This is a genomic window from Dokdonella sp., assembly GCF_017744955.1.
Classification (GTDB): domain Bacteria; phylum Pseudomonadota; class Gammaproteobacteria; order Xanthomonadales; family Rhodanobacteraceae; genus Dokdonella_A.
This window is the reverse complement of record NZ_JAGIAG010000002.1, coordinates 54,351-111,286: the sequence shown is the minus strand read 5'-3', so window position 1 is coordinate 111,286 and position 56,936 is coordinate 54,351. Positions and strand designations below refer to the sequence as shown.

The window sequence follows — 56,936 nt, the reverse complement described above, 5'->3', positions numbered from 1 at the left end:
GAAGACAGGCTCCGAACGACAGCGCCTCGCGCCCGGCTTCCAACGAGAACTATCTGCTGATCAGCGCCTTCAGCGCCTCCGCGCAGTCGCCCCTGGTGGCGATCAGCAAGCGCATCTCCGAATGCGGCTGCAATCTGGCCGAAGCGCGCGTGTCGACGCTCGGCAACGAACTCAGCGTGCTCGCGCTGGCGCAAGGCGCCTGGGACGCGATCGCCAAACTCGAAAACGCGCTGGCACGGCTGGAACGCGACGGCGAGCTGCGCCTCAGCCATTTCCGCACCAGCGCGAAGCAGCAGCAGTCCAACCTGTTGCCGTACGTGGTCGAGGTGGTCGCCGCGGACAAGCCGGGCGTGCTTTTCCAACTGGCCGAATTCTTCGCGCAGCAGAGCATCACCATCGAACAATTGCATTCGACGCGCTATCGCGCGATGCAGACCGGTGCCGACATGTTCTCCGCGCAGATCACCGTCGGCATCCCGAACACGATGCACATCGCCGCGCTGCGCGACGATTTCCTCGAGTTCTGCGACGGGCTCAACCTCGACGCGATCATGGATCCGATGAAGTTCTGAGCCCCGTCGAATTCGACTCCATTGCGCCTGACTCACTCGAGCTCGATTCAATGACGATAGCGGTCGGCAAGAAGGTTCCCAAGCTCAAGGGCACGCTGCACGACGGCAGCACGCTGACGCTGGCCGATCTGCGCGGCCATCCGGTGGTGGTCTACTTCTATCCGAAGGATGCGACGCCCGGCTGCACCAACGAAGCGCAGGCGTTCCGCGACATCTACCCCGAATTCCGCAAGCGCGGTTGCGAGATCGTCGGCGTCTCGCGCGATCCGGTCGCCTCGCACGCGAAATTCCGCGACAAGCAGTCGCTGCCGTTTCCGCTGCTCGCCGACGTCGACGAGACCTGGTGCAACGCGTTCGGCGTGCTCGGCGAAAAAAGCCTATACGGACGCCGTTTCGTCGGCGTGATCCGCAGCACCTTCCTGATCGACGCGCAAGGCACTCTGGTCGCCGAATGGCGCGGCGTGCGCGTGCCCGGCCATGCGGCGGCCGTGCTGGAGCGCCTATCCCACTCTTGAGCGTCATCTTGTTCTGCTATGCATCGCGGCCACGCGCCGCGCGCGCATCCTTTCTCCGTTCCCACGAGAGCCCCGCATGACCCGAGGCAAGCGCATCTACGTGCTCGACACCAATGTGCTGATGCACGATCCGACCGCCCTGTTCCGCTTCGAGGAACACGACGTGTTCATCCCGATGACGGTGCTGGAAGAACTCGACGCCGCCAAGAAAGGCACTTCGGAAACCTCGCGCAACGCGCGCCAGGTCAGCCGCTTCCTCAACGAGCTGATCGTCGCCGGCAACGGCAACCACATCGAGGACGGCGTCGAGCTGCGCATGCCGCAGGGCATCCAGCTCAATCGCAAGCAGAAGGCCGGACGGCTCTATTTCCAGACCACCGCGCTCGTCGCCGCCGACAAGAGCCAGCGGCGCACCCTGCCGGACAACCTGATCCTCGCCTCGATCGTGGCGTTGCGCCAGCAGCGGCCGAAAGTGCCGGTGGTGCTGGTGTCCAAGGACATCAACCTGCGCATCAAGGCGACCATCCACGGCATCACCGCCGAGGACTACGAGAACGATCGCGCGCTGGACGATTTCAGCCTGCTCTACACCGGCGTCGCCGAGCTGCCGGCGGACTTCTGGAACCGCCACGGCGAACTGCGCTCCTGGTCCGAGCGCGGCCGCACGTACTACGAAGTGAAGCGGCGCAAGGACGAGGACTGGCATCCGAACCAGAGCCTGTACCTGCCCGGCGAGGACGAGGTCGAGATGCGCGTGCTGCGCCTCGACGGCAACAAGGCGGTGCTGCAGATCGTCGACGACTATCGCAGTGGCTCGCATACCGTGTGGGGCATCTCGGCGCGCAATCGCGAACAGAACTTCGCCCTGAACGCGCTGATGGATCCGGAGATCGACTTCGTCACCCTGCTCGGCACCGCCGGCACCGGCAAGACCTTGCTCGCGCTCGCCGCCGGCCTCGCCCAGGTCATGGACCAGCAGCGCTACCGCGAAATCATCATGACGCGCGCCACCGTCTCCGTCGGCGAGGACATCGGCTTCCTGCCCGGTACCGAGGAGGAAAAGATGACGCCGTGGATGGGCGCGCTGACCGACAATCTCGAAGTGCTGACCAATCCGCAGGAAGGCGGCGCCTGGGGTCGCGCCGCGACCAACGACCTGCTCGCCTCGCGCATCAAGATCCGTTCGATGAATTTCATGCGCGGACGCACCTTCCTGAGCCGCTACGTGATCATCGACGAGGCGCAGAACCTGACTCCGAAGCAGATGAAGACGCTGATCACGCGCGCCGGCCCGGGCAGCAAGATGATCTGCCTCGGCAACGTCGAGCAGATCGACACGCCCTACCTGACCGAGACCACCTCGGGCCTGACCTACGCGGTGGACCGCTTCAAGATCTGGGAGCACAGCGCGCACATCACCCTGCGCCGCGGCGAGCGGTCGCGACTGGCGGATTACGCGTCGGAAGTGCTGTAAGGGCAGTGATTGGGGATTGGTGATTCGAGAAGGCATCCGTCCGGAGCCTTCGAATCACCAATCCCATCGCGGCTCTTCTCAGAACCGCACGGACCAGAGCGCCTCGAATTCGAACCGGCTCGCGGTGGCGTCGTGGCGCGTGACGTAGGTCGGCATCAACAGGAAGTACGGCGAGCTCGCGTAGCTCGTCATCAGGCTGAGTTTCGCGTTGCCGCCGAAGGCGCGCGACCAGCCGAGCGAAATCATGTCGTTCGCGACCGCCGAAGCGAGCGCGCTCTCGAGCATCTTCGAAGTCGGCACTGGCTGCTGGCGCGTCGTGTAGCGCAGCTGGAAGTTGCCCAAGGTCTCGTCGCGCAGGGTCCAGCCCAGGCTGTAGACGTTGAGATCCTTCCAGGCGAACACCGGGCTCGCGCTGTCGCCCAACAGGGCCAGGAAGCGCCGCGGCAGGTTCGAGCTCGCGAACGGCTTGATCGAGCTGTAGTCGACGCGCTGCACGCCGACGTCGGCGCTGAAACTCGGCGTGATCGCATAGGCGAGCGTCGCCGTCGCGCTCGCGGGAACGTCGAAATCGGCCGCGTCGGAGAACACGCCGCGGTAGCGATCGAACCGGCCCATGTCGAGCCGCGACTGGTAGCCGACGTTCCAGCTCAGGCGATCGCCGATGAAATTGCCGACTTCCATGCGCCCGCCGGCGCCGTAGGAACTGTCGCCGAACCAGGACGGCGGCGGCGCCCAGCCGTCGGCCTGCGCGAGACCGAGACCGACCGTGGCGAAGCGCTGATAGGCGAGCACGCCGGTCAGGCGCACCGTGCCGGTCTCGCCCCAGCGCAGCGCCAACGTGGGCGCGACGATCGTGCGCTGCAGGCCTGCCTGCGGCACGTCGACCAGATGCGTGGTCTGCCCCGGCAGCACGCTCGGCGTGTCGGAGACGGCGCCGTTCGCGACCGAGATCGACAGTTCCGCGCCCGAACGCGCCTGCGAACCGAACAACGGTGCGCGTTCGACCTCGCCGCTGTAGTTGTCGAGCACGCGCGGCGGCTCGAACGCCTGCGGCGCCAGCGCCCAGGAGAACTGCGGCGTGATGCTCTTCAGGGCGTAGGCGCGCCAACGCGCCGGTACGGATTCACTGACGGTTTCGACGGCGGAGGACGCGTAGGCAGCAGCCCTCCCGCCGTCGGCGACGCCGGCTTGTGCCAGAACAGAAAAAAATGGGAGCGCCAGCCCTGTGCCCAGCGCTCCCATCCATTTCCCCACGGTTGCTCTTGCCCGCTGCATCGCCCCGTCACTGCAGTGGTGAATAGGATGTGTTGTAATTCGGCGGGGATTTTGGCGAAAAAGCAACAGTTGTCAAGCATCCCGCTCGGACGAGCTCGCTCGGCAACGAGCAGGCTCCCGCAAATCAGGCACTTCTCTTCTCCCCGTACCGAGTCTTTTCCGTTGCGAAAAAACGACACCTCCGTCCGCGCCCGATCCGGACGTCCTCCGATTGCGTTGACCATCGCCGGTTCCGACTCCGGCGGAGGAGCCGGCATCCAGGCCGATCTGCGCACGTTCTCCGCGTTCGGCGTGCATGGGCTCAGCGCGATCACGGCGGTCACCGCCCAGAACACGCTCGGCGTCACCGCCGTGCACGAGGTTCCGCGCGCGACCCTGCGTGCGCAGCTCGACGCGGTGTTCGCCGACTTCCGCGTCGGCGCGGTCAAGACCGGCATGCTGGCGAGCGCCGCACTGGCGCGTGAAATCGCGCGCGTCCTCGACGACCATCCGCGCGTGCCGTTCGTGCTCGATCCGGTGCTGATCGCGACCACCGGCGCCGCCTTGGCACGCGATGGCCTGGTCGCCGCCCTGCGCCGGCATCTGTTCGCCCGGGCCGACCTGCTGACGCCGAATATCCCCGAGGCCGAGACGCTGCTCGACCGCAAGATCCGCAACCAGACCGACATGCACGCCGCCGCAGCCGAACTGCTCGACCAAGGCGTTCGTGCCGTGCTGCTCAAGGGCGGCCACCTGCGCGGCAGCGAGGTCGCCGACCTGTTGCTCACGCACGACGCCGAACATTGGTTCCGCCAACGCCGCATCCGCGGGGAAAGCCACGGCACGGGTTGCAGCCTGGCGTCCGCGATCGCCGCGGGACTAGCCCGGGGCGAGCCGCTCGACGCCGCGGTCGAGGGAGCCATCGGCTTCGTGCACGCGGCGCTCGTGTCCGGCTATCACCCCGGACGCGGGCGCTTGCGCGTGCTCGATCATCTCGCCGCCGCGCGCTGAGGCCGCGCCTCAGCTGCCGAGGCGCGAGATCAGCGCGTCGGCGAAGGTCTGCGTGGTACCGGTGCCGCCGAGATCCGGCGTGACGCGGTCGCGCGCGGCCAGCGTCTCGCGGATCGCCGCGCGCAGGCGCGTCGCCTCGGCTCCGCGGCCGAGATGGTCGAGCATCTGCGCCGCACCGAGCAGCAGCGCGCAGGGATTGGCGATGCCCTTGCCGGCGATGTCCGGCGCCGAGCCGTGCACGGCTTCGAAGATCGCCGCGTCCGCGCCGATGTTCGCGCCCGGCGCCAGGCCGAGACCGCCGACCAAGCCGGCGCACAGATCGGAGATGATGTCGCCGAACAGGTTCGTCGTGACGATCACGTCGAACTGCTCCGGCTTCATCACCAGCTGCATGCAGGTGTTGTCGACGATCATTTCGTTGCACTGGATTTCCGGGTACTGCGCGGCCACTTCGCGCGCCACCTTCAGGAACAGGCCGGAGGTCGACTTCAGGATGTTCGCCTTGTGCACCACGGTGACCTTCTTGCGTCCTTCGCGGCGGGCGAGGTCGAAGGCGTAGCGCACGATGCGCTCCGAGCCCTTGCGCGTGATCTTCTGCACCAGGGTCGCGGTGGCGCCGTCCTCGGACACCTGCTGGCCTTCGCCGGCGTACGCGCCTTCGGTGTTCTCGCGCACGGTGATCAGGTCGACGTTCTCCGGGAAGCGCGAGCGCGTATTCGGGAACGAGATCGCCGGGCGCACGTTCGCGTAGAGATCGAACTGGCGCCGCAACTGCACGTTGATCGAGCTGAAGCCCTCGCCGACCGGCGTGGTCAGCGGGCTCTTCAGCGCGACGCGGTGCTTGGCGATCGCATCCAGCGTCGCCTGCGGCAGCAGCTCGCCGGACTTCTGCTGCGCGGCGAGGCCGGCGTCGACGAAATCGTAGGAAAAGCCGAGCTGCAATACGTCGAGGACGCGCAGCGTCGCATCCATGATCTCCGGACCGATGCCGTCGCCGGGAATCACTGCAATGGTCGTGCTCATCGAAACATCTCCTGGAAAGCGGCGGGCGTCGCGCCGATCGGCGCGCGCGGACCGATCGCGCGTGCCCGTCCGCATGGGTGAAAGATAGGCATCGGAGTCGCTGTCGGGATGACGATCGGATGACAACAATCGTGCCGAAAGCCTTGCGCCACAAGGATTTTCGGCAATCCCGACTTGCCGGCGCCGGCGAGGGCGCGCATTATCCACAAATGCTGCCGATCCGCACAAGAAAACGGTCCGCCCGAGCCGGCCTGGTCACCGCGCTCTTCGCGTTCGCCTGTGCGTTTCCCGTGGGCGCTGCCGAGCTCATTGCGAAGGATTTGCGCGTGCAGCTCGAATCGAGCAAGGCGTCGACGACCCCGCAGCCGCCGCGGATCGCCGTGGTCGGCCGCGCGCTCGCCGGCTGCGCGCCGCAACTCGATCGCGCCGTTCTCGACGGCAACGACCTCAGCATTGCGCTGAAAAAATCGCCGCAGAACAACTGCGCGAAGGCATGGGTGCCGTTCTATCTGCGCGTCGACGCCGCAGCGAACGCGATCGCGCCGCTGCCGCCGGGACAGGTCTACCGCATCCGCGTGTATTCGACCGACCACGGCACCACCAGCCTGCTCGCCTTCGCCTTGCTCGACGCGAACACGGCGAATGCGGCGCCGACGCCGGAAAGCGGCCTGTGGTGGTCCGAAGCCAGCACCGACACCGGTGCCGCTTCCGCCGGCAACGGCGCCAGCATCGAACTGCAGGACGGACGTCTCGCCGTCAGCCTGCTCGGGTTCGGTGAGACCGGCGCGGCGACCTGGTACTTCGGCACTGCGCAACCGAAAGGCCGCGTCGCGCGCGTGCCGCTGCTGCAGCTCGCCAACGGCGATCCGCCGTTCGCCCCGCTCGGCAACCAGCCGAGCGCGCAGCCCGGACCGCGCATCGAACTCGAATTCCTCTCGCCGAGCCGTGCGCGCGCCTACCTGGTGCGCAACGACGGCGGACGCGACGTCGAAGTGCGCGCGCTGACGCTGTCGCGCTCGCGCTTCGCGAATGGCCCGGTCAGCGCGAACTGGACCGGCCAATGGGTGCTGGTACCGGACGACGGCGGCGCTCCGCGCAGCTTCGAATTCGCCGCCGCCGGCAGCCAGGATTCCGAGAACTTCCATCTCACCGACGCCACCGGCGACGCCCGCCTCGACTGCCGCCTCGAAAACGGCACCGACCATCCGGACCTGTGCACCCTGTCCGCCGCTGCGGCGGTGCTCGCGGATTTCGACCAGGTCGGTCTCGACCACCTTGCCGGCCGCACGAGCGGCGGCGCGCGCGTCACTCTGATGCGCGTTCCGCGCTAGTCCTCAGGGTGCGGCCTCGTCGGGCGCGGCGAGCGTCTGGTCGAGGAAATCGACTGCGCGGCGCAGGTGCGGAATCACGATCGAGCCGCCGACCACCAGGCCGACGCTGAACACCTCGAAGAACTCGTCCTCGCTGACGCCCGCGTGCGCGCACTGGGCGACGTGGTAGCTGATGCAGTCGTCGCAACGCAGGACCAGCGAGGCGACCAATCCGAGCATCTCCTTCGTCTTCACGTCGAGCGCACCGGCCTTGTAGGTCTGCGTGTCGAGCGCGAAGAAACGCCGCACCACTTGGTTGTCCTGCGCCAGGATGCGCTCGTTCATGCGCTGGCGGAACGCGCTGAATTCGGCGATGCGGTCGCTCACGAGGCAGCCTCCGGCGATTCGGGCAGGCGTCCGGCGCGATCGGCGGCGACCAGATCGTCGTAACCGCCGACGTGCATCTGGCCGATGAAGATCTGCGGCACGCTGCGACGACCGTGGCTGCGCTCGAGCATTTCCTCGCGCCGCGCGGCGTCGAGATCGACGCGGATTTCCTGGTACTCGAAGCCTCGGCGCTGCAGGAAATTCTTGGCGGCGACGCAATACGGACAAGCAGCGGTCGTGTAGATCTCGACGCGTTTCATCGCGATTTCCGAAGAGTTTCGAACGAGACCGGAGATTGGGGCGTTCGTCGCACTGTTGCAAGAGTGTTTCCGATACCCCACCTGTGCATGAACCGGCGCCGAGCGGCGCCGCGACTTCGGTAGCCGCGGGAACCTGCGCGCGCTAATCTGGTCCCAGCAACCGTTCTTTCCGGTGCCTTCATGCGTTTCTCCCGCGCCCTCCCCCTGCTGGCCGCCGCTTGCGTCGCGACGCTCGCCGGCGCGCGCGAGCCCGACGTCCGCCTGCCGGACATCGGCAGTTCCGCTGCGGGCCTGGTGTCGCCGCAGGACATGTACGACTACGGCGCCGGCGCGCTGCAGGAGATGCGCGCCTACAGCATGGTTCTCGACGACGCCCTGCTGAACGATTACCTGACCGGGCTCGGTTATCGGCTGGTCGCCAACAGCGATCACCCGGAGTTGCGCTTCACGTTCTTCATCATGAACGACGATCAGATCAACGCGTTCGCGATGCCGGGCGGCTTCGTCGCGGCGAACGCGGGACTGATCACCGCGATGCAGCGCGAGGACGAACTCGCCGGCGTGCTCGCGCACGAAATCTCGCACGTCGAGCAACAGCATCTGCTGCGTGCGTTCGAGGACCAGAAGAAGGTCTCGATTCCGATCATGCTGGCGATGCTCGGCGTGATGATCGCCGCCTCGGGCCGCGGCGACGACGCGGCGCCGGCGGCAATGGCGGCCGGCACCTCGCTGATGCAGCAGCGGCAGATCAATTTCACGCGCAGCGAGGAAGCCGAGGCCGACCGTTTCGGCATCCAGATCCTGGCGCGCTCCGGTTTCGATCCGAACGCGATGGCCAGCGCGTTCCAAGCGCTGCAACGGGTGATGCGCGTCAACGGCGTGGACATTCCGGAATTCCTGCTCGACCACCCGCTCGACACCAAGCGCATCGCCGAAGCGAAGGAGCGCGCCGCCCAACTGGGCTGCCCGAGCGAACCGCGCGTGCGTCCGGCGAAATCCTCGCTGCCCTCCGACGGCTCGTTGAATCTCGCCCTGCCGGCGCAGCAGCGGAACGACGCCGCGCCGTCCGACACGATCGACGAGGCCAGCGCGATCGCGGCCAGCGAAGCGGCGAAGACCACGATCGAGAAGAGCTCCGACGATCCGAAGGCGCTGCCGCAGATCTCGGTGACCGCCTGCGTCGCGCGCGGCCCCGCCGTGCAGGGCTACTTCGAACTGATGCGCGAGCGGGCACGCGTGCTGAGCGCGAAATCGCTGACCTCGATGCGCGCCTACTACGCGAACAATCTGCGCGACAATCCGGCGTTCGACACGACGGCGAACCGCTACGGCTACGCGCTCGCGCTGATGCGCAGCGGCGACGCGAAAAGCGCGGTGACGGAACTGCGCAATCTGGTGGCGCGCCATCCGTCCTCCGCACCGCTCGGCCTCGCGCTCGCCGGCGCGCTGGATCTGGCCGGCGACAAGCCGGACGCACTGAAGACCTACGAGGATCTCCACGCCGACTTCCTCGGCAACCGCGCCGTGACGCTGTCCTATGCCGACGCCCTGCTCGGCCAGAGCGACGAGAAGGGCGCCAAGCGCGCGCTCGAGCTGTTGCGCCCGATGGTCGCGCGATACAGCGACGACCCGGACCTGCAGAAGAGTTTCGGCCGCGCCAACCAGCTCGCCGGCGACAAGGTGCGCGCCGCCGAAGCCTTCGCCGAAGCCGCCTACCTGACCGGGCACGCCGAAGACGCCTTGAACCAGCTCAAGGCGCTGTCCAAGCAGTCCGATCTGACCTACTACCAGCGCAGCCGGATCGATGCGCGCATCACCCAATTGACACCGACCGTGCTGGAACTGCGCAAGCGACGCTCGCCGAGCACCGATTCACCCAATTCCGCCGCCCCCGCGCTGTCGTGCTGCGAGCCTTCACGCCTGCAGATCCACGTCGGCCGGCCGTGAAGGTGTAATATTTCGGCAACGCAATGCGCGGCCGCGGGCGAGGTTTCGCGCATTCGTCCAGCGGATGACGGCTTCTTTGTCATTCGCGTGTAACACAATCTCGCTGCAATGATGGCGTCATAAAGCGCAGTGTCTGCGCTGTCCTGCGGTGCCGATGTGCAGAAACATATCCTGATCGTCGAAGACGAAACCGCGATCCGCGACATGGTCGCGTTCGCCTTGCGCAAAGCCGGCATGGAGGCGATGCACGCGGCCGACGCGCGCGCCGCGCAGACCGCCATCGGCGAGCGCGTGCCCGACCTGATCCTGCTCGACTGGATGCTGCCCGGGATGAGCGGCATCGACCTCGCGCGGCGCCTGCGCAAGGACGACCTGACGCGCGAAGTGCCGATCATCATGCTGACCGCGCGCGGCGAGGAAACCGACCGCGTCGGCGGCCTCGACGCCGGCGTCGACGATTACGTGGTCAAGCCGTTCTCCACGCGCGAGCTGCTGGCGCGCATCCGCGCGGTCATGCGCCGCACGCACGGCGAGGATTCCGAAGGCGTCGTCGAACTCGGCGGCCTGCGCATCGACAGCGCCGCGCATCGCGTGTTCTCCGGCGACCAGCCGGTGCACATCGGCCCGACCGAATACCGGCTGCTGCATTTCTTCATGACGCACGCCGAACGCGTCTATTCGCGCGGCCAGTTGCTCGATCACGTCTGGGGCGGCGGCGTCTACGTCGAGGAACGCACGGTCGACGTGCACATCCGCCGTCTGCGCAAGACGCTGGAACCGTTCGGTCGCGACGCCCTGGTGCAAACCGTGCGCGGCGCCGGCTATCGCTTCTCGACCAGCGTGTGACGGTGCGCCGCGGCGGATCGATCATGCGCAAGACAAAACCGCGATCCGCCCCGATCGGTGCTTCCGCGCCGCCTGACGGCGCACGCCTGCGGAGTTCCCGGTGATGCCGTCGCGCCTCGGCCGCGCCTGGCGTTCGAGCCTGTGGCGGCTCGCCGCCGTGCTGCTCGTCGCGCTGGCGCTCGGCGGCTGGCTGCGGGCGATTCCGCAGGCGCTGCTGATCGCGCTCGCGGCCTGCTTCGGCTACGGCCTGTTCCGGCTCGCGCGCCTGTGCCGCCTTCTGACCGGTCCGCAGCACGTGCCGGCGGCCGACGGCCACGGCTTGTGGGACGAGATCCAGAACCTGCTGCGCCGACGCCAGCGCGGCGCCTTCGAGGATAAGCGCCGTCTGGCGCATCTGCTGCGCGAGTTCCGCAACGCCGCCGCGGCGCTGCCGGATGCCGTGGTGGTGCTCGATCGCGAATGCCGCATCCTGTGGTTCAACACCGCGGCGAACACGCTGCTCGGGCTGAAGTACCCGCAGGACATCGGCGGCCCGCTCACCAATCTCGTGCGCGCGCCGCGCTTCGCCGAATGGCTGCGCGGCGAACCGACCGAACCCCTGCTCGACCTCGCCGCTCCGGCCGACGAGAACCTGCGTCTGAACCTGCGCCTGATCCGCTACGCCGACGCACAGTCGCTGCTGGTCGCGCGCGACGTCAGCCAGTTGATGCGGCTGGAGCAAGTGCGTCGCGACTTCGTCGCCAACGTCTCGCACGAACTGCGCACGCCGCTGACCGTGGTGCACGGCTATCTGGACATGATCGAGCCGGAAAGCATGCCCGAGTACGAACCGATCCTGCACGAGCTGCGCAACCAGTCGCGGCGCATGACGCAGATCGTCGAGGACCTGCTCACGCTGTCGCGGCTCGAGGCGCAGAGCGACCTGCCGCAGGAACGCGTCAGTCTGCGCTCGCTGCTGGAAGCGCTGCGCCGCGAGGCGGCCGCCTTGAGCCAGGGCGAGCACACGGTGACGACGGAACTGCGCGGTCGTCACGACCTGCTCGGCTCGACCAAGGAGCTGCACAGCGCGTTCTCGAATCTGGTCAGCAATGCGGTGCGCTACACGCCACCCGGCGGCCGCATCACGCTGCGCTGGGAAAGCAGCGACGACGGCGCGCGGCTGTCGGTGATCGACACCGGCCCCGGCATCTCGCCGCAGCATCTGCCGCGGCTGACCGAACGCTTCTATCGCGTGTCGACCAGCCGCTCGCGCGAAAGCGGCGGCACCGGCCTCGGCCTGTCGATCGTCAAGCACGTGTTGCAACTGCACCAGGCGCGGCTGGAAATCCGCAGCGAACTCGGCGTCGGCAGTACCTTCAGCTGCGTCTTCGGTGGCGAGCGGCTGCTCGAGCCGCTGGCGCTGGCGGAGGCGCCGTGATGACGCTCGCTGCTTCACTCCGGCGGCAGCCGGCAGGCGGTCTTTCCGGTGCTGAAAACCGGACTGCCCGTTTCGCTCGCACCTGCGCCGCCGTTCTTCGAACAGTTTGCGCGCGTCCCGCCCGACCGACTTTCGCCGAGACGACGAGAATTTCGCCGCGCGCGATGCATTTCTCGCCGAGCGTGTGGCTGATGAGTGCGCTGCTCGCCGTGTGCGCGGCGCGAGCCGACGCGGCCGATGCGCTGGCCGGCACATTGACCGGCGTCGGCTCCGATACCGTCAGCGCCCTGGTCGCCCGCTGGGCCGAGGCGTTTCGCGCCGTGCATCCGCGCGTGCGGGTGCAGGTGCAGGCTTCCGGCTCGGCCAGCGCGCCGACCGCCTTGATCGAAGGGGCCGCGGACTTCGGCTCGATGAGCCGGCCGATGAACGAGACCGAGATCGCCGCGTTCCAGGCGCGTCACGGCCACGCGCCGACGCAAGTCGTGATCGCGCACGACGCCATCGCCGTGTTCGTGCATCCGGACAATCCACTGACGCATATCACCCTGCCCCAGCTCGACGCGATCTATTCGGCCGCCCGCCGTTGCGGCGCGCCCTCGCCGGTGCGCGCCTGGCGCGACCTCGGCCTCGACGAAGCTCCGCTGGCCGCGTCGCGCGTGCTCGCCAGCGGCCGCAACGATGCTTCCGGCACCTACGAGATGTTCCGCGAAGGCGCGCTCTGCGGCGGCGACTATCGCGCCGACGTCGTAGCCTGGCCCGGCAACGGCGCGGTCGTCGCGACGGTGGCGACGAATCGCGAGGCGATCGGCTATGCCGGTCTCGGCTACGTGAACGGCCTGGTCAAGCCGCTCGCGCTCGCGCGCAGCGACGCCGACGCGGCGGTGCTGCCGGATCGCGCAGCTGTCACGCAAGGCCGATATCCTCTGTCCCGCGCCCTGTATCTGTACGTGAATCGCACGGCGAGCGGCCGTGTCGCGGACCTGCCCGCCGCCTTCCTCGCCTACGCGCTGTCCGACGCTGGTCAGGCCTTGGCGCAGCGCGAAGGATTCATGCCCTTGCAAGCCCACGAGCGCGACGCGCAACGCGCGCTCCTCGAGTGAATCAGCCGCCATGAACCGTGACGTGCCGCCGCAGAACCTGAAAGATCCCGCCCTGTATCTGAACCGCGAGCTGGCCCAGCTCGAGTTCAATTTCCGCGTGCTGGCGCAGGCCGAGGATGCCAGCGTGCCGCTGCTGGAACGCCTGCGCTATCTGTGCATCTCGTGCACCAACCTCGACGAGTTCTTCGAGGTGCGCGTGGCCGTGTTGCGCGAGCAGTTGAGCTTGAACGAACAGCGCCCCGGTCCCGATGCGCTGTCGCCGGCCGACGTGCTGACGCGCATCCGCGATCGCGCGCTGACCCTGGTCAAGGCGCAGTACGATTTCTGGAACCTGACCCTGCTGCCGGAGCTGGAGCGCGAGGGCGTACGCTTCCCCAAGCGCGACGGCTGGACGGCGAAGCAGCGGCGCTGGCTGCAAGGCTACTTCCGCAACGAGATCCTGCCCGTGCTGTCGCCGCTCGGCCTCGATCCGGCGCATCCGTTCCCGCGCATCCTCAACAAGAGCCTGAACCTCGCCGTCGTGCTGAAAGGACGCGACGCATTCGGCCGCGAGGGCCACATGGCGCTGGTGCGCGCGCCGCGCTCGCTGCCGCGCATCATCCGCATGCCGGCCGAGGTCGCCGAATCGGCCTACGATTTCGTGTTCCTGTCCAGCGTGCTGCACGAGTTCATGGACGAGCTGTTCCCGGGCATGCAGGTGAAGGGCTCGTACCAGTTCCGCGTGACGCGCAACAGCGAGCTGGTGGTCGACGAGGACGAAGTCGAGAACATCGCGCTGGCGCTGCGCGACGAGCTGAAAGGCCGCGGCTTCGCCAAGCCGGTGCGGCTCGAGGTCGCCGACAATTGCCCGAAGGCGATCGCCGACATGCTGATGCAGAACTTCGAGCTGACCGAGTCGGAGGTGTATCGCTGCGAGGGTCCGGTCAACGTCAGCCGCGTCGGCGCGGTGTACGACCAGATCGACCGCCCCGACCTGAAATTCCCGCCGTTCACGCCGCGCGTGCTGTCGGCGGTGATCGAGGAACAGAGCCTGTTCGAGGCGATCCGCGAACGCGACATCCTGCTGCACCACCCGTTCGAATCGTTCAATGCGGTGGTCGAACTGCTGCGCGAGGCCAGCGTCGATCCCGACGTGCTCGCGATCAAGCAGACGCTGTACCGTGTCGGCAACGCCTCGCCGCTGATCGATCACCTGATCGAGGCGGCGCGCCAGGGCAAGGACGTCACCGTGGTGGTCGAACTGCGCGCGCGCTTCGACGAGGAAGCGAACCTGCGCCTGGCCAACCGCCTGCAGGAAGCCGGCGTGCAGGTCGTCTACGGCGTGGTCGGCTACAAGACGCACGCGAAGATGCTGCTGATCGTGCGCCGCGAACAGGGCGCGCTGCGCCGCTACTGCCATCTCTCGACCGGCAACTACCACCAGATCACTTCGCGCATCTACACCGACTTCGGCCTGATGACCGCGAATCCGACGATCGGCGAGGATGCGCACCTGCTGTTCCTGCAGCTGTCCGGCCTCGGCCCGATCATCCAGCTGAAATGCCTGCTGCATTCGCCGTTCACCCTGCACAAGGGGCTGATGGAGAAGATCGAACGCGAGATCGCGCACGCGGCGGAAGGCAAGCCGGCACGCATCATCGCCAAGATGAACGCGTTGAACGAAGAGCGCGTGGTCGAACAGCTCTACCGCGCCTCGCAGGCCGGCGTGCAGATCGATCTGATCATCCGCGGCGCCTGCACGCTGCGGCCCGGCATCGTCGGCGTGTCCGAGAACGTCCGCGTGCGCTCGATCGTCGGCCGCTTCCTCGAGCACAGTCGCGTGTACTGGTTCCAGAACGGCGACCAGCCGGAGATCTACTGCTCCAGCGCCGACTGGATGGAGCGCAATCTCCTGCGCCGGATCGAGACCTGCTTCCCGATCCTCGACCCGAAGCTGGCCGAGCGCGTGTTCGACGAGTCGTTGGCGAACTACCTCGCCGACAACACGCAGGCCTGGACGCTGGAATCCGACGGCAGCTACGTGCGCATGACGCCCGGCGACGCGCCGGCGCATTCCGCGCAGCAGACCCTGCTCGCGAAATACACCTGAGGCGCGGCTTTGGCGTCGCCTCCTTCCCGCTCGCGGCGGCCCGCTCAGGCGACGGCCGCCGCGCCGCTGCGGCGGCGTCCGCAAGACGTGCGACAATCCCGATCCCCGACGCGAGCGCATCCGGTGAAGACTGCCAGCGAGCATATCCGCGATGGTGACACCCTGGCCGCGGTCGATCTCGGCTCGAACAGTTTCCACCTCGTCGTCGCGCGCTACGAACACGGCAGCCTGCGCCTGATCGATCGCCTGCGCGACAGCGTGCGCATGGCCCTCGGCCTGCGTCCCGACGGCAGCCTGGATCCGGAACGCCGCGAACGCGCGCTGGCCTGCCTGGCGCGCTTCGGCCAGCGACTGCGCGCGATTCCACCCGAGCGGGTACGCGCGGTGGCGACCAACACCGTGCGCCGCCTGGCCCATCCGCAGAGCTTTCTGCTGCCGGCCGAGACCGCGCTCGGCCATCCGATCGAGATCGTCAGCGGCCGCGAGGAGGCGCGCCTGATCTACCTTGGCGTGGCGCACGACCTCGCCGTGACGAAGCAGCGCCGGCTGGTCGTCGACATCGGCGGAGGCAGCACGGAATTCATCATCGGCGAAGGCTACGAGGCGCTCGAAACCGAGAGCCTGCAGATGGGCTGCATCGCCAGCACGCTGCGTTTCTTCGACGACGGCAAGTACACCGCCAAGCGCTGGCGCCAGGCGCAGACCGAGATCGCGGTCGAGCTGCAGCAGTTCGCCGCCGACTACAAGGCGCGCGGCTGGGGCGAGGCGGTCGGCTCGTCCGGCACCGCCAAGGCGATCGGCGCGATCGTGCAGGCCAACGGCTGGAGCGAACAGGGCATCACGCCGGCCGCGCTGGCGCGCCTGCGCGACGCGATCCTCGAAGCCGGCAGCGTCGACAACCTGCGCCTCGCCGGCCTCGCCGAGGAGCGCGCGCCGGTGCTCGCCGGCGGCGTGGCGATCCTGGAGGCGATCTTCGAGACCTTCGCGCTGGAGCAGATGGCGACCTGCGAGACGGCGATGCGCGAAGGCATCCTGTACGACATGGTCGGCCGCGACATGCACGGCGATCCGCGCGCCGGCAGCATCGCCGCCCTGGCCTCGCGCTACGGCGTCGACCGCGCCCAGGCGGCCCGCGTGCACCACGCCGCGATCGCGCTGTTCGAACAGGTCGAGGAAGCCTGGCAATTCGGCTCGCTCGATCGCGACCTGCTCGGCTGGGCCGCCGACATCCACGAGATCGGGTTGGCGATCGCGCACAGCCTGCATCACATCCATGGCGCCTACATCGTCGCCCACTCCGACCTCGCCGGCTTCAGCCGGCAAGGCCAGCAGGCCCTCGCGGCGATCATCCGCTCGCACCGGCGCAAACCCGACCGCGACGCGCTCGACGCCCTGCCCGAGCGCCTGCGCCGTCCGGCGCGCCGCCTGACCGCCCTGCTGCGCCTGGCCGCGCTGCTCGAGCGGCCGCGCACCACCGAGGCGCTGCCGACGCTGCACCTGGAAGCCGACGACAAAACCTTGCGCCTGGAGTTGCCGGAAACCTGGCTGGCGCAGCACCCGCTGACGCGCGCCGATCTCGAGCAGGAGCGCGACTACTTCAAGATCCTCGATCTGAAGCTGCACGTACGGGCGCTGGAAAAAGCCGCTGCCTGAAGACCGCCGGCCGTCGGCATGACGCGCCGGGGGCGCAGCGCCTATCATTCGCCTCTGTTCTGTTCGTCCATCCGATCCGGAGGTTTCCGTGCTGAAGCGCGCGCTGTTCCTGCTTGCCCTGCTCGTCCCCGCCTACACGCTTGCGCAGACCGCCCCTGCGCCAGCCGCCAAGCCCGCTGCCACCAAGGCCCAGGCGAAGCCGGCCGCCAAATCGGCGACCAAGCCCGCCGCGAAGGCGCCGGCCAAGGCGGCCGAAAAGCCGGCCGCCGCGGAAGCCGCGGTGGACTCGAACAAGGCGCTGATCAAGACCAATCTCGGCGACATCACGGTCGAGCTGTATCCGGACAAGGCGCCGAAATCGGTCGAGAACTTCCTCGGCTACGTCAAGAGCGGCTTCTACGACGGCACCGTGTTCCACCGCGTGATCGCCAATTTCATGATCCAGGGCGGCGGCTTCACCAAGGACCTGCGCCAGAAGCCGACCAAGGCACCGATTCCGATCGAATCGAAGAATGGTCTCAGCAATCTGCGCGGCACGCTGTCGATGGCGCGCACGATGGACCCGAACTCGGCGACGGCGCAGTTCTTCATCAACACCGTCGACAATCCGCGCCTGGACTACGTCAGCGACGCGAACCCCGGCTACGCCGTGTTCGGAAAGGTCATCTCGGGCCTCGACGTGGTCGAGAAGATCAAGGCTGTCCCGACCGGTCCGCAGGGCCCGTTCCGCAGCGACGTGCCCACCACGGCGGTGGTGATCGAGAAGGTCAGCCTGGTTCCGTAAGTACTCGGGCGAGGTGCGGCCGCTGCCGCACCTCGCTTCGCCTGCGGTCGACAGCACGTCGATGCAGCGCGCAATCCTTCCGAATGCGTCCCGGTGCGACGCGTTCGGTGTTCAGCGCCGGCGATTCCTTGCTCTCCGTCGAAGAGGCTCCGTCATACCGTCGGATAGAATCCCGGCATGACCACACTGTTCATCTCCGACCTGCATCTCGACGCGAGCCGGCCCGACATCACGCGCCTCTTCGTCGACTTCGTGCGCGGCGAAGCGATTCACGCCAAAGCCCTGTACATTCTCGGCGACCTGTTCGAGGCCTGGATCGGCGACGACGTCGAGGACGAGACCGCGGCTCAAGTCGCCGACGCACTCGCCGAACTGCACGCGCATCGCGTGCCCTGCTTCTACATTCACGGCAATCGCGACTTCCTGCTCGGCGACGCCTATGCGCGTCGTGCGCGCATGACCTTGCTGCCCGATCCGAGCGTGGTCGAGATCGAGGGGGAGCGGGTGTTGCTGATGCATGGCGATACCCTCTGCGTGGATGACGTCGCCTATCAGGGATTTCGGATCCAATCGCGGACAGCGGATTGGCAGAGTACTTTCCTGCAAAGACCAGTCACCGAGCGGCAAGCGTTCGCTGCGCAGGCGAGAGCCGAAAGCCGGCGTTATACTCGTTCGGTCGACGAGGCAATTACCGATGTGAATACCGGAGCTGTCCTCGATGCGATACGAACGCATGAAGTTCGACGCGTGATCCATGGTCATACGCATCGACCGGCCATGCATCGGCTTTCAAGTGGCGAGTTGCCATGTGAGCGTATCGTGCTGGGGGACTGGTATCAGCAAACCAGCGCCTTGCGCATAGAGTGCCGCAAATTGACATTGTCCATAGGCAAGCAGGAGCTCGTCAGCACGTTATCGCCCCAGCATTCCAATATCCAATCTCCTTGACCCTCAAGCGCCACTAGCCCTCGGTGACCGACATGCCTACCCAGTCAAAGCTCGAAAACACTTGGAAAGAACAGAAAGTAGTCGCTGATGATGGCAGTGCGCAGGATTGGTTCGGTTCCGCGGTAGCCGTCTGTGGTGATTGGGCTTTCATCGGCGCAAAGAACAAGACGGTCGGAAGCAACGCCAGTCAGGGGGTAGTCTATGTATTCAAGAAGATCCAAGGCACTTGGGTTCAAACGCAAAAACTGACCGCAAGCGATGGCCAAGCGGTCGATCAGTTTGGTTCCACAATCGCCGTGTCGAACGGCATCGTGCTCATCGCCGCCCCCTTCGCGAAGATCGGAACGAATACTTGGCAAGGAGCGGTCTACGTATTCACGCCGTCCAGAAGCTCCCCCAGTTCGACTGCGCCTTGGGTGCAGAGGAAAAAGCTGGTCGCCGCAAGAGGGACGGCTTTTCTGACCTTCGGAACGTCGCTTGCGATGAATGCGGAATACGCATTGATTGGAGCGGGCGGAACATATTCCGCGGGTCAACAAATTCCGCGCACGGTTTATGTCTTCCGACGCGACAAGGCGACAACAGCTGCCAGCGAAAATTGGACCGAAAAGCAGTTGTTGGAGAACCCGCGGCCACAGGATCCAGGAAATTTCTTCGGCGGCTCATTGACGCTTTCCAAAGATCTCGCCTTGATTGGCGCCCGTACCAGCACGATCAACGACAATCCCGGACAAGGCCTCGCCTATGTATACGCAAGGTCCGGAGCAGGCTGGAAGTTGACGGATACGCTGATGGCCTCCGATGGCGCGCCGCGTGACAACTTCGGCTCGTCTGTAGCCTTGTATGAGAATTCAGCCTTGGTGGGAGCACAGGGCGTTTTCACTGTGGGCTCCTCGGGCGGTGCCGTGTATCAGTTCCAGCCATCCGGCAGCGGATGGCAACAGACTCAGAAATTCAGTGCGACGCCCGGCTCTGCACTCAGCCTATTCGGTGCCGCCATGAGCGCCTCCAATGAGGGCGCGCTCCTCATCGGCGCGTATGCGACCAACAACTACCGTGGTGCGGCGTATCTCTTCAACATCCGAAAGGATACGTGGCTGCAAAGGAAGGAACTGCTCGCGAACGACGGCGTCGCCGGCAACGTCTTTGGTTATTACACCGCCCTCGACGGCGAGACCATACTTGTCGGCTCATATACCGCACAGGTCAACGACAATCTCAAGCAAGGCGCCGCCTACTTCTACCGCATTCCCAAGAACCTTCCCTGAAGGCAGAGCGCAGTCCTTTGCCGGGCAGCAATGCCGCTCCACTGGCAGAACGCCGGTCGAGATTCCGACGGACAACCGGCGGCTCCATTCAGAGCCGCCGGCCTAACCAGGCTGACGATCTTATTTCGCAAGAACTTCCTGCGCGCCCGTCAACTGCTGCTTACTTCCGTCAGTTCGTACTATTCCGACGTAGTACCAATACTTCCGTCCTGATTCTGCAGTGGCGTCACGCCACTGATAGTACGAAGAACCATTTGGCTGACGGATCGCCTTAATCAACTTCTCGTTCATCAACGAGAAAGGCCCGGATTTTTCCTTTGCTCGAAAAATCTGGAAACCATATACATCCGCACCATCCTTTGTCGCCCACTTCAGCAACGGACCGGACCCAGCAGGAGGCGGAGAATCGCCATTGCTCGCCCCTCGAATGCTGCTCTCGATCGACTGCTGGAGATTGCTGACGTTCGATGCCGCGTTTGAGGGCGACACCTCGTCTCCCTTGCCCGCAGGCGAGGAGGAATTCGGCCCGAACGTTTCGATCTTTTGATCCTTGGCGACGAGCATACCTCCGATACTCACAGGCAGCTTCTGCTTCAAATCGGGCAAATCAATGAGCAACCTTCCCTTGATGAAACCCTCAGGCTGTTTATCGGAGATTGTCAGCCGGATCATTCGGCAACCCTTTGCCCCAGATTCGCAGGGAAGGTCGACTGCCTTTCCCTGGACGTTTTCCAGCGTCAAACTACCAACCTTAATCTCCCGACCCTGCTTATCCGTCAAACGAATCAAGTGCTGATTGGCATTGCCTGATCGCATCAGCCCCATATCCAGCGGGTTCACCGACGGAATAACCTCGCCGCGAATATCTGCTTTGACGTGGACCCACACCTGAGTTTGCCTTGGCGAATTGATGGCGACCTTTACGAAGCCGTCGCGCAATCCAAGAACGAAATTGCGACGCGGCTTGACATGCAATTTATTGCCTTCAATTCGCGCGTCAAGCCAATCGGGGCTTTCGATCACCTTCTCCATACGGAGGTCGGGAATCTCGTTGCTGCTCAATGCAATGGATTTCTCCTCGAGCACTGAGCTATCGGTGTTAATCGCACCAAGATCCAAGGTCGGCCTGATCTGGTCGACCACGGTCGTCACAAAGCCGTTTCCCCTGGCGCTGCGACGAGCATGCCCCTTCTCGCTCGTCTCCAATACCAGCGGGTAGCTGACGCCACCCACTGAGTTGCCCACGTCGATCGTTACGTGCAAATACGTCTTGCCGTTGGCGGGAACCACCACATTCTCAGAATGCAGCGAAATATCTTCTCGCGACGAGCTGACGCCGGTTATGCGGATTTCTTCGTTGCTGTGGTTCGACAATACGATGTCGCATTGCGCCTTGGAAAAGGCCATCACCTCACCGAAGTCGCAACTCTCAACAACCAATGCTGGGTTCGTGGCAGCAAACTGAAAAGCGGTGGCCAAGCTGAGCAGATATGAGACGAGCATTTCAGGATATCCAAAAAAAAACCCACCCCAGAGGGGTGGGTTTATGTACTCAATCAGTAGTCAACTATCGACTACTGAATTACTCGATGGAGAAGTTCTGCAGCTGAACCGGCAGGTTCTGGCCCCAGTTAACCGTGAACGAACCGCACCCGGGGGTGTCGACGTCCACGCCGCCTACGATCAGGAAGTAGGTGCCAGCCGGCGTATCGGCATCGGTATGGGCCGCCGTGGTGATCTCGCCCGGACCCGAGCGCGTCACGTCATCGATACACGCCGTATTGGACGAGCACGTACCCTTGACGTAACCAATCCACGGAACGAACGCGGCGGAATTCACCGTGAACGAATAGCTGTTGGTCTGGCCGGTCGTAACTTCATAAATGGCCACACCAGCGCCATTCAGCGTTTCCGCGTTGCTGCATGCTCCGGCGAGAGCCGAACCACCAGCCTGGCAGCTGTCACCCGTCACCGAGCCCGTTGCACCATTGATGGCGCCCGAGAAGCCGGTGCAAGTCTGAGCGGATGCAGCCTGTGCGAGAACCAAACCACCCGTTACAGCAGCAGCTAGAAGAAGTTTCTTCATCTTCATCACTCCAAAATGAGGTTATTGAAATTATCGACCAATGAACGTCTGGCGGCGCGAATCGAACTGGTCAAGCGAAAGAGCCTGGCCGGCGACATTCGCACGGAAGCCTGCGGTGGTGCTGAACAGGCCCAGGTTCACGCTCGTAACGCCGCTCCAACCGGTCGTATCAACCTGACCCTGATTCGTCGGGGTTGCTTCGACCGGCGCCGGGTCTTCAACAGCCGCGACCCAGTACTTGAAGTTGTTGGCGGTATTGCCCTGCGTCAGATCCACTTCAACCGTGTAGGTCTTCGACGCGCTCGCCGGCAGGACCGTGGTGAAGGTCTTGAACTTGCTCGGCTGGCTGGCATCGGAGATCAACAGACGCACCGCCGGGCCGGAGCTGCTGCCCAGCAACGAAACAGTGATCTGCGCGGTGCTGATGCCGGCGCCGGGGCTATTGGCAGCGGAAGCATTGAAGATCTTGGTCTGCTGGTTGGCCAGCGTGAGGCCGGTCAGAGCAGAAGTGCTGAGGTAGAAACGAGCGCGATAGCGCGGCTCATCGTTCGGGCTCTCGTCCGTAACGAACGCACGCGTATTCGCCAGAGAGGTGTTCGAATTCACGGAAACGTCGAGACGGCATTCCGTCGACGCCAAGCCCGGCGTCTGGATCACGAGCGTCGCGTCAGTCGCAACGTTCTTCGCCGACCACGCACCACCACCCGCCTGAGCCGGATCCGTCGGACAAGCCGCCGAAGCCGCACCGACGTAACCGAATGCACCGACCAGCGCCAGCGAAAGAACCTTCATCTTCGTGTTCATGGATATCTCCCAGAGTGTCTCGGGCGAGGTGCAGTCCCCATCCCCGTTTGGTTGTGAATGTTGGTTAACCAAGCCCGATCCGCGCGGACGATAGTGAAGTCATAACGCTATGTCAACACGTTCGCGGCGTGGACCAGGCTAACCCGTGCCCGATTCGAGAAGGGGGTCCCCAACTGCATGCGGTCCCGCGTCCCGGTCAGGGGCTGCCTTGCGGCTGCGCCTGAACCCACGAATCTCCTTGACGCACGGGCGGACGTAAACCGGACACGAACCGGGAACTTTTTTTGAGAGCCGCCGGAGCGCCCCGGAACCAGTGGTGGGCAATCCATGCCGACACATTGACCTACCCCACCCCCATCCGCAGAATCGCGCCTCCTTGCGGCTCGCCTCCCCTTCGTGGCTTCCACTCCTTCTCTATCGCTCCTCGCCCGCGACTGCCTGGCCGTGATCCCTGCGCGCAACGAGGCGGCGACGGTCGGCGTGATCGTCGCCGGGGTCCGGGCGACGCTTGGCTGCGACGTGCTGGTCGTCGACGATGCCAGTACGGACGCAACCGCGGCCGAAGTACGGACAGCCGGAGGGGAAGTGCTGACCTTGCCGCTCGGTCTCGGCGCCTGGGGGGCGACCCAGGCCGGCATCCGCTACGCCCGGCGCAACGGTTACGCCGGCGTGATCACCCTGGATGCCGATGGCCAGCACCTGCCGGATTCGCTACCTGCCCTGTTCGCCGCACAGGCGCGCAGCGGCGCGAATGTGGTCATCGGCACCTGCATCGAGCGGCTCAGCCGCGCCAAGCGCATCGCCTGGCGTTATCTGCGCCTGCTGACCGGGCTGAGGCTCGGCGACTTCACCTCCGGTCTGCGCCTGTACGATCGCCGTGCGATCGAGATCCTGGCCGGGCCGGAAGCCAGCCTGCTCGACTACCAGGACGTCGGCGTGCTGATGCTGCTGTCCAAATACGCCCTGTCGATCGAGGAGACGCCGACACCGATGCTGCCGCGCCGCCAGGGCCACTCGCGCGTGTTCGCCTCCTGGTGGGTGGTGGCACGTTACATGTTGCATACGACGGTGCTGTGCGTGGCTCAATTGGATGCCGGCCGTCGCCATCCTTCGGCGGGGAGCCGCGCATGCTGACCGGCCAAATCACCTCGGCGATCCTCGGCGTCGGCTTGGCCGGCGCGATCCTGTTTCTGGTCCGTCGCGATCACCTGCACGGTCCGTTCGCGATCTGGTGGTTCGCGGTCGCGGCGGCGACCTTCGTGCTCGGCGTGTTCCCCAACGTCGTGATCTGGCTCGGCCACGCGACCGGCATCGTCTACGCGCCGGTGCTGCCGATCATCGTGGGTCTGTCGCTGGTGCTGATCCGCCTGCTCAAGCTCGACATCGACCGCTCGAAACAGGAGCGCCAAGTGCGGCGGCTGACGCAGAAACTCGCCATTCTCGAGCAGGAACTCGCCCGCCTGGGCGGCCGCCCCGCATCGGATGCGCGCTCCAACGACGAAGACTGACCCGGCCGCGTCGGCGATGCGCGTCCTGCATCTCGGCAAGTACTACGCCCCGGAACGCGGCGGTATCGAGCGCTATACGCAGACGCTGGCCGAATGGTGCGCTGCACAAGGCGACATCGTTGCGGTGCTGGTGCATCAACGACCCGGACGCTGGCGCGGCACGTGCGAACAATTGAACGGCGTCGAAGTGCATCGCGCCGGCTGTCTCGCAGCCCCGGTCTATACGCCGCTGAGTCCGGCGTTCCCGTTCGAACTGTCGCGGACCCTGCGCGAATTCCGCCCCGATTTGCTGCACCTGCACTTCCCCAATCCGTCCTGCTTCGCCGCGCTCGCGATTCCCGCTGCGCGGCGCTTGCCCTGGATCGTGCATTGGCACGCCGACGTGCCGCCGGATTCACCGGATTGGCGGCTGCGCACGTTCTATCGCGCGTATCGGCCGTTCGAGCGGGCCGTACTGCGGCGGGCAAACGCGATCATCGCCACGTCGCAGCCGTACGTGCAGGCAAGCGCGGCCTTGGCGGAATGGAAGGACAAGGTGCACGTGGTCGCGCTCGGCATCGACGCAGACGCCACCACCACCCCGACTGCACACGCGCCGGAGCACACGCGCTGGAACGAGGAAAACGCCTCCGCCCTCCGCCTTCTCGCTGTCGGCCGGCTGAGCCGCTACAAGGGTTTCGACGTCCTGATCGAAGCACTCGCACGAGTGCCCGCTGCCAGCCTGCTGCTCGTCGGCCACGGGGAATGCGAGCGCGAACTGCGCGCGCAAGCCTCGGCGCGAGGCCTCGGCCAGCGCCTGCGCTTCGCCGGCAATCTCGACGACGGCGCGCTCGCCGCGGCGTATGCCGAGGCCGACGCATTCGTGCTGCCTTCCCTGGATCGCGGCGAAGCCTTCGGCCTGGTCCTGCTGGAGGCGATGCGCGCCGGCCTGCCGACGATCGCCAGCGCGATTCCGGGCTCCGGCGTCGGCAGCGTCGTCGTCGACGGCGAAACCGGCCTGCTGGTTCCGCCCGGCAACGTCGGCGCGCTGGCCGCCGCGATCGAACGGCTGCGCGATTCCGCGCTGCGACGACAACTGGGACAAGCGGGAGTCCAGCGCTGGCGCAGCACATTCACGCTCGAAGCGACGGCGTCCGCCGTGCGCCGGATCTACGCCGAAGCCGTCGCCGCCCGCGCGCCGGCCTGATCGCCGCGCGCATCGCTTCGCGCCGTCGACGGCGACAGCACGAAGACCAGCAAGCTCACCAGCAGCGGCGCCATCTGCAGCAACAGCCGGTTCACTGCCGAATAGCTTTGCGCGTAGCGCGAAGCCGTCGTGAACACGAACAGGCCGAGGATCAGGAACAGCGGTATCGCCGCCAGCACCAGCAGGCGACGCACGGTCGGATCACGCGACCACGCGGCCCGGTTCCACACCAGCGCCACCGGCAGCGCGAACCACAGCAGGTTCCAGTTCCACTGCCCCCACAACGCATTCGCCAGGGCGGCGATCGAATGGCCGATCTGGTCGACGCCGATCATCAGTCCGTCGCCGACGTAATGGCGCAGCGTCGCGATCCAGGCCACGCCGAATGCGAACGACAGCGCGATCGCGGCTCCGGCCACGGCGACGCCGATCAGGAACCGCCGACCCTGCATGTGTGCGGGAAGCGCGCCGAACACGCACGCCGCGGCCAGCATGATGCTCCAGGCCGCGCCTTCGAGCTTGATCATCGGCAGCAGCAGCACGACGCCCGCGGCGATCAGAAGCGGCCCTCGCCCGCCGTCGCGACGCCAGCGCAGCCACGCATGCACGCCCAGCGACAGCAGAGCCGCCAGCCAGAGGTCGGCGTAGCCGCCGAGCGCGGCATGGGCGTCGATCAGCGGCAGCGAGCCGAGCGCATAGACACCGACGAACGCGGCGGAACGCGGCACATCGAGCGCGCGCCACTGGCCGTACTGCGCGAACAGCAGCGCGCACCACAATCCGAACCAGGCGAGATTGATCCACGGTTCGATCCAGCCGCCGCTGCCGGCGAACCAGACGATCGTCCACGGCAGCAGGTCCGGATAGTTCCACGCCCCGGCCGTGCGCGCCTGCGCCGTGGGCGAGGACAACCAGTGCTCGAAAGAAACGTACGGAGTCGCCTGCCCCGCCAGCATCCAGGCCTTCGCCTTGGCCTGCCAGATCGCCCAGGCGTCCCACGGCAACGTCGGACGCAGAAGGATGTCGTTCGCGATGATCCAGCCGCGCCATCCGAGCAGCACCAGCACGGCTGCGATCACCGCCCATTCCATCCGCGTCGGCCGCACGGAAGCTGCCGGAAGCGCAGGCCGGCGCAGGAACCACGCGAGCCCCCAGGCTCCCGCCCCGAGCACGGCCGCACTGGCGCCGACCCGCAGCGGAGCCGAGGACAAATCGGCAGCCGAAAGCAGCCGCGCGAGCATGCCGCACATCAGCATGCCGACGATCCAGCCGCCGGCCAGAGTCACCAGCGACTCGTGAGCTCGCCGCGGCCAGCCCGCGCACGCGGCCCACACGCCGCTGCCGAAGAGCAGCGGCACGAGCCAGACGATCCACGCGGACGGCCAGGTCATTGCGGCGCTCCCGCCACGCGATACACCGCGAACGCTTCGCTTTCCGTCACCGCGATGACGCGTACGGTCTGCTTGCCGAACCGCAATCGATTCCGCACCGGCCGGAAATGCCGGCTGTCGCCGTAGCGCACCAGCACCGCGCCTGGAGGAATCCGCGTCTGACTGCTGCCGGCAAGCAGCGACTGTCCGAACGCACCGAGATTGAGCGGCGACGCCAGATAGATGAACCGCAGGACGTCGTGAGGTGAGCCGGCATCGACGAGTATGCGCGTAGACGCCGGTTCGTTGACCAGCAGCTGTTTCAGCTTCGTCGCCGCGGCGAGGATGTCCGAGTCCGCGACGTGGGTCTGCCGCTCGGCGAAGGGCACCTCGCTCCAGACGTCGCGATCCGTGGAATATTTGTAGGCCAGGCTGCGCAACCACGACACATCGATCGCCAGCCAGGCCAGCAGCGCGGAAACGAACATCCAGCGACGCAAGCTCCGCCCCGACAGACCCAGCACGAAGCGCAGGCACAACCCGAGCAGCGCGAGAGCCGCGGCGATCACCAACGGCGGACGCAGTGCGTGCGGCGTGGTGTCCCCGATCTCGGCGGGCCCGATCGCGCTGACCGAAATCAATTGCCACGGCGCGGAGCGGAACCATTCGGTCAGCGTCGCCTGCAGCCGCCCGCACCAGGAGGCGGATTCGAGGCGGGCGGAAATCAGCGTGAAAGGTGCGAAACCGCGCTCGGGCGCGACCAGCTGCGCCGTCGCGAATTCGGCGAATCCCAATTCGACGATGGTTCCGCGCCAAGCCGGAATGCGCGAGAGATCGAAGCTCGATTCGCCGACGCCGGGCCACGGCAGCGCGATGGTCTGCACATCGTCCGGCTGCTCGGCGGTGCGGAACACCAAGGCCAGCTCGAGCGTGCGCGGGAAATCCTCGAAGCGATAGCGCAGCGTCGGAAAATCCTCTCCGACCACGTTTGCCAGCGCGGTCGACTGCAGCGCGGAATAATCCTCGGCCGCTGCGGTCACCCGCAGATGGCCGCTCTGCGCGCTGCCTTTGCCGAAGATCGGGTGGAAATCGCTGCCGTCGATCGCGCGCGTCGTCTGCGGCGACAGCGGCGCGCGCCAGTCCACCCCGGCGGCCCACAGCAGGAGAATCGACCAGCTCGCCGCGAGCGCAACGACGAACGCGACGGCGCGCAGCCGGCCGCTCCTCATGCGGCCAGCTCGGCCAGGCGATCGAGCTCGACCGCCGAGAAGCCGGCGCGCAGGCGCGCATCGACGTTGAACGGGCCGCGCAGGCCGCCGCGGAAGTGGCATTCGAGCAGCTCGCGGAAAGTCGCCTGCGGCTCGACGCCCTCGCGTGCGCAGCACCATTCGAACCAGCGCGAACCGGCGGCGACGTGGGCCACTTCCTCGCGCAGGATCACCTCCAGGATCTGGACCGTCGCGAGGTCGCCCGCGCCGCGCAGGCGCTCGATCATGCCCGGCGTCACGTCGAGACCGCGCGCCTCCAGCACGCGCGGCACCAGGGCCATGCGCGCAAGGCAGGAGTCGGCCGTGCGCATCGCCATGTCCCACAGCCCGTCGTGCGCATCGAAGTCGCCGTAGGCATGGCCGAGTTCGGCCAGCCGCGCCTCGAGCAAGGCGAAATGGCGCGCCTCGTCGGCGGCGACCTCGGCCCAGTCGCGGTAGTAGTCGTCGGGCAGGTCGCGGAAGCGATACACCGCGTCCCAGGCCAGGTTGATCGCGTTGAACTCGATATGCGCGACCGCATGGATCAGTGCGGCCCTGCCCTCCACCGTACCGAGCCCGCGCTGCGCCAGTTCGCGCGGGGCGACCAGGCGCGGGCGTGCCGGCCGGCCGGGCATCGCGATCGGCTGCGGCGCCGACGGCGTCTCCGGCCCGGCCAGCTCGCCGCTGCGGATCGCCGCGGCGAACTGCCGGGTCAGCGCGCCTTTGCGCTGCGGATCGGCGCAGGCGAGGCAGATTTCGGCCGCCGCGAACCAGTCGGCCGGGTTGGCGTGCTCCATGTCGTATCGGGTTCCCGCGAATTCCAATCGTGGATTATCCACGACCGTGGCCGACAAGGATGCGATACGAGTTCGCCTACCGGCGCAAAGAAAACGTTCAGGCGCCGGAGGCGCGGATTCAGCCGGCCTGCCGCCGCTGCATCTTGGCGTCGTCCGAGCGGGCGAATTCGAGGTCGCGCAGGTAGGTCGGCTCGACGCCGGTGACGTATTCGCCGGAGAAGCACGAGGCGTCGAAGTGCTTCAGCTCCTCGTTGCCGTCCTGCACCGCCCAGACCAGGTCGTCTAGATCCTGGTAGATCAGCTTGTCGGCGCCGAGGATCTTCTCGATCTCCTCCACCGTGCGGCCGTGCGCGACCAGCTCCGCGGTCACCGGCATGTCGATGCCGTAGATGTTCGGGTAGCGCACGGGCGGCGCGGCCGAGGCGAGATAGACCTTCTTCGCGCCGGCCTCGCGCGCCATCTGGATGATCTGCTTGGAGGTCGTGCCGCGCACGATCGAATCGTCCACCAGCAACACGTTCTTCTTGCGGAACTCCAGGCCGATCGGGTTCAGCTTGCGCCGCACCGAGCGCACGCGCTCGCTCTGCCCCGGCATGATGAAGGTGCGGCCGATGTAGTGGTTCTTGACGAAGCCGTCGCGCACCGGCACGCCGAGCTTCTGCGCCAACGGACCCGCCGCGGTGCGCGAGGTATCCGGAATCGGGATCACCGCGTCGATGTCGTGGTCGGGCATCAGGCGCAGGATCTTCTCGCCGAGCTTCTCGCCCATGCGCAGGCGCGCCTTGTAGACCGAGACGTCCTCGATCATCGAATCCGGCCGCGCCAGATACACGTATTCGAAGATGCACGGCGCGTGCACGGCGGGGTCCGCGCATTGGCGCGCGTGCAGCTTGCCGTCGAGCGTCAGCAGTACCGCCTCGCCCGGCGCGACGTCGCGCAGCAGCTTGAAACCGAGGATGTCGAGCGCGACCGATTCGGACGCGACCGCGTATTCCTTGCCCGTCGCCGTCTCGCGCTCGCCGAGCACGAGCGGGCGGATGCCGTGCGGATCGCGGAACGCGAGCACGCCGTAGCCGAGCAGGGTCGCGACGACCGCGTAGCCGCCGACGCAGCGCGCGTGCGTGCCGGCGACGGCCTTGAAGATCTCATCCGGCGTCAGCCGCATGCGGTCCTGGATCTGCAATTCGTGCGCGAGCACGTTGAGCAGGATCTCCGAATCCGAATCGGTGTTGATGTGGCGGCGGTCGTCCTCGAACACCTCGCGGCGCAGCGTTTCGGTGTTGATCAGGTTGCCGTTGTGCGCCAGCGCGATGCCGTACGGCGAGTTCACGTACAGCGGCTGCGCCTCGGCCGAGCCTTCCGAACCCGCGGTCGGGTAGCGGCAGTGGCCGATGCCGACGCTGCCGCGCAGGCTCAGCATCGACTCGCGGTCGAAGACGTCGCGCACCAGACCCGCGCCCTTGTGCAGACGCAGGCGGTTGCCGTCGAGCGTGGCGATGCCGGCGGCGTCCTGGCCGCGGTGTTGCAGGACGGTGAGCGCGTCGTAGAGCGCCGCAGCGACTTCCGACTGACCGACGATGCCGATGATTCCGCACATGATTTGGATACTTCAGGTAGACGATGGATTCGTTGCAGCCGGCGGTTTCCCGTCGGATTCCGGCGGCCGGATCAGGCCGGCGGCCGGTTCGAGATAGCGCGCCACTTCGGCCGGCAGGCGCTCGCGCACCCAGTGCGCGCCTTGTTCGAAACTCGGCAGCAGCCGCGACTCGCGCCACCACGGATCGTGCGCGAACGGCGTGAAACCGAGCAGCAGCACGATCAGCACGACCAGCGCCAATCCGCGCACCAGCCCGAACACCATGCCGAGCAACCGGTCGCTGCCCGACAGACCACTGCCTTCGACCAGCTTGCGCATCAGAAACGTCACGATCGCACCGGCGATCAACACCGCGATGAAGCACAGCGCATAACCGATCAGGATGCGCACCGACGGCGTGGATATGCTGCCGGAAAACTGTTCCGCAAGAGCCGGCCCGAGCATCCAGGCAACCCAGAACGCGCAGACCCACACCGCCAGCGCCAGCACTTCGCCGATGAAACCGCGCCACAGCCCCATCAGCACCGACAGGCCGAGAATCGCCAGGATCGCGTAGTCGGCCCAGTTCATCGGAGAGCCGGGATTGGGGATTCGAGATCGGAGATTGGAAAAAGGCTCGACACGACCAGACGCACGGCTCTCTCAAATCTCAAATCCCGAATCTCCAATCCCCGCCTCATCACAACGTGACGATCATGCCGTCGAGCTTCAGCTTGTCCTTGATGCCGACCTTCAACTTGTCGGCGGCCGCACGGTCGACCTCCGGGCCGACGCGCACGCGCCACAGCGTCGCGCCGTTCGATTCGACCTTGTCGACGAAGGCGGCGTAGCCGGCGTTCTTGACGCGGTCGCGCAACTTGTTCGCGTCCTCGGCCGTCTTCAGTGCGCCGAGCTGCACGGCGAACGCGCCGGCGCGGGTCTTCGGCAGTGCGGCCGGCGTCGCGTCGGCGGTCGCGTCGCTCGCCAGCTGCACCACACTGCCCGGCACGCTCGGCTTGACCTGCTTGATGCGCAGACGCGCGGCCTCGGCCGCGGCGCGATCCGCGAACGGCCCGACGCGCACGCGCGAAGCCGGCTTGCCCTGGAAACTGCTCGATTCGGCGAAGGCCGGATAGCCGTCCTTCTTCAGGCCGGCGACCAGATCGTCCGCGTTCTTGCTCGCGGTGTAGACGCCCAGATGCACGAAGTAGCGTCCGTCGGCGACCTGCCCGGGCACCGGCTTGGGTGGCTCGGGCGTCGTCGTCGCGGGCGGCGGCGTGGTCGCGACCGGTTGCGCGGGTTTCGTCGACGGCGGCGCCGCGGGCGCGGGAGCCGGTGTCGGAGTCTGTGCTGCCGGCTGCAGCGTTTCGGCCGGCTTCGGTGCGGTCGCGGTGTCGACGGTGGCGATGTGCCCGTCGTCGGCCGGCGCTGCGGGTGCCGCGGTCGGGCTGTTCGACACCGAATCGACCGGCAACACGCGCGTCTGGAATTCGCGGTCCGGCGCCGGCGGGATGGCCAGGCTCGAGGTCTCCATCTCCGCGCTCTTCTGCGGCGCCGAGCCGGACATGAACATCGGCACGAAGATCACGGCCAGCGCGATCAGCACGGCGGCGCCGAGCAGGCGCTGTTTCAGCGACAGATCCATGAGGGGCCCGAATCGAAATAACCGCGCGATTATACCCTCGCGGCGTGCTGTATCGAACGTTAAGCGACGCCCGCCGAGCGCTTGGCGAGACGCCGCGCGGCGAACTGCAGCGCCGTCGCCGCGACGAAGAATGAACCGAACGCCAGCACGCGGTCGCCCGGCTGCGCCTGCTCGCAGGCGGCGAAGAGCGCCACCTCGACGGTCGCGTTCGCGACCCACTCGGCAGGGGTGTCCAGCGCCGCGCCGATTTCCGCGCGCAGATCGTCCACCGTCAGTCCGCGCGGCGAATCGCCTTCGAGCCCGGCGAGGAACCAGACATCGACGAGATCCGACAGCGCGGCGACGATGCCGCGCACGTCCTTGTCGCCGAGAGCGCCGAATACCGCGAGGGTGCGGCCCGGCGTCGCCTCCGCGCGCAGCCATTCGGCCAGCACGCGCGCGGCCTGCGGGTTGTGGCCGACGTCGACGATCAGCTCCGGCGCACCGGCGAAACGCTGCAGGCGCGCACCGATGCGTGCCTGCGCCGTGCCTTGCGCGATCGCCTGCGGATTCCAGCCCGCGCGCTCGCGCACGGCGTACAGCGCCGCGATCGCGGCCGCGGCGTTGGCGAGCTGGGCGGGTGCGGCGAGCTGCGGCGGCGGCAGCGCGAGTTCCGTGTCACCGCAGCGCCAGGTCCAGCCGCCCTCCTGGCGCGAGAAGGTGAAATCGCGGCCGGCCAGACGCAGCTCCGCACCGATGCGCTCCGCCTCCTCCACCAGCGCGGCTGGCGGCGCGTGCTCGCCGACGATCGCCGGGCGCCCGGCGCGGAAGATGCCGGCCTTTTCGCGGCCGATGCTGTCGCGATCGTCGCCGAGCCAGTCCTGGTGATCGAGGTCGATCGTCGTCACGATCGCGGCGTCGGCGTCGATCAGGTTGACCGCGTCGAGCCGTCCGCCGAGGCCGACCTCGAGCACGGCGACGTCGAGCGCGCTCTGCGAAAAAATCCACAGCGCCGCCAGCGTGCCGTATTCGAAATACGTCAGCGCGACCGGTGCGGCGGCTTCCCTCACGCGCGCGGCCTCGATGCGCTCGAACGCGTCGATCAGCACCGCGTCGTCGACATCGCGGCCGGCGACGCGCACGCGTTCGTTGTAGCGCAGCAGATGCGGCGAGGTGTAGGCGCCGACGCGGCGGCCATCCGCGGCCAGCATCGCTTCCAGGAAGGCGACCGTCGAACCCTTGCCATTGGTACCGCCGACGGTGATCACCAGCGGCGCGGGCGCCGGCGCACCGAGCCGCCGCCAGACCTCGCGCACGCGGTCCAGGCCCAGTTCGATCGCGTTCGGATGCACGCGCTGCTGGTAGTCGAGCCACTCCTGCAGCGTGCCGAAAACGGTGTCCACGTCGGTCAGCGCATCAGGATGCGGCGCGGCTTCAGCGGAAACTTGCCGCGCCAGTACTGGATCATCAGGAAACCGAACGCCATTCCGCCGAGGTGCGCGAAGTGCGCCACGCCCGCCTGCGTACCGGTGATGCCGAGCACCAGCTCGACCGCGCCGTAGCCGATCACGAACAGCCAGGCCGGCATCGGAATCGGCGGGAACAGCAGCAGGATACGCGCGTGCGGATACATCATGCCGTAGGCGAGCAGCAGTCCGAACACGCCACCGGAGGCGCCGAGGGTCGGATAGAAACCGCCGGTGAAGTAGCGCACGGTCACCAGCTGCGCGAACGCCGCGCCGATCACGCAGACGAAATAGTAGAGCGCGAACGGACGCGAGCCGAACAGACGCTCGATCGCGCCGCCGAACATCCACAACGCGAGCATGTTGAACACGATGTGGGTGGGGCTGCCGTGCAGGAAGCCGTAGGTGACCAGTTGCCACGGCTCGAAACCCGCCACGTCGGTGTATTGCGACGGGCCGAGCGGCCACAGCGCGAAATGCGCGACCAGGAAGTTTCCGGTCACCTGCTGCAGCAGGTAGATCGCGACGTTCACGATCAGCAGGGCGCGCGTGACGGGAGGAAGATCGATGTTCATGACTGTCCTGCGTGTGCCTGGGGATCGGAGCTCCGATCGCGCCGCATGCACGAAACGTCGAGCATGCGGCTTGGGCCGCTCCGATTCAATATGAAGAACGCAGGAAAGGGGGCAAACCAGACAATCACGCGCGGACCGCGCCGGAGCACGGCCGCGACGGCCGGACCGGGGCGTCCAGACGGACGATCGAGCCCAGCGCGGCGCGACCGCCACGACGGCTTGCCGGGTAGCGGCGCACGCCGCCCACGGCCTGCGCTCCCGGAATGCCTCAGCTCATGAATCCGAGATCCGCGCCGGAGAAACGGCCGAGGTTCGGGAAGATGTCCGTGATCCCGCCGGCGTCGATGCCGAACCAGCGCGCCAGCGTCGCCGAGTACTGGTCGACGGCCGTGGTCGGGATGATCTGGCCGAAGCCGGTGTCGTCCGGATTGCCGTTCGGCGCCAGCGACGGCAGCGTGCCGTAGAAGCGCTGCCCGCGCACCTCGCCGCCGAGGACGAAGTGATGCCCGCCCCAGCCGTGATCGGTTCCGTCGGCGTTGACGCCGAGCGAGCGTCCGAAGTCGGACGCGGTGAAGGTGGTCACCCCGCCCTCGACGCCGAGTTGCACGGTCGCCGCATGGAACGCGTGCAGGGCTTGCGAGAGCTGGCCGAGCAGATAGGGATGATCGTTCAACTGGGCGGCGTGCGTGTCGTAGCCGCCGACCGAGACGTAGAACACCTGCCGGTGCATGCCGAGCGCGGAGCGTGCGCCGATCAGACGCGCGACCATCTGCAGCTGCGCCGCGAGCTCGTTGTCCGCCGGGAACGGCGTCGTCCACGTCGGCGGCTCGCCGAGCGCGTCGGCGATGATGCGGTAGTTGTCGATCGAGCGCCGCACCGAACCGGCGTAGGCGCGTTCCAGCAGATGCGCCTGCGTGCCGGGCTCGATCAAGGCGTCCCACGCCGCCGCGCCGGCCGCGTTGTCGCCTTCGAGGAACCAGGCATCCGGGCCGTCGTCGGAATAGCTGAGCCGCTCCACGCCCTGCGTGCCCATCGCGTACGGCTGCACCACCGCGCCGCGCTGGAACGGATTGTTGCCGCCGAGCGAAACGCTCATCGGCACCTGGCCGCTGTTGGACGATTGCAGCAGATCGGCGACGCGCCCGCCCCAGCCGTTCGCGCTGGCGTCGTCGGGGCGCGAGGTCTGCCACTGCACGGACTGGTCGGAATGCGAGAACAGCTGCGGCGGCACCGGCACCGTTCCGGCCTGATACTCGGCCTGCGTGACCGGATACAGCAGACCGCCGACGTTGGCGACCACCGCCGCCTTGCCGGCGTTGAACAAGGCCGCCAGCTCGGACATCGCCGGATGCAGGCCGTAGTTCGCCGGCCCGCCGCCTGCGGCCGGCGTCAGCGCATGCAGCTCGCCGGCCGGCACCGCGATGCCGCCGCGCGAGGCGACGTAATCGGTGCGCTCCGTTCCGGACACCGGCGCGAGCGTGTTGAAGCTATCGTTGCCGCCGAACAGGAACACGCACACCAGCGCCTTGTAGTCGCCGAAGACGTAGGGCCGTTGCGCGGCGGCGGCGGAAATCAGCCGGAGGCCTCCAAGCGCCGAATACACGCTCGCTCCGCCGAGGGCGGCGCACAGGCTCTTGCGCAGGAAATCGCGACGGCTCGTGGGCATGGCGCGCCTCATTTCTGGATCGAGTATTCGGGGGAAGTGACGATCAGGTAGAGCGCGTGCTGCACGCGCTCGCGCCCGAGGTTCGCGCCGAGCTCCGCAGAGGTCATCGCCTCCAGACGCGTGAGCAGCACCGAGCGCATGAACGGCGACATCTGCCCGGCCATCAGCAGCCGGTCGTAGGCGTCGACCAGGCCGGCCGGATTCTCGGCGGCGAGCTGCGCGTCGGCCTGGATGTCCATCAACAGCGTGTCGGCGAGGGACTCCGTGTAGCACTCGTGGTTCAGCACGTTGTAGCAGAACAGGTGGATGAACAGCTGATTGGGCGTCGCCACGATCGTGCTGTCGTTGAGGATCTGGAATTCGGGCGCGACCATGCCCTGGGCGGCGATCGCACCCGGCGGCCGATAGGCCGGCTGGAAGAAGTTGAACACGCTCGGCGAGCGCAGCGGTGCCTGGCCGTACCAGTCCTCGATCCACGGCCAGGTCGACAGGTTCAGGATGCGTCCGCTCTGCGAACGGCCGTGGAATGCACGCCACACGTGCAGGTTCTTCAGCAGCGGCTCGCGCAGCTTGCCGAACGTCGTCGGCTTCTGCCAATGACCGTAGCGCGCTTCCGGATCGAGCAGGATCGCACGCACCAGCGCGCGCAGGTTGCCGCGTACGCCGCTCCCGTCGTCGTCGAACACCGCGGCGATCCGGCGCACGTAGTCCGGCGAGGGATTGCTCGTCACCAGGCGCTGGATCAGCCGCGTGGCGATGAACGGGCCGACGTTCGGATGACGGAACAGGTTGTCCAACGCCGCCTGCATCTCGGCCTGCGCGTTGCCGCCGTGCGCGAGCACGCCGGCGGGCAGCGCGGCGCCGGGATAGTCGAGCAATTGCTTGTCCGACGTCGCGTCGTGGAAGGCTTCGACCGGCTGCATCGGCAGCTGCCAGATCGGCCGGTCGTCGGCGTTGTCCCAAGGTCCGCACCAGGTATAGGTCTCCTCGGTGCAGCACGGATAGGTATTCGCGCCGCAACCGGTGTTGTTCCAGATCCAGCCGGTGAAGACGGCGGCGAAGCCGCGCACGGTCGCCTGGCCGTAGGTCGGCACCGGCGCGCCGCCGACGAGTTTCGGCGTGCCGTCCGGATTGAGCTGGACCAGGCCGACCGAGAACAGCTGCATCACTTCGCGCGCGTAGTTCTCGTCCGGCCGGATGTTGAGCTCGGCGTCGGCCTTGCGGTTGCCGATCATGCTGAGGTAGACGCCCATCGTCGGATGCAGCGTCACGTCCTCGAGCAGGTCGCGGTAGTTGCCGAACGCATCCTCGGCGAGCCGGTCGTAGTAGCTCGCCAGCGCCCACGGCTGGTAGGCCAAGGTGCCGTTCTTCTCCGACACCACGAAGATCTCGCTGAGCGCGAACGCCACGCGCTGACGCAGCTGGTCGCCGCGCGCATTGGTCGGGAACCCCGGCCGGCTCGGATCGGGCGTCCCGGCCGCGGCCATGTTCCACGCTTCGAGGCGCACGTTGTCGCTGATGTAGGCGTCCGGGTCGAGCGCGCGGACCCAGTCCAGATACGGCACCTGTTTCGTCGCCGGAAGCGAGAACTGCTCGGCGAGCCAGGCTTCGTAGCCGATCGCGCGCAGGTGCGCGATGTCGGCCTCCGTCGCGCCGAACGTCGCCTGCGCGAGGAAGCGCGCGGCGTCGGCGTCGGTCGCCGGGCCGCTGGCGACGCTTTCGAAACCGGCACGGAAGCTCGCGTCCGGCCAATGGCTCGGCGTCTGCGCCGACACCGACGAGACGGCCGCGGCGACCCACGCCGCGAATGCGAGAAGGCGACAGGAGAAGGAAGAGATCACGCTCGTCCCCAGGAATGGAAGGCTGCGATGCGCGCGGAATCTAGCGCGTTCGCAACGCTGCAAACATGACGCAGCGCTCAGTCGCCCGTAGGACGACGCTTGCCGCGCGCCGCTTTTTTCGCCGGCGGCGGCGGGCCCCACAGCAGGTCGTCCAGATTGCGCTCCCAGCCGTGCGCAGCCAGATCGACGCGACCGTTCCTGACCAGCACGCCTTCGGCCGCGAGCCGGCGTACCTGCTCACGGAATTCGCGGCTGCCCGGCGGGAAAGCGATACGGCCGTCCGAACGCAATACGCGGTACCAGGGCGCCACGCCGGCCGGCGTCTCGCCGAGCACGCGGCCGACCAGGCGCGCACGCTTCGGCAAGCCGGCGCGGGCAGCGATTTCGCCGTAGCTCGCCACGCAGCCCGGCGGGATCGCCGCGATCGCGCGCAGGATGGCGGCGTGTTCCGCCTTGGGTTTCGCTTCGACTGACTTCATCGGCAGCCCACGCTAGCATAGGCGCCGATTCCGAACGAAGGATTGCCGTGCAGAGTTTCGAACAGATCCGCTCCCACGTCGGCGCGCGCCACACGCTGCGCACGAACGACCCGTACCTGATCAGCTTCGATCTGACGCTCGACAACGACCGCCATCAGGGCATCTATCTGGCCGAGATGGACGACGAGGACGGCGAGAAGATCCTGCGCATCTCCACGCCGATCGGCCCGTTCACCGGCATGGACGGCCTGCGCTGCCTGCGCTTCAACTGGGAGCAGCGCACCGGCTATCTCGCCGTCAGCGACCTCGAAGGCTCGCCTTACCTGCAGTTGTGCGAGAACCGCCCCTACGCCCTGCTCACCGAAACCGAACTCGATCGCGTCGTCGTCGAACTCGGTTCGCTCGGCGATCGGCTGGAGCAAGCCATTTCCAACGGCGGCGACGCGTTCTGACGGGAACGCCATTCGAAGAAAGAAGCCGGACGCGGATCAACAGCGATCGGCGCGGATAGATCAAGAGATCTTGGCCTTATCCGCGTCGACAACGCTTTTCCCACCCGCTCAATCCGCCCAGCCCATCAGGCGCGCGCCGCGCACCATCAGCCAGGCCAACGTGCCGGTGATCGGCAGGGTCAGGATCCAGGCCCAGATCATGCGTTCGACCACGGTCCAGCGGATCGCGTTGGCGCGCTTGGCCACGCCGACGCCGAGAATCGCCGCCGAGATGTTGTGCGTGGTCGACACCGGAATGCCGAAATGCGAAGCGGTCAGGATCACGCTGGCCGAGGCGGTTTCCGCCGCGAAGCCGTTGATCGGGTGCAGCTTGACCATCTTGTGACCGAGCGTCTTGATGATGCGCCAGCCGCCGGCCGCGGTGCCGGCGGCCATCACGATCGCGCACAGCAACTTGATCCATAGCGCGATCTCGAACGGTTTGGATGCGCTGTCCTCGATGCGCAGGAAGTTCAGCCAGTGCGGCATGCCGTCGAAGGTGCCCGATGCGGTCGCGCCGGCCAGCGCCAGCGCGATGATGCCCATCGTCTTCTGCGCGTCGTTGAGGCCGTGCGAGAGGCCCATCGCGCTCGCGGAGACCAGCTGCGCCTTGCCGAAGAACACGTTCGCGAACCGCGTGCGACCGAGCTTCTGCAATGGCCCTGTGCGGCTGCCGAGAAAATCCATCAACGAGAACAAGAGCCCCATCAACAGCAGGCCGAGCACGAAACCGGCCACCGGCGAGGTGACCATCGGCACGATGACCTTCGGCACCACGCCCTTCTCGCCCCACCAGTGCGTGCCGCCCTGCGCCCAGATGATCGCGTCCCAGTTGCCGTGCGCGGCAGCCAATGCGGCACCGCAGAGACCGCCGACCAAAGCGTGCGACGAACTCGACGGCAGACCCCACCACCAGGTGATCAGGTTCCAGATCACCGCGCCGAGCAGAGCGCAGATCAGCACCACCGGCGTGATCGCGACGAGGTTGGTGTCGACCAGGCCCGAAGCGATCGTCTTCGCCACCGCGGTGCCGGCGAGCGCGCCCATCAGATTCATCGAGGCGGCCAGCAGCACCGCCTGACCGGGACTGAGCACCTTGGTGGCGACCACCGTGGCGATCGAATTGGCAGTGTCGTGGAAGCCGTTGATGTATTCGAACACCAGCGCGATCACCACGACCGAGAGGACGAGCGTCAGTTCCATCCGCGTGCCCGCCCCGTCGTCAGGAGTTCTTCAGTACGATCTGATAGACCACGTTGCCGGCGTCGCGGCAGCGGTCGATCGCTTTCTCGAGCAGCTCGAACAGATCCTTCAGCAGCAGAATGCGGATCGCGTCGTGGCGGCCGTCGTAGAGATTCCGGTACAGCTCGAGCAGCAGCCGGTCGGCCTCGTTCTCGATCGCCTGCAGGCGATCGTTGAGCGACTTCATCGTCTCCAGGTTCATGCCCTTGCGCAGCTGCGCGACCATCTGCACGATGACTTCGCCGGCCTTCTCGAGCAGGGCCGCGCGCGTGTGGAAATCGACGTCGCCGAGGCGGTCCGCCGCCAGCGAGTAGCGTTCGGCGAATTTCGCGATCGCCTTGGTGATCTTGTTCAACGCGGCCGACAGCGCCTCGATGTCCTCGCGCTCGAGCGCGGTCACGAAGGTGTTGACCAGCTCCTGGCTGATCTGCGCCGACAGATCCTTCTCGCGCCGGCGCGCGAGCATGAATTCGTCCAGCGACGGGGCCGACCGGCGCGCATCGAGCATGCGCACGAGCGCGGCGGCCGATTCGTGCGCGGCGGCGGCGCTGGCTTCGAGCAACCCGTAGAACTTGTCGCCCTTGCCGAAGATCGTCTGCAACGAAAACATGGGGATACGCCTGTCGTCGACTTCGCAGCGGACCTGCTGCCGGAGCTGCGCGACGGCAGCCGATGTTTCAATTATGTTACCGAATCGCGGCCGCGGGGAAGCGCGGCGCGACGAGTTGCTACACTCCCGGGTCGACAGCACGGTGAGGAGGCAGGAAGCGGTGGACACCATCCGCGGCGCGGGGATCGCCGAACCGGAATGCTGATCGAATTCGGACTCGTCGTTCTGCTCGCCCTGCTGAACGGCTTCTTCGCGCTCGGCGAAATGGCGCTGATGACCTCGCGCCTCAGCCGCCTGAAGCAGCTCGCGCGCAGCAGCCGCCGGGCGCGGCTCGCGCTCGAACTGGTGCAGCAGCCGGAACGGTTCCTCGCCACCGTGCAGGTCTTCATCACCCTGCTGCAGATCAGCGCCGGCGCCGCGCTCGGCGCCGGCATCGGCGAACGCATCGGCGCCGCGTTCGACACGCTCGACCTGCCCTGGCTGGATCGCTACAGCACCGCGATCGGGGTCGCCGTCGCCATTTCCGGCATCACCTTCCTCAACATGCTGCTCGGCGAACTGGTGCCCAAGCGCATCGCGCTGGTCGATCCGGAGCGCTTCGCGATCGCGGTCGCCGCGCCGATGCGCGCGATGGCCTGGCTGGCGAAACCGTTCACCTTCGTGCTGATCTGGGCGACCCGCCTGATGATGCGCCTGCTCGGCATGGACAGGACCAGCCGCGGGCACGTCAGCGAGGAGGAAATCCGCCTGCTCGTCGCCGAAGGCGCCGACCAGGGCGTGATCGACACCCACGAACGCAACATGGTCAATCGCGTGCTGCGCCTGGGCGACCGCACGGTCGACAGCGTGATGACGCCGCGCACGCGCATCGCCTGGCTCGACGCCGCGGCGCCGATGGAGCAGAACCTGGCCGTCATGCGGGATACGCCGTACTCGCACTACCCGGTGCACAGCGGCGGCGAACAGGAGATCCTCGGCGTGCTGGAGGTCAAGCGCGCGATCGGGCGCGTCGCCGGCGCTGCCGACGCCGATCTGTTCCACGACCTCAGCAAGCCGCTCTACGTGCCGGCGACCGCTCGCGCACTCGACCTGCTGGAAGAATTCCGTGATGCCGAAACGCGCCTGGCCCTGGTCGTCGACGAGTACGGCGAGATCGAGGGCCTGGTCACGCTGAACGACCTGCTCGCGGCGGTGGTCGGACGCACGGCGACGCCGTTCGCGGAAACTCAGGACCACCCGATCGTCCAGCGCGACGACGGCAGCTGGCTGGTCGACGGCAGCGTCGGTGCCGACGATCTGCGCGAACTGCTCGGCCTGTCCGAACTGCCCAACGAGCGGGAGCACGACTTCCGCACCGCGGCCGGCCTGGCGGTGGCGCACTTCGGCCGCATCCCGCAGCCGGGCGAGCATTTCAGCGCGAGCGGATTCCGCTTCGAAGTGGTCGACCTCGACGGCAGGCGCATCGACAAACTGCTGATCGCGCGCGTGCCTTGACGGCTTGGAAAAGCCGGACGCGGATTGGCGCGGATGGACACGGATAGAGCAAAACGGAGGATTTTTTCTTGATCCGCGTTTATTCGCGTCAATCCGCGTCCAAAGTCTTCCGCTGTTCAGCGTTCGCCAGCCGCGCCATCCGCTGCGCGTCGGCGAGGATGCCGTGCAGGACGCGCAGCTCGCGCGCATCCGGCTGAGCGCGCAGGAAGAAGCGGCGCAGGCGCTGCAGGATCGTGCGCGGCGAGCGTCCCTTGTGGAAGTCGATCTCGTCCAGCGTCTGGGCGAGGTGCGCGAAGAAGCCTTCCATGTCCGCGCTGGTGGCTGGCGATTCGTTGCGCGCGGCCAGGGGTTCGATTCCGCCTTGCAGCCAGGCAAGGCGCAATTCGTAGGCGATCACCTGCACCGCCTGCGCGAGATTCAACGAGGAATAGGTCGGGTCGCTCGGTATCGCGATCGCGGCGTGGCAGAGCTTGATCTCGTCGTTGTCGAGGCCGCTGCGCTCGTTGCCGAACAGCAGCGCGACCTCGTCGCCGGCCGCGAGCGTCGCCAGCACGCGCGATGCAGCCTCGCGCGGACTCAGTTCGTCGAGCAGCACGCCGCGGCGGCGCGCGGTGGCGCCGAGCACGAGCCGGCAATGGGCGATCGCCGAGGGCAGATCGGCGCTGACCGTGGCCGCGGCGAGCACGTCGTCGGCACCGGCTGCGAGCGCGTTGGCTTCCGGATGCGGATAGCTGTGCGGCGCGACCAGCGCGAGGCGGTGCAGACCCATCGTGCGGATCGCGCGCGCGGCGGCGCCGATGTTGCCGGGATGCGAGGTGCGGACGAGGACGAAGCGCAGTCGCGCCAGGGCGTCGGCGGAAATCGGTTCGGTCATTGCCAGAGCGAGCGTCGTTGCGATCGGCGCGACGATAGCGCAGTCGCCCGCCGTGCGGTGATCTGCTACCCTGCGCCCCCCGCGCGCGGCCATCGCGCCGCGCCGCGTTCTTTTCCACTCCGTCCAGCGGAACCAGCATGCCCAGACCCGCCGTCAACGTGGCGGTGCGCGCCGCGCGCGCCGCCGGCCAGATCATCCTGCGCTACATGAACCGCCTGGACAGTCTCGACGTGATCGAGAAGCAGCGCCACGACTACGTCTCCGAAGTCGATCGGCTGGCCGAAGCGGAAATCCTGCGCGAACTCAAGCGCGCCTATCCGCGCGACGCCTTCCTCGGCGAGGAGTCGGGCAAGAGCGGCGATTCGCGCAACGTCTGGGTCATCGATCCGCTCGACGGCACGCGCAATTATCTGCGCGGCTTTCCGCACTTCTCGGTGTCGATCGGCCTGCTGGAAAACGGCGAACCGACGCTCGGTGTCGTCTACGACCCGCTGCGCGACGAGCTGTTCACCGCCGACAGGGGCAACGGAGCCTATCTCAACGATCGCCGCATCCGCGTCGGCAAGCGCGACGGCATCGGCGGCGCCCTGCTCGCGACGGGATTTCCCTACCGCCAGCGCCGGCATCTGGAAGCGCAGCTCGGCATGACCCGCGCCCTGCTCGTCGAAGCGGAAGACATCCGCCGCAGCGGCTCCGCTGCGCTCGACCTCGCCTACGTCGCCGCCGGCCGCTTCGACGGTTTCTACGAAATCGGCTTGAACGTCTGGGACATGGCGGCCGGCTGCGTGCTGGTACGTGAAGCCGGCGGCCGCTACTGCGACTTCGTCGGCCGCGACGGCTTGCCCGACAGCGGCCACCTGATCGCCGGCAACGTCGCCGTGGCCGGGGCGATGGTCAAGACGATCGCGCCGGAACTGACGCCCCCGCTCGCGCTGCGCTGAGCCCCGCTCTCTTCTTGATCTTTCCTGCCGCTGCGCCCTGCCCTCAGTCAGCGGGGCAGCGGTGGACTGCCGTTTCCGATTCCATAGAAGTCCGGGCCGCGTATTCCTTCGCTGAACCAATTCCTCGCTGAACGCATCCGGGCGATCGCAGCAGCGCATCGCTTCCTGGGCGGCGGCTTCCTTTCTTCATCGAAGCGCCGACCCGCGCATGCTTCCACCAGCGCGGCGGGACAGAATCCATGTGCGGTCGCGCGACCGGGACAAAAAGAAAGCCCGGCTTGCGCCGGGCTTTCCCTTTTCACTGTGCACCAAACTGCGTGCGCTTACTGGTCGACCTTGATCTCGGTACGACGGTTGCGCGCGCGGCCTTCCTTGGTCGCATTGGTGTCGATCGGCTGCGTCTCGCCGAAGCCCTTCACCGCAACGATGCGGCTGGAGTCGACGCCGTGCGCGGTCAGGTAGTCGGCCACGATCTGGGCGCGACGCTCGGACAGACCCTGGTTGTACTGATCGGTACCGACCGAGTCGGTGTGACCGTCGAGTTCAACCTTGATCTCCGGGTAACGCTTCAGCGCGTCGATCGCCTGGTCGAGGATCGCGATCGAATCCGAGGTCGGGACCTGCAGAGTCGGCTCGATCTTGTGCTCACCCTTCTTCGGACGGTCGAACTTGAAGTTCACGCCGCGCAGGTCGATGACGACCTTCTGCGGGCAGCCATCCGGACCGACGATGGTGCCGGCCGGCGTATCCGGGCAGCGGTCGTCGCAGTTGTTCACGCCGTCCTTGTCGTCGTCGAGCGAGTGGCAGTCCGGAGCCGGCGGCGGAGCGACCGGGGCCGGAGCCGCGGCCGGAGCCGCGGTGCCGAAGCTGTAGACCAGGCCAACGCTGACGATGCCGTCGGTGAAGCCGCTCTTGCGCTTCACGCGGTAGCCGAGCGACTCGGCCAGGTTGTTCATCGTGTTGTTGTCATGGTCGTAGCGGGCGGCGATTTCGCCACGCAGCGCGACGCGCTCGGACATGTTGTACTGGACGCCGCCGCCGACCGTGGCGAACGGATCCCAGCCATCGTTCTCATAGCCGGTCGCCGAGGTGAGGACGCCCGAGTACGCCGCATGACGCATGGCGCCGAGGCCAGCCATCACGTACGGACGCCAGGCCGAACCGGGGTCGCCGAAGAACCAGCGAGCCGAAACGCCGAGGCCGACGTTCTCCCACTGCTTGTCGCCGCGATCCCAACCCGCCGGGATCTGGTTACGACGCCAGGAGTTGTCCTTGAAGTCGGCGTTGTTGATCGTGTATTCGAAATCGACGGCCAGGTGCGGGTTGACCCACACGCCGACGCCGATACCGCCCCAAACGGACGTGTCCGTCTTGCGGTCGCTGTCGGGAATGACCGCACCAATGCGGGGCGCGATGTACCAAGTACCGGAATCCTGCGCGTGTACGGTGGCGCTGGCGCCGCCGACGAGCGCCAGGGCGATGAGCGCGCTTAGGGCTTTACGTTTCATCCAGAGTCTCCTCTCTACGTTTTTTATCGATGCGTCCGCCCAACCCTTCGCAGGACGCTGCACCTTTTCTAGTCTACGCCGAAATGACGTAGAAGAAACGTACACTTAACACTTTATCACGGGTTCAGGGCCGGGGCGGATTCTAGCCGCATTGACGAGGCTCGGCCACTCTTTTGTGAAGATGTTGTTAAGGATTGAGTCAGTCAAAACGCGAAGAGATTCACAAACTCGTGAATTGGCATCGCGTCGAGCCGGCCCGGGTCGCGGCTCAAGCCGACCAGGCGTCGGACTCGTTCAGCCGGCAGGTGCCCGGCCAACGCAGCGTCGAATTTCTGCAGCAGCAGCGGAATGCCCTCCGCGCGGCGCCGGCGGTGCCCGACCGGATAGTCGATCGAAATCTTCGCGGTCGAACTGCCGTCGTCGAAAAACACCTGCACGGAGTTGCCGATATAGCGCTTGTCGGGATCGTAATAGTCCTGCGTGAAGTGCGAATTTTCGCGTACTTCCGTGCGGTTTCGCAGCGCGTCGATGCGCGGATCGGCAGCGACCGCGTCGGTGTAGTCGTCGGCGGTCAGTCGCCCGAAGATCAGCGGCACGGCGACCATGTACTGGATGCAGTGGTCGCGATCGGCGTAGTTCGCCAGCGGCCCGGTCTTGTCGATGATGCGCCGGCCGGCTTCCTGGGTTTCGATCACGATCTTCTCGATCCGGCCGAGCCGATCGGCCACCGCCGCATGCAGCCGCATCGCGCACTCGACGGCGGTCTGCGCGTGGAATTCGGCCGGATAACTGATCTTGAACAATACGTTTTCCATCACGTAGTTTCCGAACGGCCGTTCGAATTCGAACGGCTCGCCGCCGAACGCGACGTCGTAGAAACCCCACGTCTTCGCGCTCAGCGCCGACGGATAGCCGACGCAGCCCTTGATCGCGTTCAGCGCATGGATGACTGCGCGCCGGCAGGCATCGCCGGCGGCCCAGCTCTTGCGCGGACCGGTGTTCGGCGCGTGGCGATAGGTGCGCAGCGCGCCGTTGTCGATCCACGAATGCGAGATCGCATCGACGATCGCCTCCTTGCCGCCGCCGAACATGCGCGTCGCGACGGCGGTCGAGGCGAGCCGCACCAGGATCACGTGATCCAGGCCGACGCGGTTGAACGAATTGCGCAGCGCATAGCAGCCCTGGATCTCGTGCGCCTTGATCGCGTACGTCAGCACGTCGCGCACGCGCAGGGCCTCACCGCCTTCGTGCACGGCCTGGCGAGAGAGGTAATCGGCGACGGCGAGGATCGTGCCGAGATTGTCCGAGGGATGCCCCCACTCCGCCGCCAGCCAGGTGTCGTTGAAATCCAGCCAGCGGACCTGCACGCCGATGCCGTAGGCGGCCTGCGCCGGGTCGAGTTCCCAGTCGGTTCCCGGTACGCGCGCGCCGCCGGGCAGGATCGCGCCGGGCACCAGCGGGCCGAGATGCTTGACGCATTCGGGAAACTTCATCGCCAGCATCGCGCAGGCGAGCGAATCGAGCAGCACGTAGCGGGCGGTGTCGTAGGCCTCCTCGGAAGCGATCGCGTAGTCGACCACGTAGTCGGCGATCTCGACCATCGGCGCGTCCGGTGCCGGCCGCACGGCCGAGCGCATATCGGGGGAACTCATCGAACCTCCCTTTTCCGTGAGGATGCCGGCGTGCGCGACGAACGGCTCGCACGCCGCGAAACCGGCGCCGCGATCGAACCCGCATCGCGCTCCCACGGCGGCACGCCGCCGAACTGCTCTTCGAGGAATTCGACGAACGCACGTACGCGCAACGGCACCAGCCGGCGCTGCGGCATCACCGCATAGATGCCCGTCTCGGCGATCCGGCAATCCTCCAGCAACGGCAGCAGGCGACCGCTGCGCAGGTCGTCGCAGACGTGCCAGGTCGAATGCAGCGCGATGCCGAGTCCGGCCACCGCCGCGTCGCGCAGCACTTCGCCGTAGTTCGACTCGAAGCGGCCGTTGACGCGCACCGAAACCTCGCGCCCGTCGCGATCGGCGATGCGCCAGAGGTCCTGGCGCCCCTGGCTGCCGGTGAGGATCAGACAATCATGCGCGGCCAGATCCTCCGGCGTCGCCGGCACGCCGCGACGATCGAGATACGCCGGCGCCGCGCACAGCACGCGCCGGTTCGCCGCGATGCGGCGCGCGACCAATCGCGAATCGGCCAGGGCGCCGATGCGCACCGCAAGGTCGTAGCCGGCGCTGATCAGATCCTGCACGCGATCGTCGAGATCGACGCTGACGCGCACGCGCGGATGACGGCGCAGGAATTCCGGCAGCAGCGGCGACAGATACTGCCGGCCGAACGATGCCGACGTCGTCACGCGCAACGTACCGGATGCCTCCGTGCCGCTCTGCCGCAGATCGGTCGCCAGCGCTTCCAGATCCTCGACCAGCGTGCGCCCCTGCTCGGCCAAGGCGGCGCCTTCCGGCGTCGCGTGCAGCCGGCGCGTGGTCCGATGCAGCAGGCGCACGCCGAGCTGCTGTTCGAGCCGGCGCAGGCGCTGGCTGGCGACCGCGACCGAGAGGTCGAGGCTGCGCGCCGCCGCGCTGATCGAGCCCAGGTCGAGCACGCGCAGAAATAGGCTGATGTCGCCGATGCGATCCATGATTTTCAACGAATCGTTGAAACTGATTGCCTATCCTGACGGTTTTTCGTCGATCCGCAAGCACTCAGGCTACGCCCTTCCCGTTCCTTCCTCATCCGTCCGCCGAAGCCATGACCACTGCTGCCCCCTCGTCGAGGACACCGCTCGCGCTGTACGCGCTCACCGCCGGCTCGTTCGGCATCGGCTGCGCCGAATTCGTCATCATGGGATTGCTGATGCAGGTCGCCGGCGACCTGCACGTTTCGATCGCCGCCGCCGGCATGCTCGTTTCGATCTACGCGTTCGGCGTCTTCGCCGGCGCGCCCATGCTGACGGTCGCGACGCGGCGGATGCCGCGCAAGGTCGTGCTGATCGCGCTGATGGCGATCTACACGATCGGCAACCTGATCTGCGCGCTCGCGCCGAACTACGAAACCTTGATGGTCGCGCGCGTGATCACCTCGCTGACCCACGGCACCTTCTTCGGCGTCGGCGCCGTCGTCGCCACCGGCCTCGTCGCCGAGGACCGCAAGGCGTCGGCGATCTCGGTGATGTTTTCCGGCCTGACCCTGGCGACCTTGCTCGGCATGCCGGCCGGCGCCTGGCTCGGCCTGCACTTCGGTTGGCGTGCGACGTTCTGGGCGATGGTGCTGATCGGCCTGGTCTCGATGGCGGTGATCGCGCTGCTGGTACCGCGCAGCCGCGAAGCGCATGCGCCGGCGCCGCTCGTCGACGAACTGCGCGGCGTGGCGCGGCCGCAGGTCTGGCTGGGCCTGGCGATGACGATGCTCGGCTTCGCCGGCGTGTTCCTCGTCGTCGCCTACGTGCAGCCGCTGCTGGTCGACCTGACCGGCTTCTCCGACAGCGCGGTGTCGCCGATCCTGCTGCTGTTCGGCGGCGGCATGATCCTCGGCAATCTGCTCGGCGGACGCCTGGCCGATCGCTGGCCGACGCAGTCGCTGCTCGGCACGCTGGTCGCGCTCGCCGTCGTGCTCGGCGCGATGCGCTTCGCCCTGCACAGCGCGATCGCGATGCCGATCTTCATCGGCCTGCTCGGCGTCGCCGCGTTCGCCACCGTGTCGCCGTTGCAACTGCGCGTGCTGCGCAAGGCCGAAGGCGCCGGGCAGAACCTCGCTTCGAGCTTCAACATCGCCTTCTTCAATCTCGGCAACGCCTTCGGCGCCTGGCTCGGCGGCGTCGCGATCGACCACGGACCGGGATTGACGTCGCTGCCGTGGATCGCGGCGCTGGTGACCCTGTCCGGCCTCGCCGTCGCGCTGATCGCGCTGCGTCTGGATACGCGCGCCGCGCCGACGACAACACCGGTCGCCGCTGCCGCATGCCCCTGAAAATCACCACGAGGACATCGACATGGAATTTCGCCACTTGGGCGCTTCCGGCCTGCAAGTGCCGGCGCTGAGTTTCGGCACCGGCACATTCGGCGGCTCCGGCCCGCTGTTCGGCGCCTGGGGCACCACCGACGTCGCGCAGGCGCGGCGCCTGATCGACCTCTGTCTCGACGCCGGCGTGAACCTGTTCGACACCGCCGACGTGTACTCCGACGGCGCGTCCGAGGAAGTGCTCGGCGAAGCCTTGCGCGGCCGCCGCGACCGCGTGCTGATCTCGACCAAGACCGCGCTGCCTACGGGCGAAGGACCGAACGAGGCCGGCGCTTCGCGTCTGCGCCTGATCCGCGCCGTCGACGCCGCACTGGCGCGACTCCAGACCGACTACATCGACCTGCTGCAACTGCACGCCTTCGACGCGCACACGCCGATCGAGGAGACGCTGGCGACGCTCGCCGATCTCGTGCGCGCCGGCAAGCTGCGCTACGTCGGCGTCTCCAACTACGCCGGCTGGGAACTGATGCGCTCGCTCGCCGTCGCCGAGAAGTACGGCTACCCGCGCTACGTCGCGCATCAGGTCTACTACTCGCTGATCGGTCGCGACTACGAATGGGAGCTGATGCCGCTCGGCCGGCACCAGCAGGTCGGCGCGCTGGTCTGGAGCCCGCTCGGCTGGGGGCGTCTGACCGGCAAGATCCGGCGCGACCGACCGCTGCCGGCGACCAGCCGCCTGCACGCCACCGCCGAGTTCGGCCCGCCGGTCGAAGAGGAGCGGTTGTACCGCGTCGTCGACGCGCTCGACGCGGTGGCGCAGGACACCGGCAAGTCGATCGCCCAAGTGGCGATCAACTGGCTGCTGCAGCGGCCGACCGTCGCCAGCGTGATTCTCGGCGCGCGCAACGAGGAGCAACTGCGTGACAATCTCGGTGCCGCCGGCTGGTCGCTGAGCGCGGCGCACGTCGCCGAACTCGACGCGGCCAGCGCCGTGGTCGCGCCCTATCCGTATTTTCCGTACCGGCGCCAGGCCGGCTTCGCACGCCTCAATCCGCCACTGGTGTGATTCTTCCGGAGACGCTCATGAAAGCCGTTGGACTGACCCGCTACCTGCCGATTTCCGATCCGCAATCGCTGCTCGACGTCGAGCTGCCGAAGCCCGAGCCCGGCCCGCGCGACCTGCTCGTGCGCGTCGAGGCGATCTCGGTCAACCCGGTCGACACCAAGGTGCGCGCGCCGAAGCCGCAGGCCGAGGCGCAGCCGAAAGTGCTCGGCTACGACGCCGCGGGCATCGTCGAGGCGGTCGGCCGCGAGGTCACGCGCTTCAAGCCCGGCGATGCGGTCTGGTACGCCGGCGACGTCACCCGCGCGGGCAGCAACGCGCAATTCCAGGCGGTCGACGAACGCGTCGTCGGGCGCAAGCCATCCAGCCTCGATGTCGCGCAAGCCGCGGCGCTGCCGCTGACCACGCTGACGGCGTGGGAGCTTCTGTTCGAGCGCATCGGCCTCGACCCCGACGGCGGCGACCGCGGTACGTCGCTGCTGGTCGTCGCCGGCGCCGGCGGCGTCGGCTCGATCGCGCTGCAGCTCGCGCGCCGTGCCGGACTCGTCGCGATCGCGACGGCCTCGCGAGCGGAGACGATCGAGTGGTGCCGCGCGATGGGCGCAGAGCACGTCGTCGATCATCGCCAGCCGCTGCGGCCGCAGCTCGAAGCGCTCGGTTTCGCCGCCGTCGACGTCGCGCTCAACCTCGCCGACACCGATCGCTACTGGGACGAACTCGGCGAACTGCTCGCGCCGCAAGGCCACGTCGGCCTGATCGTCGAACCGCGCGGCGCGTTGAAGATCGGCGACCCGTACAAGGCCAAGTGCATCGGCATCCATTGGGAGATGATGTTCGCGCGGTCACGCTTCGGCACGCCGGACATGCAGCGCCAGGGCGAAATCCTCGACCGCGTCGCCGACCTCGTCGACGCCGGCGAGTTGCGTACGACCCTGACCGAGACGCTGTCGCCGATCGACGCGGCGAACCTGCGCGCGGCGCACGCGCAGCTCGAATCCGGCCGGACCATCGGCAAGCTCGCACTGAGCGGCTGGTCCTGATCGAGGCGCCTCGAAACCTCCGAAGCTCCGTCGCGGCGGTGCCGATCGTTCGATTTGACGAACGATCGGCCAACCCTAGAATCGCGGCGCCATGAACGACGCCGTACTCGCACTGCTGCGCTGCTACCCGCAGATCTACCTCGCCTGCCACGTCGAGCACGTGCGCGCGCGCAGCAACGCGCATGCGTTGAGCGCGCGCGACGCGTCACTGCTCTCGCACCTCGATCGCGACCGCGGCATCCATGCCGCCGAACTCGCCCAGCACATGCAGATTCGACCGTCGACGCTGTCGGCCGCGCTGACGCGGCTGGAGAAGCTCGGCTACGTCGAACGCGAAACCGACGCGCACGACCGCCGCGTGCACCGGCTGCGCCTGAGCGCGCGCGGCGAGATCGCGATGGCCGAAAGCTCGGTGCTCGATCCGCAGCGCGCGGCCGCCCTGCTCGCCCGTCTCGCTCCCACCGAACGCGAACACGCGCTGGAGGGACTGGCCCTCCTCGCGCGTGCCGCCCGTGAACTCGCCAAGGAAACGCCATGAAGATTCTGCTCGTTCTCGCCGTCGCGCTCGCCGGACTCGTCGCCGGCGCATGGTTCCTCGGCTCGCGCCTACCGGCGCAGCATCGCGCGCGCATGCAGGCGCGCGTCGGCGCCGCGCCGGACGCGGTGTACGCACTGATCACCGACGTCGGCAACACGCCGGCTTGGCGCAAGGACGTGAAATCGGTCGAGCTGCTCGACGCCGGCGGCGGCCTGCCGGGATTCCGCGAGAACGGCAAGCACGGCGCGATCACCTACCGCATCGAGGCGGCCGAAGCGCCCCATCGTTTCGTCACGCGCATCGCCGATACCGATCTCGGCTACGGCGGCAGCTGGACCTGGGACATCCGCGCGGACGGCGCCGGCAGCCTGGTGACGATCACCGAGGACGGCGAGGTGACCTCGCCGCTGTTCCGCCTGCTGTCGCGCTACGTGTTCGGCCACCACAGCTCGATCGACAGCTATCTCCAGGCGCTGGTCGGCCGGCTCGGCGGATCGGCGCCGCAGCGCCTGCCCGACTGAGCGAGCCGGCGCAGGGCGCCGCGTCAACGCGACGCGAGCGCCTCGGCCGGAATCCGCACCGCGCCTTCCATCAGTACGCGCGCGCTGCGGCTCATGATCGCCTTCGTCACGCTCCACACGCCGTCGACCTGGCGCGCCTGCGCACCGACGCGCAAGGTGCCGGACGGATGGCCGAAGCGCACCGCCTCGCGTTCGCCGCCGCCGGCGGCGAGGTTGACCAAGGTGCCGGGAATCGCCGCCGCGGTGCCGATCGCGACCGCGGCGGTGCCCATCATCGCGTGGTGCAGCTTGCCCATCGACAAGGCGCGCACGTTGAGGTCGACGTCGCCGGCAGCGATCGCCTTGCCGCTCGAGGACACGTAGTCGCGCGGCGGCGCGACGAAGGCGACCTTCGGCGTGTGCTGGCGCGACGCGGCCTCGGCCAGATCCTTGATCAGGCCCATCTTCAGCGCGCCGTGCGCGCGGATCGCCTCGAACTTCGCCAGTGCCTGCGCATCGCCGTTGATCGCTTCCTGCAGCTCGGTGCCGGTGTAGCCGACGGCCGTCGCATCGAGGAAGATCGTCGGAATGCCGGCGTTGATCAGCGTCGCCTTCAGCGTGCCGACGCCGGGCACGTCGAGATCGTCGACGAGGTTGCCGGTCGGGAACATCGCTCCGCCGTCCTCGCCCTCGTCCGCCGGATCCAGGAATTCGAGCTCGATCGCGGCGGCCGGGAACGTCACCCCGTCGAGTTCGAAATCGCCGGTTTCCTGCACCTCGCCGCCGGTGACCGGCACGTGCGCGACGATGGTCTTGCCGATGTTCGCCTGCCAGATGCGCACCACGCAGACGCCGTCGCGCGGAACGCGGGCGGCGTCGACCAGTCCGTTCGCGATCGCGAACGGACCCACCGCCGCCGACAGGTTGCCGCAATTGCCGGACCAGTCGACGAACGGCTGGTCGATCGAGACCTGGCCGAACAGATAGTCGACGTCGTGATCGGGCCGCGAGCTCTTCGACACGATCACCGCCTTGCTGGTGCTCGACGTCGCGCCGCCCATGCCGTCGATCTGCTTGCCGTACGGATCGGGCGAACCGATCACGCGGAGCAGCAGCGCGTCGCGCGCCGCACCCGGCGTGCGCGCGGCTTCAGGCAAGTCGTCGAGCCGGAAGAACACGCCTTTCGACGTGCCGCCGCGCAAGTAGGTGGCGGGAATGCGGATTTGCGGTGCTGGCATGATCGTCTATCTCCGAAGGGATTCTGAGCGATCGTCGGTGAACGCACCGGCGACGGCTTCGCATGCAGAAATCAGGTCACGCACCAGCCGCTCGTCGACGTCGACGTGGCCCTCGTATTCGGCCAGGTTGCGCAGATCGTGCGCCTTGGCGAGCACCGCCAGACGCCGGGACCGAGGCCCAGCGTATGCGGCAACGCCTGGAATACGATGTAGCGATGGCGGGCGCGATAGCCTCGCGAACGCAGCGCCGCCAGGCTCAGCGCGTGCGCAGCGTTGTAGGCGAGATCGAAACGGCTGTCGAGCGAAAGCGACGGGTTGCGCGCATCGGCCAAGCGGAGTCGTCCCGAGCGGACGAGCCCGGCGATCTCCGCATCGTCCGGAGGTTCGGACACGAGCGGTCCGCTCGGTCCGGCGAGATTCTCAAGCGGCAAGGTCATCGTCGCTCCCGATCAGCCACAAGCGCGGCTGCCGCCATACACGCGCGACGAAGCTGCTGCCCGAATCGATGCGCTTGCGCAGTTCGGCCGGCGTGTAGATCGTCGGATTGACGTCGCGTCCGAGCCGTTCGTTCAACGGATGCAATGCCGCCATGACATCTGCGTAGGACAGGTCGTCGGCGACGAGCAGCACGTCGACGTCGCTGCGGGCGGTGTCCTGCCCCTTGGCGACCGAACCGTATACGAATGCCGCACGGATGCGCGTCGCCAACGGTTCCAGCGCCTCGCGCAGCGGCACAACGAGACCGAACGTCTTGCGCACGATGGAAACCAGTTCGTCGTGGATCGGCGATGCCGGATTCGCGCGATAACGCTTCTGGTTGCCGATCTTCTCCACCGCCAGCAGACCGCTGCCGGAAAGTCTCGCCAGCTCGCGCTGCACGGCACCGCTGCCGGCGCCAGTAGCGCCGATCAGTTCCGTGACGGAATAGCTGCGGCTGGGCATGCCGAACAGGCACGCCAGCACCCGCTGCTGCGTGCGCGAGAACAAAGCGTCGGCGAGGTTCGCGCGCGCATAGAGCGCCGCCGCCTCGCTGACCTTTCCCGCGGAACCCTTCATGCCCATTCCGGGCATTGTAATGCCCATTCCGGGCATGAGGAAGGCTCCATGCACGCCGGACTGCGGCTACGCCGCCTTGCTCGACTCCAGAAAATCCTGCGCGAACCGCTGCAGCACGCCGCCGGCCTCGTAGATCGAGACCTCCTCGGCGGTGTCGAGCCGGCAGATCACCGGCACGTCGACGCGCTCGCCGTTCCTGCGATGGACCACCAGCGTCAGCGTCGCGCGCGGCGTGCGCGCGCCGATCACGTCGTAGGTCTCGGTGCCGTCGAGCGCGAGCGTCTTGCGGTCCGTACCGGGCTGGAATTCCAGCGGCAGCACGCCCATGCCGATCAGGTTGGTGCGATGGATGCGCTCGAAGCCTTCGGCGACGATCGCCTCGACGCCGGCCAGGCGCACGCCCTTGGCGGCCCAGTCGCGCGAGCTGCCCTGGCCGTAGTCGGCGCCGGCGACGATGATCAACGGCTGCTTGCGCTCCATGTAGGTCTCGATCGCCTCCCACATGCGCATGACCTTCCCTTCCGGCTCCACGCGCGCGAGCGAGCCTTGCTTGACCTGACCGTCGATGACGACCATTTCGTTGATCAGCTTCGGGTTGGCGAACGTCGCGCGCTGTGCGGTCAGATGGTCGCCGCGATGCGTCGCGTACGAATTGAAGTCCTCTTCCGGCAGGCCCATCCGCGCGAGGTATTCGCCGGCCGCGCTGTTCGGCAGGATCGCGTTCGACGGCGACAGGTGATCGGTGGTGATGTTGTCGCCGAGCACGGCCAGCGGGCGCATGCCGCGCAACGTGCGCTCGCCGGCCAGCGCGCCTTCCCAGTACGGCGGGCGGCGGATGTAGGTGCTCTGCGGGCGCCAGTCGTACAGCGGGCCGACGCGCTCGCCGTCGTCGACGGCGAGGCGGAACATCGGCTCGTAGACCTTGCGGAACTGTTCCGGCTTGACCGCCTGCTTCACGATCGCGTCGATCTCCGCGTCGCTCGGCCAGAGGTCGGCGAGGCGCACTTCATTGCCCTGCGCGTCGTGTCCGAGCACGTCCTTCTCGATGTCGAAGCGCATCGTGCCGGCGATCGCGTAGGCGATGACCAGCGGCGGCGAGGCGAGGAAGGCCTGCTTCGCATACGGATGGATGCGGCCGTCGAAGTTGCGGTTGCCCGACAGCACGGCGGTCGCGTACAGGTCGCGCTCGACGATCTCCTGCTGGATCTTCGGATCGAGCGCGCCGCTCATGCCGTTGCAGGTGGTGCAGGCGAACGCGACGATGCCGAAGCCGAGCTTCTCCAGCTCGGACAGGAGTCCGGCTTCCTCGAGATACAGCTGCACCGCCTTCGAGCCAGGCGCGAGCGAGGTTTTCACCCACGGCTTGCGCACCAGTCCCTTCGCGTTCGCGTTGCGCGCGAGCAGGCCGGCGGCGATCACGTTGCGCGGGTTGGAAGTGTTCGTGCAGCTGGTGATGGCAGCGATGACGACCGCGCCGTCCGGCATCAGGCCCTGCGCTTCCTCGGCCCTCGCCTTGTCGAGGTCCACCGCGATGCCGCGCTCGGCCAGCGCCGTGGTCGGCAGGCGCTTGTGCGGATTCGAAGGCCCGGCCATGTTGCGCACGACACCGGAAAGATCGAACTGCAAGGTGCGCTCGTACTGCGCGGTGCGCAGCGCATCGGCCCACAGGCCGGCGGCCTTGGCGTACTTCTCGACCAGGGCGACCTGCTCCTCGCTGCGCCCGGTCAGCGTGAGGTAGTCGAGCGTCTTGTCGTCGATGAAGAACATCGCCGCCGTCGCGCCGTACTCCGGCGCCATGTTCGAGATCGTCGCGCGGTCGCCGACCGTCAGCGCCGCCGCGCCCTCGCCGCGGAATTCGAGGTAGGCGCCGACGACCTTCGACTGGCGCAGGAATTCGGTCAGCGCGAGCACGACGTCGGTCGCGGTGATGCCCGGTTGCGGCCGGCCCGTCAGCTCGACGCCGACGATGTCCGGCAGGCGCATCCACGACGCGCGACCGAGCATCACGTTCTCCGCTTCCAGCCCGCCGACGCCGACCGCGATCACGCCGAGCGCGTCGACGTGCGGCGTGTGGCTGTCGGTGCCGACGCAGGTGTCCGGGAACGCCACACCGTCCTGCACCGCGATCACCGGCGACATCTTCTCCAGATTGATCTGGTGCATGATGCCGTTGCCCGGCGGGATCACGTCGACGTTGCGGAACGCCTTCTTCGTCCAGTCGATGAAGTGGAAGCGGTCCTCGTTGCGGCGATCCTCGATCGCGCGGTTCTTGGCGAATGCGTCCGGGTCGTAGCC

52 protein-coding genes (2 of these 52 cut by a window edge) are annotated in these 56,936 nt (G+C 67.2%); 25 read left to right on the top strand and 27 right to left on the bottom strand.

Annotated elements, in window-relative coordinates:
- The 3 genes from J7520_RS05550 to J7520_RS05540 all read left to right on the top strand — a co-directional run.
- On the top strand, positions 1-572 hold the 3' portion of the coding sequence (locus J7520_RS05550) for a glycine cleavage system protein R (protein WP_291185142.1). Its footprint begins 13 nt before the window's first position; the window shows 572 of its 585 coding nt (coding positions 14-585); its start codon lies off the left edge, out of view; the stop codon is at positions 570-572.
- A gap of 50 nt (positions 573-622) precedes the next feature.
- Complete coding sequence (locus J7520_RS05545) at positions 623-1,087, top strand: peroxiredoxin (protein WP_291185140.1); 465 nt, start codon at positions 623-625, stop codon at positions 1,085-1,087.
- Between the two features lie 76 nt (positions 1,088-1,163).
- Positions 1,164-2,561: a PhoH family protein gene (locus J7520_RS05540; RefSeq protein ID WP_291185139.1), complete on the top strand. Its 1,398-nt coding sequence runs from the start codon at positions 1,164-1,166 to the stop codon at positions 2,559-2,561.
- A 78-nt stretch (positions 2,562-2,639) separates the two neighbouring features.
- Here the strand turns inward: J7520_RS05540 and J7520_RS05535 are convergent, their stop codons facing one another.
- The gene (locus J7520_RS05535) at positions 2,640-3,803 is read right to left on the bottom strand and encodes a hypothetical protein (protein ID WP_291185137.1); all 1,164 of its coding nucleotides are present in this window, start codon (positions 3,801-3,803) and stop codon (positions 2,640-2,642) included.
- 243 nt (positions 3,804-4,046) lie between these two features.
- On the opposite strand from J7520_RS05535, the gene thiD reads away from it, so the two are divergent.
- Positions 4,047-4,826, top strand: coding sequence for a bifunctional hydroxymethylpyrimidine kinase/phosphomethylpyrimidine kinase (gene thiD / locus J7520_RS05530; RefSeq protein ID WP_291186513.1), 780 nt, complete (start codon positions 4,047-4,049; stop codon positions 4,824-4,826).
- A gap of 9 nt (positions 4,827-4,835) precedes the next feature.
- Here thiD and J7520_RS05525 read toward each other — a convergent pair whose 3' ends face one another.
- The gene (locus J7520_RS05525) at positions 4,836-5,849 is read right to left on the bottom strand and encodes an isocitrate dehydrogenase (protein WP_291185134.1); all 1,014 of its coding nucleotides are present in this window, start codon (positions 5,847-5,849) and stop codon (positions 4,836-4,838) included.
- 326 nt (positions 5,850-6,175) lie between these two features.
- Here J7520_RS05525 and J7520_RS05520 point away from each other — a divergent pair, with 326 nt between their 5' ends.
- Complete coding sequence (locus J7520_RS05520; RefSeq protein WP_291185131.1) at positions 6,176-7,180, top strand: hypothetical protein; 1,005 nt, start codon at positions 6,176-6,178, stop codon at positions 7,178-7,180.
- Between the two features lie 3 nt (positions 7,181-7,183).
- Here the strand turns inward: J7520_RS05520 and J7520_RS05515 are convergent, their stop codons facing one another.
- Both J7520_RS05515 and grxC read right to left on the bottom strand, forming a co-directional pair.
- Complete coding sequence (locus tag J7520_RS05515; RefSeq protein ID WP_291186511.1) at positions 7,184-7,504, bottom strand: carboxymuconolactone decarboxylase family protein; 321 nt, start codon at positions 7,502-7,504, stop codon at positions 7,184-7,186.
- A 38-nt stretch (positions 7,505-7,542) separates the two neighbouring features.
- Positions 7,543-7,806: a glutaredoxin 3 gene (grxC, locus tag J7520_RS05510; RefSeq protein ID WP_291185128.1), complete on the bottom strand. Its 264-nt coding sequence runs from the start codon at positions 7,804-7,806 to the stop codon at positions 7,543-7,545.
- Positions 7,807-7,986: 180 nt separating this feature from the next.
- Between grxC and J7520_RS05505 the strand changes: the two genes are divergently transcribed.
- The 9 genes from J7520_RS05505 (at position 7,987) to J7520_RS05465 (ending at position 19,858) form a co-directional block, all read left to right on the top strand.
- Complete coding sequence (locus J7520_RS05505) at positions 7,987-9,753, top strand: M48 family metalloprotease (RefSeq protein ID WP_291185125.1); 1,767 nt, start codon at positions 7,987-7,989, stop codon at positions 9,751-9,753.
- Positions 9,754-9,909: 156 nt separating this feature from the next.
- Positions 9,910-10,599: a phosphate regulon transcriptional regulator PhoB gene (gene phoB, locus J7520_RS05500; RefSeq protein ID WP_291185122.1), complete on the top strand. Its 690-nt coding sequence runs from the start codon at positions 9,910-9,912 to the stop codon at positions 10,597-10,599.
- Between the two features lie 103 nt (positions 10,600-10,702).
- Positions 10,703-12,016, top strand: a complete 1,314-nt coding sequence (gene phoR / locus J7520_RS05495; protein ID WP_291185120.1) for a phosphate regulon sensor histidine kinase PhoR — start codon at positions 10,703-10,705, stop codon at positions 12,014-12,016.
- A gap of 191 nt (positions 12,017-12,207) precedes the next feature.
- Entirely contained in the window at positions 12,208-13,116 is a 909-nt protein-coding gene (locus J7520_RS05490; RefSeq protein WP_291185117.1) for a PstS family phosphate ABC transporter substrate-binding protein, read from the top strand.
- Between the two features lie 10 nt (positions 13,117-13,126).
- The gene (ppk1, locus tag J7520_RS05485) at positions 13,127-15,205 is read left to right on the top strand and encodes a polyphosphate kinase 1 (protein WP_291185114.1); all 2,079 of its coding nucleotides are present in this window, start codon (positions 13,127-13,129) and stop codon (positions 15,203-15,205) included.
- 123 nt (positions 15,206-15,328) lie between these two features.
- On the top strand, positions 15,329-16,858 hold the full coding sequence (gene ppx, locus J7520_RS05480; RefSeq protein WP_291185111.1) for an exopolyphosphatase: 1,530 nt from the start codon (positions 15,329-15,331) through the stop codon (positions 16,856-16,858).
- A 280-nt stretch (positions 16,859-17,138) separates the two neighbouring features.
- A complete protein-coding gene (locus J7520_RS05475; RefSeq protein WP_345776903.1) occupies positions 17,139-17,642 on the top strand; it encodes a peptidylprolyl isomerase in 504 nt (167 codons plus the stop codon).
- A 177-nt stretch (positions 17,643-17,819) separates the two neighbouring features.
- Positions 17,820-18,590 (top strand): UDP-2,3-diacylglucosamine diphosphatase, encoded by a 771-nt coding sequence (locus tag J7520_RS05470; RefSeq protein ID WP_291185109.1) that lies wholly within the window; start codon positions 17,820-17,822, stop codon positions 18,588-18,590.
- Positions 18,591-18,622: 32 nt separating this feature from the next.
- A complete protein-coding gene (locus tag J7520_RS05465) occupies positions 18,623-19,858 on the top strand; it encodes a hypothetical protein (RefSeq protein WP_291186505.1) in 1,236 nt (411 codons plus the stop codon).
- A 120-nt stretch (positions 19,859-19,978) separates the two neighbouring features.
- Here J7520_RS05465 and J7520_RS05460 read toward each other — a convergent pair whose 3' ends face one another.
- The 3 genes from J7520_RS05460 to J7520_RS05450 form a co-directional block, all read right to left on the bottom strand.
- Positions 19,979-21,361 carry a hypothetical protein gene (locus J7520_RS05460; RefSeq protein ID WP_291185107.1) on the bottom strand — a complete coding sequence of 461 codons (1,383 nt, stop codon included), beginning with the start codon at positions 21,359-21,361 and terminating at the stop codon, positions 19,979-19,981.
- Positions 21,362-21,440: 79 nt separating this feature from the next.
- Positions 21,441-21,944 carry a hypothetical protein gene (locus tag J7520_RS05455; protein WP_291185104.1) on the bottom strand — a complete coding sequence of 168 codons (504 nt, stop codon included), beginning with the start codon at positions 21,942-21,944 and terminating at the stop codon, positions 21,441-21,443.
- Positions 21,945-21,974: 30 nt separating this feature from the next.
- Positions 21,975-22,748: a hypothetical protein gene (locus tag J7520_RS05450; RefSeq protein WP_291185099.1), complete on the bottom strand. Its 774-nt coding sequence runs from the start codon at positions 22,746-22,748 to the stop codon at positions 21,975-21,977.
- 396 nt (positions 22,749-23,144) lie between these two features.
- Here J7520_RS05450 and J7520_RS05445 point away from each other — a divergent pair, with 396 nt between their 5' ends.
- Genes J7520_RS05445 through J7520_RS05435 form a run of 3 tightly spaced genes read left to right on the top strand, consistent with a single transcriptional unit; the run spans position 23,145 to position 25,442 of the window.
- Entirely contained in the window at positions 23,145-23,882 is a 738-nt protein-coding gene (locus tag J7520_RS05445; RefSeq protein ID WP_291185096.1) for a glycosyltransferase family 2 protein, read from the top strand.
- Positions 23,876-24,256: a DUF2304 domain-containing protein gene (locus tag J7520_RS05440; protein WP_291185093.1), complete on the top strand. Its 381-nt coding sequence runs from the start codon at positions 23,876-23,878 to the stop codon at positions 24,254-24,256. The genes J7520_RS05445 and J7520_RS05440 overlap by 7 nt, the downstream gene beginning before the upstream one ends.
- Positions 24,257-24,272: 16 nt before the next feature.
- The gene (locus tag J7520_RS05435) at positions 24,273-25,442 is read left to right on the top strand and encodes a glycosyltransferase (protein WP_291185090.1); all 1,170 of its coding nucleotides are present in this window, start codon (positions 24,273-24,275) and stop codon (positions 25,440-25,442) included.
- Here J7520_RS05435 and J7520_RS05430 read toward each other — a convergent pair.
- From J7520_RS05430 to J7520_RS05385, 10 genes are all read right to left on the bottom strand, one after another.
- A complete protein-coding gene (locus J7520_RS05430) occupies positions 25,406-26,833 on the bottom strand; it encodes a hypothetical protein (RefSeq protein WP_291185087.1) in 1,428 nt (475 codons plus the stop codon). The genes J7520_RS05435 and J7520_RS05430 overlap by 37 nt on opposite strands.
- A 1,204-nt stretch (positions 26,834-28,037) precedes the next feature.
- The gene (locus tag J7520_RS05425) at positions 28,038-28,856 is read right to left on the bottom strand and encodes a ferritin-like domain-containing protein (protein WP_291185084.1); all 819 of its coding nucleotides are present in this window, start codon (positions 28,854-28,856) and stop codon (positions 28,038-28,040) included.
- Between the two features lie 118 nt (positions 28,857-28,974).
- Positions 28,975-30,453 carry an amidophosphoribosyltransferase gene (purF, locus tag J7520_RS05420; protein WP_291185081.1) on the bottom strand — a complete coding sequence of 493 codons (1,479 nt, stop codon included), beginning with the start codon at positions 30,451-30,453 and terminating at the stop codon, positions 28,975-28,977.
- Between the two features lie 12 nt (positions 30,454-30,465).
- Positions 30,466-31,023, bottom strand: a complete 558-nt coding sequence (locus J7520_RS05415) for a CvpA family protein (protein ID WP_291185078.1) — start codon at positions 31,021-31,023, stop codon at positions 30,466-30,468.
- Positions 31,024-31,132: 109 nt separating this feature from the next.
- On the bottom strand, positions 31,133-32,077 hold the full coding sequence (locus J7520_RS05410) for an SPOR domain-containing protein (protein ID WP_291185076.1): 945 nt from the start codon (positions 32,075-32,077) through the stop codon (positions 31,133-31,135).
- Between the two features lie 59 nt (positions 32,078-32,136).
- A complete protein-coding gene (folC, locus tag J7520_RS05405; protein WP_291185073.1) occupies positions 32,137-33,459 on the bottom strand; it encodes a bifunctional tetrahydrofolate synthase/dihydrofolate synthase in 1,323 nt (440 codons plus the stop codon).
- Between the two features lie 5 nt (positions 33,460-33,464).
- Complete coding sequence (locus tag J7520_RS05400) at positions 33,465-34,097, bottom strand: rhomboid family intramembrane serine protease (RefSeq protein WP_291185072.1); 633 nt, start codon at positions 34,095-34,097, stop codon at positions 33,465-33,467.
- Between the two features lie 268 nt (positions 34,098-34,365).
- Entirely contained in the window at positions 34,366-35,763 is a 1,398-nt protein-coding gene (locus J7520_RS05395) for a DUF1501 domain-containing protein (protein ID WP_291185070.1), read from the bottom strand.
- Positions 35,764-35,771: 8 nt separating this feature from the next.
- Positions 35,772-37,604, bottom strand: a complete 1,833-nt coding sequence (locus J7520_RS05390; protein ID WP_291185068.1) for a DUF1800 family protein — start codon at positions 37,602-37,604, stop codon at positions 35,772-35,774.
- Between the two features lie 77 nt (positions 37,605-37,681).
- A complete protein-coding gene (locus J7520_RS05385; protein WP_291185066.1) occupies positions 37,682-38,083 on the bottom strand; it encodes an MGMT family protein in 402 nt (133 codons plus the stop codon).
- A gap of 47 nt (positions 38,084-38,130) precedes the next feature.
- Between J7520_RS05385 and J7520_RS05380 the strand changes: the two genes are divergently transcribed.
- Positions 38,131-38,535 carry a hypothetical protein gene (locus tag J7520_RS05380; protein ID WP_291185065.1) on the top strand — a complete coding sequence of 135 codons (405 nt, stop codon included), beginning with the start codon at positions 38,131-38,133 and terminating at the stop codon, positions 38,533-38,535.
- A gap of 108 nt (positions 38,536-38,643) precedes the next feature.
- On the opposite strand, the gene J7520_RS05375 is transcribed toward J7520_RS05380, so the two are convergent.
- Positions 38,644-39,777: an inorganic phosphate transporter gene (locus J7520_RS05375; RefSeq protein WP_291185064.1), complete on the bottom strand. Its 1,134-nt coding sequence runs from the start codon at positions 39,775-39,777 to the stop codon at positions 38,644-38,646.
- Between the two features lie 19 nt (positions 39,778-39,796).
- The gene (locus tag J7520_RS05370; RefSeq protein WP_291185063.1) at positions 39,797-40,426 is read right to left on the bottom strand and encodes a pit accessory protein; all 630 of its coding nucleotides are present in this window, start codon (positions 40,424-40,426) and stop codon (positions 39,797-39,799) included.
- A 198-nt stretch (positions 40,427-40,624) separates the two neighbouring features.
- On the opposite strand from J7520_RS05370, the gene J7520_RS05365 reads away from it, so the two are divergent.
- The gene (locus tag J7520_RS05365; protein WP_291185062.1) at positions 40,625-41,920 is read left to right on the top strand and encodes a hemolysin family protein; all 1,296 of its coding nucleotides are present in this window, start codon (positions 40,625-40,627) and stop codon (positions 41,918-41,920) included.
- An 88-nt stretch (positions 41,921-42,008) separates the two neighbouring features.
- On the opposite strand, the gene J7520_RS05360 is transcribed toward J7520_RS05365, so the two are convergent.
- Positions 42,009-42,794 carry an RNA methyltransferase gene (locus tag J7520_RS05360; protein ID WP_291185061.1) on the bottom strand — a complete coding sequence of 262 codons (786 nt, stop codon included), beginning with the start codon at positions 42,792-42,794 and terminating at the stop codon, positions 42,009-42,011.
- Positions 42,795-42,931: 137 nt separating this feature from the next.
- Between J7520_RS05360 and J7520_RS05355 the strand changes: the two genes are divergently transcribed.
- Positions 42,932-43,735, top strand: coding sequence for an inositol monophosphatase family protein (locus J7520_RS05355; protein ID WP_291185059.1), 804 nt, complete (start codon positions 42,932-42,934; stop codon positions 43,733-43,735).
- Between the two features lie 323 nt (positions 43,736-44,058).
- Here the strand turns inward: J7520_RS05355 and J7520_RS05350 are convergent, their stop codons facing one another.
- The 3 genes from J7520_RS05350 to J7520_RS05340 form a co-directional block, all read right to left on the bottom strand.
- Entirely contained in the window at positions 44,059-45,306 is a 1,248-nt protein-coding gene (locus J7520_RS05350) for an OmpA family protein (RefSeq protein WP_345776899.1), read from the bottom strand.
- A 140-nt stretch (positions 45,307-45,446) separates the two neighbouring features.
- Positions 45,447-46,895 (bottom strand): bifunctional 2-methylcitrate dehydratase/aconitate hydratase, encoded by a 1,449-nt coding sequence (locus J7520_RS05345; RefSeq protein WP_291185058.1) that lies wholly within the window; start codon positions 46,893-46,895, stop codon positions 45,447-45,449.
- On the bottom strand, positions 46,892-47,887 hold the full coding sequence (locus tag J7520_RS05340; RefSeq protein WP_291185057.1) for a LysR family transcriptional regulator: 996 nt from the start codon (positions 47,885-47,887) through the stop codon (positions 46,892-46,894). Before J7520_RS05340 ends, J7520_RS05345 begins: the two co-directional genes overlap by 4 nt.
- Before the next feature lie 110 nt (positions 47,888-47,997).
- Here J7520_RS05340 and J7520_RS05335 point away from each other — a divergent pair, with 110 nt between their 5' ends.
- The 5 genes from J7520_RS05335 (at position 47,998) to J7520_RS05315 (ending at position 52,368) form a co-directional block, all read left to right on the top strand.
- Complete coding sequence (locus J7520_RS05335; protein WP_291185056.1) at positions 47,998-49,215, top strand: MFS transporter; 1,218 nt, start codon at positions 47,998-48,000, stop codon at positions 49,213-49,215.
- Positions 49,216-49,237: 22 nt separating this feature from the next.
- On the top strand, positions 49,238-50,272 hold the full coding sequence (locus tag J7520_RS05330) for an aldo/keto reductase (RefSeq protein ID WP_291185055.1): 1,035 nt from the start codon (positions 49,238-49,240) through the stop codon (positions 50,270-50,272).
- Between the two features lie 17 nt (positions 50,273-50,289).
- Positions 50,290-51,309, top strand: coding sequence for a zinc-binding alcohol dehydrogenase family protein (locus J7520_RS05325; RefSeq protein ID WP_291185053.1), 1,020 nt, complete (start codon positions 50,290-50,292; stop codon positions 51,307-51,309).
- 91 nt (positions 51,310-51,400) lie between these two features.
- A complete protein-coding gene (locus J7520_RS05320; RefSeq protein WP_291185052.1) occupies positions 51,401-51,847 on the top strand; it encodes a MarR family transcriptional regulator in 447 nt (148 codons plus the stop codon).
- Positions 51,844-52,368: an SRPBCC family protein gene (locus tag J7520_RS05315; RefSeq protein WP_291185051.1), complete on the top strand. Its 525-nt coding sequence runs from the start codon at positions 51,844-51,846 to the stop codon at positions 52,366-52,368. Before J7520_RS05320 ends, J7520_RS05315 begins: the two co-directional genes overlap by 4 nt.
- Before the next feature lie 23 nt (positions 52,369-52,391).
- Here the strand turns inward: J7520_RS05315 and prpF are convergent, their stop codons facing one another.
- The 4 genes from prpF to acnD all read right to left on the bottom strand — a co-directional run.
- Entirely contained in the window at positions 52,392-53,588 is a 1,197-nt protein-coding gene (gene prpF, locus J7520_RS05310; protein ID WP_291186499.1) for a 2-methylaconitate cis-trans isomerase PrpF, read from the bottom strand.
- A 68-nt stretch (positions 53,589-53,656) separates the two neighbouring features.
- Positions 53,657-54,022 (bottom strand): hypothetical protein, encoded by a 366-nt coding sequence (locus J7520_RS05305; RefSeq protein ID WP_291185050.1) that lies wholly within the window; start codon positions 54,020-54,022, stop codon positions 53,657-53,659.
- A complete protein-coding gene (locus J7520_RS05300; protein WP_291185049.1) occupies positions 54,006-54,641 on the bottom strand; it encodes a nucleotidyltransferase domain-containing protein in 636 nt (211 codons plus the stop codon). The genes J7520_RS05305 and J7520_RS05300 overlap by 17 nt, the downstream gene beginning before the upstream one ends.
- A gap of 66 nt (positions 54,642-54,707) precedes the next feature.
- On the bottom strand, positions 54,708-56,936 hold the 3' portion of the coding sequence (gene acnD / locus J7520_RS05295; RefSeq protein ID WP_291185048.1) for a Fe/S-dependent 2-methylisocitrate dehydratase AcnD. Its footprint extends 381 nt past the window's final position; the window shows 2,229 of its 2,610 coding nt (coding positions 382-2,610); the start codon falls outside the window, past its right edge; the stop codon is at positions 54,708-54,710.

Bases quoted from the DNA above. Each gene is read 5' to 3' on its own strand.
- J7520_RS05325 (WP_291185053.1), top strand. From the start codon at position 50,290: ATGAAAGCCGTTGGACTGACCCGCTACCTGCCGATTTCCGATCCGCAA.
- J7520_RS05355 (WP_291185059.1), top strand. From the start codon at position 42,932: ATGCCCAGACCCGCCGTCAACGTGGCGGTGCGCGCCGCGCGCGCCGCC.
- J7520_RS05365 (WP_291185062.1), top strand. From the start codon at position 40,625: ATGCTGATCGAATTCGGACTCGTCGTTCTGCTCGCCCTGCTGAACGGC.
- ppk1 (WP_291185114.1), top strand. From the start codon at position 13,127: ATGAACCGTGACGTGCCGCCGCAGAACCTGAAAGATCCCGCCCTGTAT.
- J7520_RS05545 (WP_291185140.1), top strand. From the start codon at position 623: ATGACGATAGCGGTCGGCAAGAAGGTTCCCAAGCTCAAGGGCACGCTG.
- J7520_RS05465 (WP_291186505.1), top strand. From the start codon at position 18,623: ATGCCTACCCAGTCAAAGCTCGAAAACACTTGGAAAGAACAGAAAGTA.
- J7520_RS05435 (WP_291185090.1), top strand. From the start codon at position 24,273: ATGCGCGTCCTGCATCTCGGCAAGTACTACGCCCCGGAACGCGGCGGT.
- J7520_RS05470 (WP_291185109.1), top strand. From the start codon at position 17,820: ATGACCACACTGTTCATCTCCGACCTGCATCTCGACGCGAGCCGGCCC.
- J7520_RS05305 (WP_291185050.1), bottom strand. From the start codon at position 54,022: ATGACCTTGCCGCTTGAGAATCTCGCCGGACCGAGCGGACCGCTCGTG.
- J7520_RS05505 (WP_291185125.1), top strand. From the start codon at position 7,987: ATGCGTTTCTCCCGCGCCCTCCCCCTGCTGGCCGCCGCTTGCGTCGCG.
- J7520_RS05370 (WP_291185063.1), bottom strand. From the start codon at position 40,426: ATGTTTTCGTTGCAGACGATCTTCGGCAAGGGCGACAAGTTCTACGGG.
- J7520_RS05440 (WP_291185093.1), top strand. From the start codon at position 23,876: ATGCTGACCGGCCAAATCACCTCGGCGATCCTCGGCGTCGGCTTGGCC.
- J7520_RS05425 (WP_291185084.1), bottom strand. From the start codon at position 28,856: ATGGAGCACGCCAACCCGGCCGACTGGTTCGCGGCGGCCGAAATCTGC.
- J7520_RS05340 (WP_291185057.1), bottom strand. From the start codon at position 47,887: ATGGATCGCATCGGCGACATCAGCCTATTTCTGCGCGTGCTCGACCTG.
- J7520_RS05455 (WP_291185104.1), bottom strand. From the start codon at position 21,944: ATGAAGAAACTTCTTCTAGCTGCTGCTGTAACGGGTGGTTTGGTTCTC.
- J7520_RS05535 (WP_291185137.1), bottom strand. From the start codon at position 3,803: ATGGGAGCGCTGGGCACAGGGCTGGCGCTCCCATTTTTTTCTGTTCTG.
- J7520_RS05320 (WP_291185052.1), top strand. From the start codon at position 51,401: ATGAACGACGCCGTACTCGCACTGCTGCGCTGCTACCCGCAGATCTAC.
- phoR (WP_291185120.1), top strand. From the start codon at position 10,703: ATGCCGTCGCGCCTCGGCCGCGCCTGGCGTTCGAGCCTGTGGCGGCTC.
- J7520_RS05415 (WP_291185078.1), bottom strand. From the start codon at position 31,023: ATGAACTGGGCCGACTACGCGATCCTGGCGATTCTCGGCCTGTCGGTG.
- J7520_RS05490 (WP_291185117.1), top strand. From the start codon at position 12,208: ATGAGTGCGCTGCTCGCCGTGTGCGCGGCGCGAGCCGACGCGGCCGAT.
- J7520_RS05345 (WP_291185058.1), bottom strand. From the start codon at position 46,895: ATGAGTTCCCCCGATATGCGCTCGGCCGTGCGGCCGGCACCGGACGCG.
- J7520_RS05315 (WP_291185051.1), top strand. From the start codon at position 51,844: ATGAAGATTCTGCTCGTTCTCGCCGTCGCGCTCGCCGGACTCGTCGCC.
- J7520_RS05430 (WP_291185087.1), bottom strand. From the start codon at position 26,833: ATGACCTGGCCGTCCGCGTGGATCGTCTGGCTCGTGCCGCTGCTCTTC.
- J7520_RS05395 (WP_291185070.1), bottom strand. From the start codon at position 35,763: ATGCCCACGAGCCGTCGCGATTTCCTGCGCAAGAGCCTGTGCGCCGCC.
- J7520_RS05460 (WP_291185107.1), bottom strand. From the start codon at position 21,361: ATGCTCGTCTCATATCTGCTCAGCTTGGCCACCGCTTTTCAGTTTGCT.
- grxC (WP_291185128.1), bottom strand. From the start codon at position 7,806: ATGAAACGCGTCGAGATCTACACGACCGCTGCTTGTCCGTATTGCGTC.
- J7520_RS05330 (WP_291185055.1), top strand. From the start codon at position 49,238: ATGGAATTTCGCCACTTGGGCGCTTCCGGCCTGCAAGTGCCGGCGCTG.
- purF (WP_291185081.1), bottom strand. From the start codon at position 30,453: ATGTGCGGAATCATCGGCATCGTCGGTCAGTCGGAAGTCGCTGCGGCG.
- J7520_RS05410 (WP_291185076.1), bottom strand. From the start codon at position 32,077: ATGGATCTGTCGCTGAAACAGCGCCTGCTCGGCGCCGCCGTGCTGATC.
- J7520_RS05375 (WP_291185064.1), bottom strand. From the start codon at position 39,777: ATGGAACTGACGCTCGTCCTCTCGGTCGTGGTGATCGCGCTGGTGTTC.
- J7520_RS05300 (WP_291185049.1), bottom strand. From the start codon at position 54,641: ATGAAGGGTTCCGCGGGAAAGGTCAGCGAGGCGGCGGCGCTCTATGCG.
- J7520_RS05400 (WP_291185072.1), bottom strand. From the start codon at position 34,097: ATGAACATCGATCTTCCTCCCGTCACGCGCGCCCTGCTGATCGTGAAC.
- J7520_RS05360 (WP_291185061.1), bottom strand. From the start codon at position 42,794: ATGACCGAACCGATTTCCGCCGACGCCCTGGCGCGACTGCGCTTCGTC.
- J7520_RS05335 (WP_291185056.1), top strand. From the start codon at position 47,998: ATGACCACTGCTGCCCCCTCGTCGAGGACACCGCTCGCGCTGTACGCG.
- J7520_RS05540 (WP_291185139.1), top strand. From the start codon at position 1,164: ATGACCCGAGGCAAGCGCATCTACGTGCTCGACACCAATGTGCTGATG.
- J7520_RS05385 (WP_291185066.1), bottom strand. From the start codon at position 38,083: ATGAAGTCAGTCGAAGCGAAACCCAAGGCGGAACACGCCGCCATCCTG.
- J7520_RS05525 (WP_291185134.1), bottom strand. From the start codon at position 5,849: ATGAGCACGACCATTGCAGTGATTCCCGGCGACGGCATCGGTCCGGAG.
- J7520_RS05450 (WP_291185099.1), bottom strand. From the start codon at position 22,748: ATGAACACGAAGATGAAGGTTCTTTCGCTGGCGCTGGTCGGTGCATTC.
- J7520_RS05515 (WP_291186511.1), bottom strand. From the start codon at position 7,504: ATGAACGAGCGCATCCTGGCGCAGGACAACCAAGTGGTGCGGCGTTTC.